This window comes from Ectopseudomonas khazarica, from assembly GCF_017915135.1.
Lineage (GTDB): Bacteria > Pseudomonadota > Gammaproteobacteria > Pseudomonadales > Pseudomonadaceae > Aquipseudomonas > Aquipseudomonas khazarica.
This window is the reverse complement of record NZ_CP068551.1, coordinates 3,273,433-3,328,430: the sequence shown is the minus strand read 5'-3', so window position 1 is coordinate 3,328,430 and position 54,998 is coordinate 3,273,433. Positions and strand designations below refer to the sequence as shown.

54 protein-coding genes (2 of these 54 only partly in view) are annotated in these 54,998 nt (G+C 65.6%); 21 read left to right on the top strand and 33 right to left on the bottom strand.

What is annotated here, in order from left to right:
- The 3 genes in view from JLK41_RS15850 to puuE are tightly spaced (at most 40 nt apart) and all read right to left on the bottom strand, a layout consistent with a single transcriptional unit that may run on beyond the window.
- Window positions 1–399 carry the 5' portion of an ureidoglycolate lyase gene (locus tag JLK41_RS15850; RefSeq protein WP_037050551.1) on the bottom strand. It extends 105 nt beyond the left edge of the window, so only the first 399 of its 504 coding nucleotides appear in the window; it begins with the start codon at window positions 397–399; the stop codon falls past the left edge of the window.
- Window positions 400–439: 40 nt separating this feature from the next.
- Complete coding sequence (gene uraD, locus JLK41_RS15845) at window positions 440–955, bottom strand: 2-oxo-4-hydroxy-4-carboxy-5-ureidoimidazoline decarboxylase (protein ID WP_047588638.1); 516 nt, start codon at window positions 953–955, stop codon at window positions 440–442.
- Between the two features lie 11 nt (window positions 956–966).
- A complete protein-coding gene (gene puuE, locus JLK41_RS15840; protein WP_037050556.1) occupies window positions 967–1,893 on the bottom strand; it encodes an allantoinase PuuE in 927 nt (308 codons plus the stop codon).
- A gap of 401 nt (window positions 1,894–2,294) precedes the next feature.
- Here puuE and uraH point away from each other — a divergent pair, with 401 nt between their 5' ends.
- Window positions 2,295–2,648, top strand: a complete 354-nt coding sequence (uraH, locus tag JLK41_RS15835; protein WP_003460854.1) for a hydroxyisourate hydrolase — start codon at window positions 2,295–2,297, stop codon at window positions 2,646–2,648.
- A 555-nt stretch (window positions 2,649–3,203) separates the two neighbouring features.
- On the opposite strand, the gene JLK41_RS15830 is transcribed toward uraH, so the two are convergent.
- A complete protein-coding gene (locus tag JLK41_RS15830) occupies window positions 3,204–4,544 on the bottom strand; it encodes an NCS2 family permease (protein ID WP_210389337.1) in 1,341 nt (446 codons plus the stop codon).
- A 588-nt stretch (window positions 4,545–5,132) separates the two neighbouring features.
- Here JLK41_RS15830 and JLK41_RS15825 point away from each other — a divergent pair.
- Window positions 5,133–5,900 carry a GntR family transcriptional regulator gene (locus JLK41_RS15825; RefSeq protein ID WP_037050562.1) on the top strand — a complete coding sequence of 256 codons (768 nt, stop codon included), beginning with the start codon at window positions 5,133–5,135 and terminating at the stop codon, window positions 5,898–5,900.
- A gap of 213 nt (window positions 5,901–6,113) precedes the next feature.
- On the opposite strand, the gene guaD is transcribed toward JLK41_RS15825, so the two are convergent.
- The 6 genes from guaD to JLK41_RS15800 form a co-directional block, all read right to left on the bottom strand.
- On the bottom strand, window positions 6,114–7,418 hold the full coding sequence (gene guaD, locus JLK41_RS15820; RefSeq protein ID WP_210389336.1) for a guanine deaminase: 1,305 nt from the start codon (window positions 7,416–7,418) through the stop codon (window positions 6,114–6,116).
- 159 nt (window positions 7,419–7,577) lie between these two features.
- A complete protein-coding gene (xdhC, locus tag JLK41_RS15815) occupies window positions 7,578–8,423 on the bottom strand; it encodes a xanthine dehydrogenase accessory protein XdhC (protein ID WP_134675552.1) in 846 nt (281 codons plus the stop codon).
- A complete protein-coding gene (locus JLK41_RS25485) occupies window positions 8,420–8,551 on the bottom strand; it encodes a hypothetical protein (protein WP_256662971.1) in 132 nt (43 codons plus the stop codon). The genes xdhC and JLK41_RS25485 overlap by 4 nt, the downstream gene beginning before the upstream one ends.
- 101 nt (window positions 8,552–8,652) lie before the next feature.
- A complete protein-coding gene (xdhB, locus tag JLK41_RS15810) occupies window positions 8,653–11,049 on the bottom strand; it encodes a xanthine dehydrogenase molybdopterin binding subunit (protein ID WP_150605673.1) in 2,397 nt (798 codons plus the stop codon).
- Between the two features lie 62 nt (window positions 11,050–11,111).
- Window positions 11,112–12,566 (bottom strand): xanthine dehydrogenase small subunit, encoded by a 1,455-nt coding sequence (gene xdhA, locus JLK41_RS15805; RefSeq protein ID WP_037050570.1) that lies wholly within the window; start codon window positions 12,564–12,566, stop codon window positions 11,112–11,114.
- 339 nt (window positions 12,567–12,905) lie between these two features.
- Window positions 12,906–14,039, bottom strand: coding sequence for an alkane 1-monooxygenase (locus JLK41_RS15800; RefSeq protein ID WP_150605672.1), 1,134 nt, complete (start codon window positions 14,037–14,039; stop codon window positions 12,906–12,908).
- Window positions 14,040–14,273: 234 nt separating this feature from the next.
- On the opposite strand from JLK41_RS15800, the gene JLK41_RS15795 reads away from it, so the two are divergent.
- The 4 genes from JLK41_RS15795 (at window position 14,274) to ligA (ending at window position 21,886) form a co-directional block, all read left to right on the top strand.
- A complete protein-coding gene (locus JLK41_RS15795; protein ID WP_210389335.1) occupies window positions 14,274–14,933 on the top strand; it encodes a GntR family transcriptional regulator in 660 nt (219 codons plus the stop codon).
- Between the two features lie 6 nt (window positions 14,934–14,939).
- Entirely contained in the window at window positions 14,940–18,428 is a 3,489-nt protein-coding gene (gene smc, locus JLK41_RS15790; RefSeq protein ID WP_210389334.1) for a chromosome segregation protein SMC, read from the top strand.
- A gap of 170 nt (window positions 18,429–18,598) precedes the next feature.
- Window positions 18,599–19,420 (top strand): cell division protein ZipA, encoded by an 822-nt coding sequence (gene zipA, locus JLK41_RS15785; protein ID WP_047588657.1) that lies wholly within the window; start codon window positions 18,599–18,601, stop codon window positions 19,418–19,420.
- 102 nt (window positions 19,421–19,522) lie between these two features.
- On the top strand, window positions 19,523–21,886 hold the full coding sequence (gene ligA / locus JLK41_RS15780; RefSeq protein ID WP_210389333.1) for an NAD-dependent DNA ligase LigA: 2,364 nt from the start codon (window positions 19,523–19,525) through the stop codon (window positions 21,884–21,886).
- Window positions 21,887–22,392: 506 nt separating this feature from the next.
- On the opposite strand, the gene JLK41_RS15775 is transcribed toward ligA, so the two are convergent.
- From JLK41_RS15775 to JLK41_RS15755, 5 genes are all read right to left on the bottom strand, one after another.
- On the bottom strand, window positions 22,393–22,761 hold the full coding sequence (locus JLK41_RS15775) for a glutathione S-transferase N-terminal domain-containing protein (RefSeq protein WP_047591510.1): 369 nt from the start codon (window positions 22,759–22,761) through the stop codon (window positions 22,393–22,395).
- Between the two features lie 63 nt (window positions 22,762–22,824).
- Window positions 22,825–23,370 (bottom strand): GTP cyclohydrolase I FolE, encoded by a 546-nt coding sequence (gene folE / locus JLK41_RS15770; RefSeq protein WP_037050603.1) that lies wholly within the window; start codon window positions 23,368–23,370, stop codon window positions 22,825–22,827.
- 200 nt (window positions 23,371–23,570) lie between these two features.
- Complete coding sequence (locus JLK41_RS15765; protein ID WP_150605669.1) at window positions 23,571–24,128, bottom strand: Smr/MutS family protein; 558 nt, start codon at window positions 24,126–24,128, stop codon at window positions 23,571–23,573.
- 110 nt (window positions 24,129–24,238) lie between these two features.
- Complete coding sequence (locus tag JLK41_RS15760) at window positions 24,239–24,559, bottom strand: hypothetical protein (RefSeq protein ID WP_210389332.1); 321 nt, start codon at window positions 24,557–24,559, stop codon at window positions 24,239–24,241.
- An 81-nt stretch (window positions 24,560–24,640) separates the two neighbouring features.
- Window positions 24,641–25,237, bottom strand: a complete 597-nt coding sequence (locus JLK41_RS15755; RefSeq protein ID WP_037050610.1) for a cysteine hydrolase family protein — start codon at window positions 25,235–25,237, stop codon at window positions 24,641–24,643.
- A 155-nt stretch (window positions 25,238–25,392) separates the two neighbouring features.
- Here JLK41_RS15755 and JLK41_RS25480 point away from each other — a divergent pair, with 155 nt between their 5' ends.
- Both JLK41_RS25480 and prmB read left to right on the top strand, forming a co-directional pair.
- Window positions 25,393–25,518 carry a hypothetical protein gene (locus JLK41_RS25480; protein WP_256662970.1) on the top strand — a complete coding sequence of 42 codons (126 nt, stop codon included), beginning with the start codon at window positions 25,393–25,395 and terminating at the stop codon, window positions 25,516–25,518.
- A gap of 86 nt (window positions 25,519–25,604) precedes the next feature.
- A complete protein-coding gene (gene prmB / locus JLK41_RS15750) occupies window positions 25,605–26,525 on the top strand; it encodes a 50S ribosomal protein L3 N(5)-glutamine methyltransferase (protein ID WP_210389331.1) in 921 nt (306 codons plus the stop codon).
- Between the two features lie 255 nt (window positions 26,526–26,780).
- On the opposite strand, the gene JLK41_RS15745 is transcribed toward prmB, so the two are convergent.
- Together JLK41_RS15745 and JLK41_RS15740 are read right to left on the bottom strand one after the other, a co-directional pair.
- Window positions 26,781–27,581 (bottom strand): hypothetical protein, encoded by an 801-nt coding sequence (locus tag JLK41_RS15745; RefSeq protein ID WP_037050614.1) that lies wholly within the window; start codon window positions 27,579–27,581, stop codon window positions 26,781–26,783.
- Between the two features lie 36 nt (window positions 27,582–27,617).
- Complete coding sequence (locus JLK41_RS15740; RefSeq protein WP_210389330.1) at window positions 27,618–28,610, bottom strand: alpha/beta hydrolase family protein; 993 nt, start codon at window positions 28,608–28,610, stop codon at window positions 27,618–27,620.
- 124 nt (window positions 28,611–28,734) lie between these two features.
- Between JLK41_RS15740 and aroC the strand changes: the two genes are divergently transcribed.
- From aroC to JLK41_RS15720, 4 genes are all read left to right on the top strand, one after another.
- Window positions 28,735–29,826: a chorismate synthase gene (gene aroC, locus JLK41_RS15735; RefSeq protein ID WP_134675560.1), complete on the top strand. Its 1,092-nt coding sequence runs from the start codon at window positions 28,735–28,737 to the stop codon at window positions 29,824–29,826.
- 73 nt (window positions 29,827–29,899) lie between these two features.
- The gene (locus JLK41_RS15730) at window positions 29,900–31,051 is read left to right on the top strand and encodes an MFS transporter (protein WP_037050622.1); all 1,152 of its coding nucleotides are present in this window, start codon (window positions 29,900–29,902) and stop codon (window positions 31,049–31,051) included.
- Between the two features lie 15 nt (window positions 31,052–31,066).
- Entirely contained in the window at window positions 31,067–31,606 is a 540-nt protein-coding gene (locus JLK41_RS15725; protein WP_210389329.1) for an acireductone dioxygenase, read from the top strand.
- Window positions 31,607–31,686: 80 nt separating this feature from the next.
- Window positions 31,687–31,878: a PLDc N-terminal domain-containing protein gene (locus JLK41_RS15720; RefSeq protein ID WP_037050625.1), complete on the top strand. Its 192-nt coding sequence runs from the start codon at window positions 31,687–31,689 to the stop codon at window positions 31,876–31,878.
- A gap of 48 nt (window positions 31,879–31,926) precedes the next feature.
- On the opposite strand, the gene JLK41_RS15715 is transcribed toward JLK41_RS15720, so the two are convergent.
- The 3 genes from JLK41_RS15715 to JLK41_RS15705 are packed head-to-tail and all read right to left on the bottom strand — an operon-like array spanning window position 31,927 to window position 34,397.
- Window positions 31,927–32,424: a methylated-DNA--[protein]-cysteine S-methyltransferase gene (locus JLK41_RS15715; protein ID WP_210389328.1), complete on the bottom strand. Its 498-nt coding sequence runs from the start codon at window positions 32,422–32,424 to the stop codon at window positions 31,927–31,929.
- 3 nt (window positions 32,425–32,427) lie between these two features.
- Window positions 32,428–33,306, bottom strand: coding sequence for a DNA-3-methyladenine glycosylase family protein (locus JLK41_RS15710; protein WP_210389327.1), 879 nt, complete (start codon window positions 33,304–33,306; stop codon window positions 32,428–32,430).
- Window positions 33,307–33,356: 50 nt separating this feature from the next.
- Entirely contained in the window at window positions 33,357–34,397 is a 1,041-nt protein-coding gene (locus JLK41_RS15705) for an AraC family transcriptional regulator (RefSeq protein WP_210389326.1), read from the bottom strand.
- Between the two features lie 243 nt (window positions 34,398–34,640).
- Between JLK41_RS15705 and JLK41_RS15700 the strand changes: the two genes are divergently transcribed.
- From JLK41_RS15700 to JLK41_RS15685, 4 genes are all read left to right on the top strand, one after another.
- Window positions 34,641–36,116, top strand: a complete 1,476-nt coding sequence (locus tag JLK41_RS15700; RefSeq protein ID WP_210389325.1) for a flavin-containing monooxygenase — start codon at window positions 34,641–34,643, stop codon at window positions 36,114–36,116.
- Complete coding sequence (locus JLK41_RS15695) at window positions 36,100–37,029, top strand: alpha/beta hydrolase (protein WP_210389324.1); 930 nt, start codon at window positions 36,100–36,102, stop codon at window positions 37,027–37,029. Before JLK41_RS15700 ends, JLK41_RS15695 begins: the two co-directional genes overlap by 17 nt.
- A gap of 276 nt (window positions 37,030–37,305) precedes the next feature.
- On the top strand, window positions 37,306–37,650 hold the full coding sequence (locus JLK41_RS15690; RefSeq protein ID WP_037050633.1) for a ribonuclease E inhibitor RraB: 345 nt from the start codon (window positions 37,306–37,308) through the stop codon (window positions 37,648–37,650).
- A gap of 156 nt (window positions 37,651–37,806) precedes the next feature.
- Window positions 37,807–38,514: a type 1 glutamine amidotransferase gene (locus JLK41_RS15685; protein ID WP_210389323.1), complete on the top strand. Its 708-nt coding sequence runs from the start codon at window positions 37,807–37,809 to the stop codon at window positions 38,512–38,514.
- Window positions 38,515–38,546: 32 nt separating this feature from the next.
- Here JLK41_RS15685 and JLK41_RS15680 read toward each other — a convergent pair whose 3' ends face one another.
- The 10 genes from JLK41_RS15680 to acnA all read right to left on the bottom strand — a co-directional run bounded on the left by JLK41_RS15680 (window position 38,547) and on the right by acnA (window position 46,753).
- A complete protein-coding gene (locus JLK41_RS15680) occupies window positions 38,547–38,897 on the bottom strand; it encodes a hypothetical protein (RefSeq protein WP_210389322.1) in 351 nt (116 codons plus the stop codon).
- Window positions 38,894–39,436 carry a DinB family protein gene (locus tag JLK41_RS15675; RefSeq protein WP_210389321.1) on the bottom strand — a complete coding sequence of 181 codons (543 nt, stop codon included), beginning with the start codon at window positions 39,434–39,436 and terminating at the stop codon, window positions 38,894–38,896. The genes JLK41_RS15680 and JLK41_RS15675 overlap by 4 nt, the downstream gene beginning before the upstream one ends.
- 4 nt (window positions 39,437–39,440) lie before the next feature.
- Window positions 39,441–40,013: a GNAT family N-acetyltransferase gene (locus JLK41_RS15670; RefSeq protein ID WP_175253803.1), complete on the bottom strand. Its 573-nt coding sequence runs from the start codon at window positions 40,011–40,013 to the stop codon at window positions 39,441–39,443.
- Window positions 39,989–40,234 (bottom strand): hypothetical protein, encoded by a 246-nt coding sequence (locus JLK41_RS15665; protein WP_244976431.1) that lies wholly within the window; start codon window positions 40,232–40,234, stop codon window positions 39,989–39,991. Before JLK41_RS15665 ends, JLK41_RS15670 begins: the two co-directional genes overlap by 25 nt.
- A 205-nt stretch (window positions 40,235–40,439) precedes the next feature.
- Window positions 40,440–40,802 carry a VOC family protein gene (locus tag JLK41_RS15660; RefSeq protein WP_150605656.1) on the bottom strand — a complete coding sequence of 121 codons (363 nt, stop codon included), beginning with the start codon at window positions 40,800–40,802 and terminating at the stop codon, window positions 40,440–40,442.
- Between the two features lie 33 nt (window positions 40,803–40,835).
- On the bottom strand, window positions 40,836–41,072 hold the full coding sequence (locus tag JLK41_RS15655) for a helix-hairpin-helix domain-containing protein (RefSeq protein ID WP_037050646.1): 237 nt from the start codon (window positions 41,070–41,072) through the stop codon (window positions 40,836–40,838).
- A gap of 50 nt (window positions 41,073–41,122) precedes the next feature.
- Window positions 41,123–41,644 carry a P-loop NTPase family protein gene (locus JLK41_RS15650; RefSeq protein WP_210389320.1) on the bottom strand — a complete coding sequence of 174 codons (522 nt, stop codon included), beginning with the start codon at window positions 41,642–41,644 and terminating at the stop codon, window positions 41,123–41,125.
- Window positions 41,645–41,758: 114 nt separating this feature from the next.
- A complete protein-coding gene (locus tag JLK41_RS15645) occupies window positions 41,759–42,163 on the bottom strand; it encodes an acyl-CoA thioesterase (protein ID WP_210389319.1) in 405 nt (134 codons plus the stop codon).
- Window positions 42,164–42,264: 101 nt separating this feature from the next.
- On the bottom strand, window positions 42,265–43,830 hold the full coding sequence (locus JLK41_RS15640) for a methyl-accepting chemotaxis protein (protein ID WP_037050651.1): 1,566 nt from the start codon (window positions 43,828–43,830) through the stop codon (window positions 42,265–42,267).
- Window positions 43,831–44,011: 181 nt separating this feature from the next.
- Window positions 44,012–46,753, bottom strand: a complete 2,742-nt coding sequence (acnA, locus tag JLK41_RS15635; protein WP_210389318.1) for an aconitate hydratase AcnA — start codon at window positions 46,751–46,753, stop codon at window positions 44,012–44,014.
- A 221-nt stretch (window positions 46,754–46,974) separates the two neighbouring features.
- Here acnA and rlmM point away from each other — a divergent pair, with 221 nt between their 5' ends.
- Entirely contained in the window at window positions 46,975–48,030 is a 1,056-nt protein-coding gene (gene rlmM, locus JLK41_RS15630; RefSeq protein ID WP_037050655.1) for a 23S rRNA (cytidine(2498)-2'-O)-methyltransferase RlmM, read from the top strand.
- Between the two features lie 216 nt (window positions 48,031–48,246).
- Complete coding sequence (tusA, locus tag JLK41_RS15625) at window positions 48,247–48,498, top strand: sulfurtransferase TusA (RefSeq protein ID WP_037050659.1); 252 nt, start codon at window positions 48,247–48,249, stop codon at window positions 48,496–48,498.
- 5 nt (window positions 48,499–48,503) lie between these two features.
- Here the strand turns inward: tusA and JLK41_RS15620 are convergent, their stop codons facing one another.
- Entirely contained in the window at window positions 48,504–49,577 is a 1,074-nt protein-coding gene (locus JLK41_RS15620; RefSeq protein WP_210389317.1) for a DUF3080 domain-containing protein, read from the bottom strand.
- A 45-nt stretch (window positions 49,578–49,622) separates the two neighbouring features.
- A complete protein-coding gene (locus tag JLK41_RS15615; protein WP_037050662.1) occupies window positions 49,623–50,996 on the bottom strand; it encodes an MATE family efflux transporter in 1,374 nt (457 codons plus the stop codon).
- 150 nt (window positions 50,997–51,146) lie between these two features.
- Here JLK41_RS15615 and pdxB point away from each other — a divergent pair, with 150 nt between their 5' ends.
- The 3 genes from pdxB to JLK41_RS15600 all read left to right on the top strand — a co-directional run bounded on the left by pdxB (window position 51,147) and on the right by JLK41_RS15600 (window position 53,336).
- Window positions 51,147–52,277 (top strand): 4-phosphoerythronate dehydrogenase PdxB, encoded by a 1,131-nt coding sequence (gene pdxB, locus JLK41_RS15610; RefSeq protein ID WP_210389316.1) that lies wholly within the window; start codon window positions 51,147–51,149, stop codon window positions 52,275–52,277.
- 118 nt (window positions 52,278–52,395) lie between these two features.
- Window positions 52,396–52,881 (top strand): glutathione peroxidase, encoded by a 486-nt coding sequence (locus JLK41_RS15605; RefSeq protein ID WP_037050667.1) that lies wholly within the window; start codon window positions 52,396–52,398, stop codon window positions 52,879–52,881.
- Window positions 52,878–53,336 carry a MarR family winged helix-turn-helix transcriptional regulator gene (locus JLK41_RS15600; RefSeq protein WP_152489046.1) on the top strand — a complete coding sequence of 153 codons (459 nt, stop codon included), beginning with the start codon at window positions 52,878–52,880 and terminating at the stop codon, window positions 53,334–53,336. Before JLK41_RS15605 ends, JLK41_RS15600 begins: the two co-directional genes overlap by 4 nt.
- Here JLK41_RS15600 and JLK41_RS15595 read toward each other — a convergent pair.
- Window positions 53,326–54,998 carry the 3' portion of a response regulator gene (locus JLK41_RS15595; RefSeq protein WP_210389315.1) on the bottom strand. The gene runs 649 nt beyond the window's last position, so only the last 1,673 of its 2,322 coding nucleotides appear in the window; its start codon lies off the right edge, out of view — the gene reads right to left on this strand; it ends in the stop codon at window positions 53,326–53,328. The genes JLK41_RS15600 and JLK41_RS15595 overlap by 11 nt on opposite strands.

Below are 54,998 nucleotides of genomic sequence, written 5' to 3'. Positions count from 1 at the left end.
TTCGATCGTCAGCACCGGGTGGTGCCAGACGCCGCGATGGTAATTGACGCCCTGCCTGCCATTGCTCAGGAAGGCACGGACGGACCCTGATACAGGTACATCGCCAACTGGCGCGACCACGATCAGAAAGGGGTTGCCGAGCAGCGGGACGAAGGCCTGGCTGCCCAGCGGATGGCGTTCCAGCATGCGGATGGTCAGCGGCATCTGCAGCGCCTCGGCGCTGAAGATGCTGATGATGGCCTGGTCCTCCGGCTGCGCCGTCTCCACGCTGGCCAGCTTGTGATAGCGGCGGGTGGAGCCGTTGTTGATCATGAAGAAATCGCTGCCTTCGGTTTCGATCACGTCACCGAAAGGGGCGAAGGCTTCTTTGCTCAGGGGCTCGATGGTCAGGCTACGCATGGCTGTTCTACTTGTTCTGTTCGGTTGAAGGGGCAGCGCCTTACAGCTGCTGCAGGCGGAATAGGGCGATCTTGTTGATCTCGGCCAGGGCGGTGCTGAACTCCTGCTCCGGGCTGTTGTGAATGCGCTCTTCGAAGGCTGCCAGGATCTGGTGGCGGTTGCTGCCCTTGACGGCCTTGATGAAGGGGAAGCCGAACTTGGCCTTGTAGGCGTCGTTGAGCTCGGTGAAGCGGGCGAACTCCTCGGCGGTGCATTCGTGGATGCCGGCACCGGACTGCTCGGCGGTGCTGGAGGCTGTCAGTTCGCCGCGCACGGCGGCCTTGCCGGCCAGGTCCGGGTGCGCGTTGATCAAGGCCAGCTGGGCATCCGCGCTGGCGGACAGGAGGATGTCGGCCATGCGCTGCTGCAGCCCGTCGATGTCGTCGACGCTGTCGTCCAGGCCAAGGTCATACGCCTTCTCGGCCACCCAGGGCGAGTGCTCGTAGATGTCGGCGAAGGCCGCGACGAACGCGTCACGGCTCAGCTGGGAAGGGGTCAGGGTCTGGAAACGGCTCATGGGCGGCTCTCTCATTCGGTCGCGCGGAAAGGATGGGTGGCGTGCCAGTGCCTGGCGATGTCGACACGGCGGGCACACCAGACCTTGTCATGGCGCTTCACGTATTCGATGAAGCGGGCCAGCGACGCCAGGCGGGCCGGCCGGCCGAGCAGGCGGCAATGCATGCCGATCGACAGCATCTTCGGCGCGCCGGCTTCGCCCTCGGCGTAGAGCACGTCGAAGGCGTCCTTGAGGTATTCGAAGAAGTCGTCGCCCTTGTTGAAGCCCTGCACCTGGGTGAAGCGCATGTCGTTGGTGTCCAGGGTGTAGGGAATCACCAGGTGCGGCTTCTCCACGGTACTGGCCGGGTCCCAGTAGGGCAGGTCGTCGTCGTAGGTGTCGGAGTCGTAGAGGAAGCCACCCTCTTCACGCACGATGCGCCGGGTGTTCGGGCCCAGGCGGCCGGTGTACCAGCCCAGCGGGCGTTCGCCGGTCAGCTCGGTGAGGATGCGGATGGCCTCGAGCATGTGCTCGCGCTCGCCGGCTTCGTCCATGTTCTGGTAGTCGATCCAGCGATAGCCATGGCTGCAGATCTCATGACCGGCGGCGACCATCTGCTTGATCACCTCAGGGTGACGCTGGGCGGCCATGGCCACGGCGAAGACGGTCAGCGGAATGTCGTGTTTGCGGAACAGCTCGAGCAGGCGCCAGACCCCGGCGCGGCTGCCGTACTCGTAGAGCGACTCCATGCACAGGTTGCGCTGGCCCTGCAGCGGCTGGGCGGCGACCATCTCGGAGAGGAAGGCCTCGGACTCCTTGTCCCCATGAAGAATGTTGCGCTCGCCACCCTCTTCGTAGTTGAGCACGAAGGACAGGGCGATACGGGCGTCGCCCGGCCAGTGCGGGTGGGGCGGGTTGGCGCCGTAGCCGATCAGATCGCGTGGGTAATCAGCGTTCACTGCAGTCTTCCTGTATGGAGCGTTGCGGTCACTGCGTGCCTGGCTTCAGGGTTACGCGACCGGGATGGCTAATTGTATACAAAGTAGATTGCCGTTTGTAAATCGACTTTTCATTATTTTATCGGCCGTGCGGCATAACCGGAAATTTGCCCGGATGGTCAGCTCCGAGCCGCTCACGCGGCGCCAAGCGTGCATCGCAACAGGCTTCGTCATGAACCTGTTTGGTGCATGGCAGAAAGCGGCGAGCTAATTATTGTGTACAATTTGTCTGTGAAAGTGTTGTATATTCTGCCTGCATGCTATCCTGCCGATGCGTCGGAGCATTGCGACGAACCGATTTCAACAGAGCAGAGGAGGTGTGGTGTCCGTCTGGCGCTGGGCGCAAAGGACATCCGAGACCCATGGGACGTTTGACTACGCATGTACTGGACGCCGCGCACGGTTGCCCAGGGAGTGACATCAAGGTCGAGCTGTACCGCGTCGAAGGCGCGCAGCTGGAGCTGATCAACAGCGTTACCACCAATCACGATGGCCGCTGCGATGCGCCGGTGCTGCAGGGCGATGACTACCGCACGGGCGTCTATCAACTGCACTTCCATGCCGGTGACTACTACCGCGCACGTGGCGTGAAGCTGCCGGACACGGCCTTCCTCGACGTGGTCGTGCTGCGCTTCGGCATCGATGCCGGTCAGGAGCACTACCACGTGCCGCTGCTGATTTCCCCCTACAGCTACTCCACCTATCGCGGTAGCTGACTGACCGGCAGGCCACTGCCTGCCGGACGAATGCTTGTCACCCTCAGACTCGTTTGAGTCCTTACGCCCGCTCACACTGCGGGCTTTTTTTTGCCTGCATTTCGGGGCCATCATCACGGCCCATCGATGGCGCGTCTATTTCGATTGGTGTCGGGGGGAGAGCACCCTGCCGAACTGATATTTGGTGCACGCTCCGGATGAAAGCCGGGTATGGGCTGGCGGCGTGCCTGCCGTTGCTGAGACAAACGAAAAAAACGGCACAAGGCCGTAGCGCTGTTCACATAAGAAGTGGCCGGACGCGATCAGTCCCCTAGCCCCCTTTGGGGAGAGGGAAACTAGCAGTTTTGTGGCATTTCGGCCCTCTCCCCCAGCCCCTCTCCCATGAATGGGAGAGGGGAGCCAAACCTGTGCAACCCTGAATGCACAGGCCCGTAGCCCGGATGAAATCCGGGGCCGGTAACCTGCTTGCGGATTGCACATCCGCCCGTCGCTGCCGGGCCAAACGAAAAACCCCGGCACGAGGCCGGGGCTGCGATCAGCGCGGAACGTCTGCGTTCAGAGGAAGGCGAACTTGGCGATGAAGATCACGCACAGCACGTACAGGCTCAGCGACACCTTCTCGCGCTGGCCGGTCAGCAGCTTCAGCGTGGCGTAGGTGAGGAAGCCCAGGGCGATGCCGTTGGCGATGGAGAAGGTCAGCGGCATCATCACCACGGTGACGATGGCGGGGATGGTGTCGGTATGGTCCTTCCAGTCGATGTGCGCCATGCCGCTCATCATCAGCATCGCCACGTAGATCAGCGCGCCGGCGGTGGCGTAGGCAGGGATCATGCCGGCCAGCGGGGCGAAGAACATCGCGGTGAGGAAGAGGATGCCGACGGTCATGGCGGTCAGGCCGGTGCGGCCACCGGCGGCGACCCCGGAAGCGCTCTCCACGTAGCTGGTCACCGGCGGGCAGCCGACCATGGCGCCGATCACGCTGGAGGTGGAGTCGGCTTTCAGGGCCTTGGACAGGTTCTGGATCTTGCCGTCCTCATCCACCAGGTTGGCGCGATGCGCCACGCCCATCAGCGTGCCTGCGGTATCGAACATGTTCACGAAGAGGAACGCGAGGATCACGCTGATCATCGCCACGTTGAACGCGCCGGCGATGTCCATGGCCAGGAAGGTCGGGGCCAGGCTCGGTGGCATCGACACCAGGCCGCCGTACTCGACCAGGCCCAGGGCCCAGCCCAGGGCGGTGACGCCGAGCATGCTGAAGAGGATGGCGCCGAACACGTTGCGGTGGCTGAGCACGGCGATCAGCAGGAAGCACACGGCGGCGAGCAGCGCCGACGGGTTGCCGAACGAGCCCATGGTCAGCAGCGTGGCCGAGCTGTCGACGACGATGCCGGCGGTCTTCAGGCCGATCAGGCCGAGGAACAGGCCGACCCCGGCACCCATGGCGAAGCGCAGGCTCATCGGGATGCTGTTGAGCAGCCATTCGCGGATCTTCGACAGGCTCATGATCATGAACAGCACGCCGGAGATGAATACCGCGCCCAGGGCGATCTGCCAGCTGTAACCCATCTCGCCGACGACGGTATAGGTGAAGAAGGCGTTCAGGCCCATGCCGGGTGCCAGGCCGACAGGCCAGTTGGCGTACAGCCCCATCAGGAAGCAGCCCAGCGCCGCGCCGATGCAGGTGGCGACGAAGGCGGCCCCGTGGTCGATGCCGGCGCTGGCCATGATGTTGGGGTTGACGAAGATGATGTAGGCCATGGTGACGAAGGTGGTTACACCAGCGATCAGTTCGGTCTTGATGGTGGTGCGGTGCTCGGTCAGTTTGAAGAAGCGGTCGAGCAGGCCACCTCTTGCCAGTTGAGTCGCGTGTTGTTCTTGTTTGACGCTTTCCACAGCGGGTACTCCTCATCTCTCTTGTTGTGTACCGCCCAGAGCGTTGCGCAAGGACAATGCTCTCTGAGGCAGGCGGTGTTCTCGGCGGTGCTTCCTGGCTAAGTTGTTGACCGAGCGGTCAAGAAGTCACTCAGGCGCGATTATGCTGTTGTATACAAAAAATGCAATTAATGTTTTTAATGTTGCATGAATCGCACCATTCGCCGATCTCCAGGATTCAGCGGGTGGATTTGGCGACAATCGTCTGTCTGTTGGTAAAAGCCCTTTTAAAACAGACAGATGGATGATCCATGCTGCAGCTCGTTCTGGTCTCGGGAGGGCATGCCAGGAGCGATCGACTCGGCCTTATCCGGTAACGACCTGAAGGGAGGCGTGCATATAAGGAAAGAGTTTGAAGGCGCGCTCGGTTTCTCGCCTGCCGGCTGACCTCTCAGGGAGGACGTCATACGACGACAGGTGTGGTGGCTGGTTGAGTTGTGTACAATTGGCCGAATATTTTTCTGATGTTTTTTCGCTCGGAGCTTGTCAGCTACCGGGTAGAACACAGTAGAGTCGCAGTGTCGCCGACTCTCATTGACGCGAGCCAGAATGAACGATCAATTGCAGCCACTGAAGAAGCAGCCGCGTGCGGGCAAGAGCAGCCGTAGCGGGACTCAGGACGATGTCGTATATGCCCATATCTTCGATGCCATTCTCGAGCAGCGCCTGGCGCCAGGCACCAAGCTGAGCGAAGAGGCCCTGGGCGAGATCTTCGGTGTCAGTCGCACCATCATTCGCCGTGCCCTGTCGCGTCTGGCCCATGAAGGGGTGGTGCTGCTGCGGCCGAATCGCGGTGCGGTAGTGGCCAGCCCCAGTGTCGAGGAAGCCCGGCAGATCTTCTACGCACGCCGACTGGTGGAGCGCGCGATCACCGAGCTGGCCGTCGAGCATGCCACGGCAGAGCAGCTCGCCGAGCTGCGGCAGATGGTCAAGGACGAGCAGGACAGCTTCTCCCGGGGGGACCGTGGCGCCGGCATCCGCCTGTCCGGCGAGTTCCACCTGAAGCTGGCCGAGGCCGCGCGTAACGCGCCGCTGGTGAGCTTCCAGCGCAGCCTGGTATCGCAGACCTCGCTGATCATCGCCCAGTACGAAAGCGGCAGCCGCTCGCATTGCTCGTACGATGAGCACAACCAGCTGATCGACGCCATCGAGGCACGCGATGCCGAGCGTGCGGTCCACCTGATGATGCACCACATGGACCATATCGACAGCAAGCTGAACCTGGACGAGGAAAGCGCTTCGGATGACCTGCACGCAGTGTTCTCGCACCTGCTGCAGACCAAGAAGAAGCCTGGGCGGAACGCGGCCAACCGCTGATTGGATGTGCTGGATACGAAAAAAGCCCCGATGTTCGCGCATCGGGGCTTTTTTGTCGGGCGGGCGTGGCAGGCCAGCGATGCGCAGCTGAGCTGATCGCCGGCAAGCAGGCTCTCCTGCGATCGTGTCGCGTGGTGAACATCTCGCGCCGCGCATTGCCGACAGCCTGATCGCGGATGGATCCGCTGCGACGAAAGCGCTCGGGCGTTGGCCTCAGCTGCGCTGGTGCACCGATACGCCGGCGGCGAAGGTCTCCTTCACGGCGCGATCGTCACCGAGCATGGTCAGGGCGAACAGGCGCTCTTCCAGGCTCCTGGCCTGTTGCATGCGGTAGCTGATCAGCGGTGTGGCGTTGTAGTCCAGCACCAGGAAGTCGGCGTCCTTGCCGGGCAGGAAGTTGCCCAGCTTGTCGTCCAGATACAGCGCATTGGCGCCGCCCAGGGTGGCCAGGTACAGCGACTTGAAGGGGTCGAGCTTCTTGCCCTGCAGCTGCATCACCTTGTACGCCTCGTTCAGCGACTGCAGCTGGCTGAAGCTGGTACCGGCGCCGACGTCCGTACCCAGGCCGACGCGGACGCCGTGTGCTTCCAGCTTGTTCAGGTCGAACAGGCCGCTGCCCAGGAACAGGTTGGAGGTCGGGCAGAAGGCCACTGCCGAGCCGGTTTCGGCCAGGCGCTGGCACTCCTCGTCGCACAGGTGCACGCCATGGGCGAATACGGCGCGCGGGCCGATCAGCCTGTGGTGGTCGTAGACGTCCAGGTAACCCTTGCGCTCGGGGAACAGCGCCTTGACCCACTCGATCTCCTTGCGGTTCTCGGACAGGTGGGTGTGCATGTACAGGTCCGGGTACTCGCCGAGCAGCTTGCCGGCCAGCTCCAGCTGCTGCGGCGTGCTGGTCGGGGCGAAGCGCGGGGTGACGGCGTAGTGCAGGCGGCCCTTGCCGTGCCAGCGTTCGATCAGCGCCTTGCTCTCGGCATAGCCGGTTTCCGCGGTATCGGTCAGGTAGTCCGGGGCGTTGCGATCCATCAGCACCTTGCCGGCGATCATGCGCAGGTTGAGCTTGTCGGCTTGCTCGAAGAAGGCGTCCACCGACTGCGGGTGCACGCTGCCGAACACCAGGGCGGTGGTGGTGCCGTTGCGCAGCAGCTCCTTGAGGAAGATCGCCGCCACGTCGCTGGCGTGGGCCTTGTCGGCGAACTGTTGCTCGGTGGGGAAGGTGTAGGTCTCGAGCCAGTCCAGCAGCTGCTCGCCGTAGGAGGCGATCATGCCGGTCTGCGGGTAGTGGATGTGGGTGTCGATGAAGCCGGGGGTGATGAGCGCATCGCGGTAGTGCTGTACCTCGACACCGGCCAGTTTCGGCAGCAGCTCGGCGGCAGCGCCAACCTGGGCGACCTTGCCATTCTCGATCAGCAGGATGCCCTCCTCGAAGTACTGATAGGACTGTTCCACGCCGACCACGGCCGGGTCGGCCAGGCTGTGCAGGATGGCGGCGCGGTAGGCTTTGACGGTATTGCTCATCGTTCGAATCTCATGGGTTGATCAATGCTGTGCGCTGGCCACGGGGCGAGCGCGAGCGGTCGTCGCGTCTCCCGGCGGGGAGGCGAGTAGAACTCATGCGTCCCCGGGTGAACAGCGTTGTGGCTGGGGTGCGCCTTGCGCACCGGAAAATCGGGGCAATCAGGAGCGGCGCGACGCCGGCAGCAGCCTGGCCACGCTGGATTCGCCTTTCTTGACCTTCTGGCCGGCCGTCTTTTCACCAAACAGGGCGTTGTAGGTGGCGATCACCTCGCCGGCGATGGACACGGCGATCTCCACCGGCAACTTGCCCTTCACCTCGGGCAGACCCATCGGGCAGCGCATGCGTGCCATGAGCGGCTCCTCGAAGCCGCGCTCGCGCAGGCGGTGCTCGAACTTGACGCGTTTGGTGCGGGAGCCGATCAGGCCGTAGTAGGCGAAGTCGCCGCGTTGCAGGATCGCTGCGGTCAGCTCCAGGTCGAGCTGATGGTTGTGGGTCATGACGATGTAGTAGCTGCCGGGCGGCATGTTCTCCACCTCGTCGACCACCTCGTCGTTGACGATCTTCTGCACGTTGGCCGGGATCTGCTCGGGGAACTCGTTCTCCCGCGAGTCGATCCAGCGCACCTTGCACGGCAGGCTGGCCAGCAGCGGCACCAGTGCACGGCCGACATGGCCGGCGCCGAACACGGCGATCTGCGCCTGGGGCTGGCCCATGGGCTCGAACAGCAGCACGGTGGCGCCGCCGCAGCACTGGCCGAGGCTGGCGCCGAGGGAAAAGCGCTCCAGGCGGGTGTCCTGGCTGCGGCTCTCGAGCATTTCACGGGCCATCTGCATGGCCTTGTACTCCAGGTGGCCGCCACCGATGGTTTCGAAGATGCGCTCGGCGGTGACCACCATCTTCGAGCCGGCGTTGCGCGGGGTCGAGCCGCGCTCCTCGATGATGGTCACCAGCACGCAGGCTTCGCCCTTGTCTTGCAGGTCGGCGAGGGCACTGATCCAGCTCATTTGCTCAGCCTCCAGGAAGGCGTGGTCTGTCCCGGGCGCGGCAGGCGCCAGTTGCTCGGCGACGGCTCGAGAATCGGCTCCGGTGCCGGGCGCGCGGGTGGATTGTTCGGCTCGGTGTGTCTTGTCATTGTTGTACACCTGTTGCGTTTTTCGATTGAAGCACTTGTCGTAGGAGCCGGCTTGCCGGCGATCCTGAGGCGCGGATCGCCAGCAAGCTGGCTCCTACAGGTCAGGCCGGTTCGGCCTCGGTGGCACTGGCCGCCTTGGCCTGAGCCTTCAGCTTGCGCATCTGCTCCACACCCCAGAGCACGCGCTCGGGCGTGGCCGGGGCGTCGATCTGCGGTTGCACCTGGTAGTCGGCCAGGCTGGCCACGGCGTCCTTCAGGGCGCACCAGGCCGCGATGCCGAGCATGAACGGCGGCTCGCCGACGGCCTTGGAGTGGAACACGGTGTCTTCCGGGTTCTTGCGGTTCTCCACCAGCTTCACGCGCAGGTCGATGGGCATGTCGGCGATGGCCGGGATCTTGTAGCTGGCCGGGCCGTTGGTCATCAGCTTGCCCTTGGCGTTCCACACCAGCTCCTCGCAGGTCAGCCAGCCCATGCCCTGGACGAAGGCACCCTCGACCTGGCCGATGTCGATGGCCGGGTTCAGCGAGTCGCCGACGTCATGCAGGATGTCGCCACGCAGCATGCGGTACTCGCCGGTCAGGGTATCCACCAGCACCTCCACGCAGGCCACGCCGTAGGCGTAGTAGTAGAAGGGGCGGCCGGCAGCCTTGTCGCGGTCGTAGTAGATCTTCGGCGTGCGGTAGAAGCCGGTCGAGGACAGCGATACCTGGCCGAAGTAGGCCTTCTGGATCATTTCCTCGAACGACAGGAAGTGATCGCGCACCCGTACCTGGCCATTGCGGAACTCGATGTCTTCCGGTGTGACCTTGTAGTCGCGCACCAGGAAGTCCACCAGGCGCTGCTTGATGGTTTCGGCGGCGTTCTTCGCCGCCATACCGTTGAGGTCGGCACCGCTGGAGGCAGCGGTGGGCGAGGTGTTGGGCACCTTGTCGGTGTTGGTGGCGGTGATCTGGATGCGCTCGATATCGACCTGGAAGACCTCGGCCACGACCTGCGCGACCTTGGTGTTCAGGCCCTGGCCCATCTCGGTGCCGCCGTGGTTCAGGTGGATCGAACCGTCGGTGTAGATGTGGATCAGCGCACCGGCCTGGTTGAGGAAGGTGGCCGTGAAGCTGATGCCGAACTTCACCGGGGTCATGGCCAGGCCTTTCTTCAGCACCGGGCTCCCGGCGTTGAAGGCGCGGATTTCCTCGCGGCGTTTGGCGTACTCGCAGCTTGCCTCCAGCTCGGCGGTCATCTCGTGGATGACGTTGTGCTCGACGGTCTGGTGGTAGTGGGTGACGTTGCGCTCGGTCTTGCCGTAGTAGTTGCGCTTGCGCACTTCCAGCGGGTCCTTGCCCAGGCTGCGGGCGACGGCGTCCATCACTTCCTCGATGGCGACCATGCCCTGCGGGCCGCCGAAGCCGCGATAGGCGGTGTTCGAGGCGGTGTTGGTCTTGCAGCGATGACCGTTGATGGTGGCGTTGCCCAGGAAGTAGGCGTTGTCCGAGTGGAACATGGCGCGGTCGACGATGGAACCGGACAGGTCCGGCGAGTAGCCGCAGTTGCCGGCCAGGTCCATCTCGATGCCGTGCAGCAGGCCGTCGTCATCGAAGCCGACGTCGTACTCGACATAGAAGGGGTGGCGCTTGCCGGTCATGCTCATGTCTTCCATGCGCGGCAGGCGCATCTTGGTCGGCCGGCCGGTGAGGTGCGCGATCACCGCGCACAGGCAGGCGGGACCCGCGGCCTGGGTTTCCTTGCCGCCGAAACCGCCCCCCATGCGACGCATGTCGATGACGATCTTGTTCATCGGCACGCCGAGCACCTCGGCGACCAGCTTCTGCACCTCGGTGGGGTTCTGCGTCGAGGTGTAGACCAGCATGCCGCCATCCTCGGTAGGCATGACCGAGGAAATCTGCGTTTCCAGGTAGAAGTGCTCCTGGCCGCCGATGTGCAGCGTGCCCTGCAGGCGACGCGGGGCGCTGGCCAGCTGGGCAGCCGAGTCGCCGATGCGGTGGGTGTGGCTGGCTAGGACGAAGTGCTGCTTGCGGTAGGCCTCGACCACGTCGAGCACAGGCTCCAGGTCCTCGTACTCGACGATCGCGGCCATGGCCGCCTTGCGTGCGGTTTCCAGGCTGTCGGCGGCCACTGCCAGGACCACCTGGCCGACGTACTCGACCTTGCCGTCGGCCAGCAGCGGGTCGCCGGCGACCACCGGGCCGATATCCAGCTGGCCCGGTACGTCATCCTTGGTGATGGCGATGGCCACGCCCGGAATCTCGTAGCAGGGGCGGGTGTCGATGCGCACGATGCGCGCGTGGGCACGGTCGGACTGGCGTGCGTAGACGTGCAGCTGGTTGGGGAATTCCAGGCGGTCGTCGACATAGACCGCTTCGCCGGATACGTGCTTGTCCGCACTCTCGTGCTTGACGCTGCGGCCCACGCCGCTGGTCATGCCGGCGCGAAACAGTGCGGCCAGCTCTTCCTGGGATTTGTGTTCGATATGACTGGACATCTTCGCCTCCAAAACTTCGCATGCCGCCGGACGGGCCGGCGGCGGATCAATTCACTGCACGCTTACGCGTAAGCGGTAACCCGGGTTTCGATCTCGGGTGACTGCTGTTCCAGGAAGAACTTGCGCAGCAGGTTCTGGGCAGTGAGCAGGCGGTATTCCTTGCTGGCGCGGAAATCCGACAGCGGGGTGAAGTCTTCACTCAGCGCCTCGCAGGCGCGTTCGATCACGCCTGGATACCAGGCCGAGCCGACCAGGGCCGCTTCGCAGGCGCTGGCACGTTTGGGGATGGCGGCCATGCCACCGAAGGCGATGCGCGCTTCGCTCACCACGCCGTCGACGAGGGTCAGGCTGAACGCCGCGCAGACGGCGGAGATGTCGTCGTCGAGGCGCTTGGACACCTTGTAGGCGCGGAACGCCTGGTTCGCCTGCTTGCGTGGCACGATGATCTTCTCGATGAACTCGGCTTCCTGGCGAGCGGTCACCTTGTAGTCGAGGAAGTACTCCTGCAGCGGCAGGATGCGCCGGTTGTTGCCCTGGCGCAGGGCAATCTGCGCACCCAGGGCGATCAGCAGCGGCGGGGCGTCGCCGATGGGCGAGGCGTTGCCGATGTTGCCGCCCAGGGTGCCCTGGTTGCGGATCTGCAGCGAGGCGAAGCGGTGCAGCAGCTCGCCGAAGTCCGGGTATTCGTGCGACAGCGCTGCGTAGCAGTCGGACAGCGCGGCGGCGGCGCCGATCTCGATGGCACTGTCGGTCACTTCGATGCGCTTCATGTCTTCGATATGGCCGACGTAGATCATCACCGGCAGTTCACGGTGGAACTGGGTGACTTCCAGGGCCAGGTCGGTGCCGCCAGCCAGCAGGCGCGCTTCGGGGTTGGCGGTGTAGAGGTCGGCCAGGTCGGCCACGGTCAGCGGTACCAGGCAGCGCTTGTCGCCACTGTTGAGTTCGGCGGTTTCACGCGGGGTGATGGCCTTGAGCTGGGCGACGGTATCGCTCTCGAAGGCATCGAACTGGTCCGGCTGCTTCTGGCAGCAGGCCTGCTCGGCGGCGTCGATGATCGGGCGGTAGCCGGTGCAGCGGCACAGGTTGCCGGCCAGGGCCTCCAGCGTAGCGCCCTTGTCGTAGCCGCTGGCACCTGACGCGGCCTGGTTCTTCTGCAGGGCGAACAGCGACATGATGAAACCGGGGGTGCAGAAACCGCACTGCGAACCGTGGCAGTCGACCATCGCCTGCTGCACGCTGTGCAGCTTGCCCTGGTGCTTGAGGTCTTCGACGGTGATCAGTTGCTTGCCGTGCAGGCTGGAGACGAAGGTCAGGCAGGAGTTGAGGGTGCGGTAGCGCACGCGCTCCCCGATCAGTTCGCCGACCACCACGGTGCAGGCGCCACAGTCGCCGGAGGCGCAGCCTTCCTTGGTTCCGGTCTTGCCGACGTGTTCACGCAGGTAGTTGAGCACGGTGACGTTGGGGTCCAGGGCATGCTCGGTACGCAGCTCCCGGTTGAGTAAAAACTGGATCAAGGACGACCTCCAGGCACTTTATTGTTATGAATCGGTTGGCCGCCAGTGAAATGCACGCGTCGCAAGGCGCTGGCGCGGTTGCCAATAGGGGCAATCTAGAGATTTCTGACTTTTGGGTCAACAAATATTTGACCTGGCGGTCAGCTGTTTGTCATGCGTTTCGGTTATGAGCGGCTGATGCAGAAAGCGTAGCGACTTTCATGCCAGTGAAGGGCGCTGGCACGGGGCCTGGAGAGGGGGAGGCGGTGTGAACCAGGAGAGGGTTGCGCGCATGGCGTGCGGTGCAGCAAAACAGCCCCGGGCGCTTGTGCGGCCGGGGCTGGCTGGGGCGAGCGATGCTCAGGTCAGCTGCGATTCGCTCAGCTGGTGTTCCTCGCCGGCGTAGTAGGCGCGCACCTTGGGGTCCATGATTGCGCGCCACAGTGGCGGAAAGAGGGCGAGCACGATCATTCCGGCATAGCCGTTGGGGAGTTGCGGGCTGTCGTCGAAATGGCGCAGTACCTGGTAGCGCCGCTTGGCGTAGGCGTGGTGGTCGGAGTGGCGCTGCAGGTGGAAGAGGAACAGGTTGGTCAGCAGGAAGTTGCTGTTCCACGAGTGATGCGGCGTGGTGCGCTCGTAGCGGCCGTTGTCCAGTTTGCGCCGGTGCAGGCCGTAGTGTTCGACGTAGTTGACGATCTCCAGCAGGGTGAAGGCCATCAGCGCCTGGCCCAGGAAGAACAGTGCGCCCAGCCAGCCGAAGGCCAGGCTGAAACCGAGCAACAGCAGCGCACTGATGGCGTACCACCAGATCAGCTCGTTGCGCCAGTGCAGGGCAGGCAGGCCACGGCGCTGGAGGCGCTCGGCCTCCAGCCTCCAGGCATTGAGGAAGTTGTGCTTGTAGGCATGTGGCAGGAAGGCGTACAGGCTCTGGCCAAACCGCGAGGACGAGGCGTCTTCCGGCGTCGAGACATGCACATGGTGGCCACGCACGTGCTCCACCTTGAAGCCTGCGTAGCACACCGCTGCCAGCAGCAGGCCGCCGGCGTTCTGTTCCAGCGCCGCATCCTTGTGAATCAGCTCGTGCGAGACAGTGATGCCGATGGCGCCCATCACCGTGCCCACCGAGAGTACCCAGCCGAGCTGGCCGACCCAGCTCCAGCCCGCGTAACTGACGAATATCCAGGCGCTCCAGACCAGCATCGCCAGCAGCAGCGGCACCGTCGCCAGGCTCAGCAGGCGATAGTAGCCCTGGGCTTCCAGGGCTGGCACCTGGTCGCGCTCGTCCGGGTTGGCCGGGTCGCGGCCCACGACGAAGTCGAGCAGCGGAATCACGCCGAACACCACCGTGATCACCAGCCAGGCCCAGGCGTCGGCATGGGCGCTGCCCAGCGACCAGTGGTAGCTGAGGGGGATGCCGAGCACCGGGATCAGCCAGATCCAGTAGCCGACCTTCTTCAGGGCGAGCATCCAGTGCGAGGGAAGTCTTTCGAACATGCCGGTCTCCGTCTGATTGTTGTTATGAACTGACATGTAGGATTGTAGGACGATCAGTTTTTGTGACCATGGCTTCATGGCCAACCTTTAGAACGGAAAGCACATGCCGCGGACGCTTGGCCCGGTAACACCCTGTGTTACACTCGCCGCCAGATTTTCTTGCTTCCGCCCAGCCGTGGCGGGGCCCCCAGACTCGACCGCCTGCCCGCTGTATCGACGCACATAAGGAATGTCATGACGTTCAAGGCCCCGGACAGCCTCGCCGAGCAAATTGCCCACTATCTGGCCGAACGCATCATTCGTGGTGAGCTCAGGGAACGTGAGCGCATCCAGGAGCAGAAGGTCACCCAGGCCCTGAATGTCAGCCGTGGTTCGGTGCGCGAGGCACTGCTGATTCTCGAACGTCGCCACCTGATCGTGATCCTGCCGCGCCGGGGTGCCCAGGTCAGCGAACTGACCGCCCATCACGTCACCAGCCTCTATGCGCTGACCATCGACCTTTACGCCATGCTGGCCCGCGCGGTGATCGAAGGGTGGAAGGTGGAAACCGACCTGGCGCCGTTCATCGACATCCAGCAGCGCCTGCTGGACAGCCTGCAGCGTGGCGACATCGGCGCCTTCGTCGAGAACAGCTTCGACGTCATGCGCGCGGCCTTTCCCTTCGCCGACAATCCCTACCTGCAGGAAACCCTGGAGAACCTGTTGCCGGCCATCAGCCGCACCTACCACCTGGCGCTGGAGCGCCGCAAAGGCGAGATGGGCCAGTTCATGGGCACCTTCGCCAGCCTGCTGCAGGCGATCATCGGGCGTGACCACGAGCGTGCCCGCGAAGTCCTGCAGGCCTACGGTCAGCACAACTGCCAGCTGGTGCTGGCGACCCTGGCGGAGCGCTAAGCCCCGATGCGCCTGAAGAGCATCAAGCTGGCCGGCTTCAAGTCCTTCGTCGATCCGACGACGGTCAGCTTTCCCAGCAACATGGCGGCGGTGGTTGGGCCCAACGGTTGCGGCAAGTCCAACATCATCGACGCCGTGCGCTGGGTGATGGGCGAAAGTTCGGCGAAGAACCTGCGTGGCGAGTCGATGACCGACGTCATCTTCAACGGCTCCAACACGCGCAAGCCGGTGACCCAGGCGTCCATCGAGCTGATCTTCGACAACAGCGACAACTCGCTGGTGGGCGAGTACGCCGCCTTCGCCGAGATTTCCATCCGCCGTCGGGTCACCCGCGACGCGCAGAACACTTACTTCCTCAACGGCACCAAGTGCCGTCGCCGCGACATCACCGACATCTTCCTCGGTACCGGCCTGGGGCCGCGCAGCTACTCGATCATCGAGCAGGGCATGATCAGCAAGCTGATCGAGGCCAAGCCCGAGGAACTGCGCAACTTCATCGAGGAAGCCGCCGGTATCTCCAAGTACAAGGAGCGCCGTCGCGAGACCGAGAATCGCATCCGCCGCACCCAGGAAAACCTGGCGCGCCTGACCGACCTGCGCGAGGAGCTGGAGCGCCAGCTCGAGCGCCTGCACCGGCAGGCCCAGGCCGCGGAGAAGTACCAGGAATACAAGGCCGAGGAGCGTCAGCTCAAGGCTCAGCTGCTGGCGCTGCGCTGGCAGACCCTGAACCAGCAGGTCGGCAGCCGCGAGCAGGTGATCGGTGACCAGGAGGTGGCCTTCGAGGCCCTGGTGGCCGAGCAGCGCAGTGCCGATGCCAGCATCGAGCGCCTGCGCGACGGTCATCACGAGCTGTCCGAGCGTTTCAACCTGGTGCAGGGCCGTTTCTATTCCGTGGGCGGCGATATCGCCCGCGTCGAGCAGAGCATCCAGCACGGCCAGCAGCGCCTGCGCCAGTTGCAGGACGACCTGCGCGAGGCGGAAAAGGCGCGCCTGGAAACCGAGTCGCACCTCGGCCACGACCGTACCCTGCTGGCCACCCTGGGCGAGGAGCTGGAGATGCTCCTGCCCGAGCAGGAGATGACTGCGGCCGCCGCCGAGGAGTCCGCCGCCAGCCTGGAGGAAGCCGAGACCACCATGCACGGCTGGCAGGAGCAGTGGGACAGCTTCAACCAGCGCAGTGCCGAGCCGCGTCGCCAGGCCGAGGTGCAGCAGTCGCGCATCGCCCAGCTGGAACAGAGCCTCGAGCGCCTGAGCGAGCGTCAGCGTCGCCTGGGCGAAGAATTGCAGCAACTGGCCGCCGACCCCGAAGACGCCGCCATTCTCGAACTGAGCGAACAGCTGGCCGCCGGCGAGCTGGAGCACGAAGCCCTGCAACTGGCCGAGGAGCAGCAGGCCGAGCGCCTGCAGCAGTTGCGCGAGGAACTGCAGCAGGCCGGTCAGGCGCAGCAGCAGGCACAGGGCGAGTTGCAGCGTCTCGATGGTCGCCTGGCCTCGCTGGAGGCGCTGCAACAGGCCGCGCTGGACCCGGTGCAGGGCGCTGGCGAGTGGCTGCGCGAGCAGGGTCTGCAACAGCGTCCGCGCCTGGCCGAAGGGCTGCGCGTGGAGGCCGGCTGGGAGCTGGCGGTGGAGACCGTGCTCGGTGCCGACCTGCAGGCCGTGCTGCTGGACGATTTTGCCGGGCTGGATTTCTCCGCGCTGGAACAGGGCGAGCTGCGCCTGCTCAGCCCCGCCAGGGGCGGCATGCGCAACGCCGGCAGCCTGCTGGACAAGGTGGAGGCGAGCCACGACCTGTCGCCCTGGCTGGCCGGCGTGCGTCCGGTCGAGTCGCTGGAGCAGGCGCTGGCGGCGCGTGCGCAACTGGCCGAGGGCGAAAGCCTGATCAGCCGTGACGGTTACTGGGTCGGTCGGCATTTCCTGCGCGTACGTCGCGCTGCCGAGGCGGACAGCGGCGTGCTGGCGCGCGCTCAGGAGCTGGAGCGCCTGCAACTGGAACGTGAGGAGCGCGAGGCGGCGCTGGCGCAACTGGATGAGCGTCTGCTGGGCCTGCGTGACGAGCAGCGCCGTCAGGAAGAGCTGCGTGAGCAACAGCGTCGCCAGGGCCAGGAGCTTGGCCGCCAGCTGGCCGAGCTGAAGGCGCGGCTGTCCGCCAGCCAGGCCAAGGCCGAGCAGCTGGGCCTGCGTCGCCGTCGTCTGCACGACGAGCTGCAGGAAGTGGCCGAGCAGCGTGCGCTGGAGCAGGAGCAGCTCGGTGAAGCGCGCCTGCACCTGCAGGATGCGCTGGATGCCATGGCCCAGGACAACGAGCAGCGCGAGAGCCTGCTGGCCAGCCGTGACAGCCTGCGCGAGCGCCTCGACCGGGTGCGTCAGGAGGCCCGCCAGCACAAGGATCATGCCCATCAGCTGGCGGTGCGCCTCGGCTCGCTCAAGGCGCAGCACGACTCCACTCGCCAGGCGCTGGAGCGTCTGGAAATGCAGGCCGAGCGCCTGCACGAGCGGCGTGAGCAGCTGTCACTGAACCTGGAGGAGGGCGAGGCGCCGCTGGAAGAGCTGCGCATCAAGCTCGAGGAGCTGCTCGAACGGCGCATGGCGGTGGACGAGGAGCTGCGTCAGGCACGCCTGACCCTGGAAGATGCCGATCGCGAACTGCGCGACGCCGAGAAGCGTCGCAGCCAGGCCGAGCAGCAGGCGCAACTGCTGCGCGGCCAGCTGGAGCAGCAGCGCATGGACTGGCAGTCGCTCAACGTGCGGCGCAAGGCCCTCGCCGATCAGCTCGCCGAGGACAATTACGACCTGCACGGGGTGATCGCCACGCTGCCGGCCGATGCCACGGAGAGTGCCTGGGAAGAGGAACTCGAGCGCATGGCCGCGCGTATCGCGCGTCTTGGGCCGATCAACCTGGCGGCGATCGACGAGTACCAGCAGCAATCCGAGCGCAAGCGTTATCTGGATGCGCAGGATGCCGATCTGGTCGAAGCGCTGGAAACCCTGGAAAACGTCATTCGCAAGATCGACAAGGAAACGCGCAATCGTTTCAAGGAAACTTTCGATCAGATCAATGGCGGTTTGCAGGCACTCTTTCCAAAAGTTTTCGGTGGCGGCAGTGCTTATTTGGAACTCACCGGCGAAGATTTACTCGATACCGGTGTAACCATCATGGCGCGGCCCCCGGGCAAGAAGAACAGCACCATCCATTTGCTCTCCGGTGGAGAGAAGGCGTTGACCGCCCTGGCACTGGTGTTTTCCATCTTCCAGCTCAATCCGGCGCCGTTCTGCATGCTGGACGAAGTGGATGCGCCGCTGGACGACGCCAACGTGGGTCGTTATGCGCGCCTGGTCAAGGAGATGTCGGCAACGGTGCAGTTCATCTACATCACCCACAACAAGATCGCCATGGAAATGGCCGATCAATTGATGGGGGTTACCATGCACGAGCCGGGCTGCTCGCGTCTGGTGGCAGTGGATGTCGAAGAGGCACTGGCGATGGTGGAGAGCTGATGCGTCTGCCTGTGTAAAGTTGCCTTTCGTCGTGCTAGCTTATTGCCCACTTTTGTTACACGCGGAAAACGTCAGACAGAACATGGAGTTGGCGCCGCGTTTTATAGTCGAATCAGGGTCCGATCGATTGGATCTTTTTTTCACCAGAATTTTTAAGGGTCAGGTATTTCATGGAATTCGGTCTGCGCGAGTGGCTGATCGTTATTGGCATCATCGTTATCGCTGGCATTCTGTTCGACGGCTGGCGTCGCATGCGCGGTGGCAAGGGCAAACTCAAGTTCAAACTGGACCGCAGTTTCGCCAACATGCCGGATGACGACAGTGACCCGGATCTGCTCAGCCCGCCGCGGGTGGTTCAGCGTGACCTCGAGCCACAGCTGGATGAAGACGACCTGCCCTCGATGAGTGCCAAGGACCTGCCGCGCCGTCCGCGTAACGAACCGCAGCAGGGCGACCTCAACCTGGCCGTCGACGAGCCGGTGCCGACCCTGCTCAACCCGGTCGATGACGAGCCCGTCGAACCGAAGAAGCCCGCCAAGCCGGCTGCCGATGCCGCGCCGGTCGAGGAAGTGCTGGTGATCAACGTGGTTGCCCGCGATGATTTCGGCTTCAAGGGCCCGGCGCTGCTGCAGAACATTCTCGAGAGCGGCCTGCGCTTCGGCGAGATGGACATCTTCCACCGTCACGAAAGCATGGCCGGCAACGGCGAGGTGCTGTTCTCCATGGCCAACGCGCTCAAGCCGGGCACCTTCGATCTCGATGACATCGAAGGCTTCAGCACCCGCGCCGTGAGTTTCTTCCTCAGTCTGCCCGGCCCGCGTCATCCCAAGCAGGCCTTCGACGTCATGGTTGCGGCAGCGCGCAAGCTGGCCCATGAGCTGGGCGGCGAGCTGAAGGACGACCAGCGCAGCGTGATGACTGCGCAGACCATCGAACATTATCGCCAGCGCATCGTCGAGTTCGAGCGCCGGCAGTTGACCCAGAAACGCTAAAGAGCAGCGGCAAGCTGCGAGCCTCAAGCTCAAGCCAAGCGCTTGGCTTGGGGCTTTTTTGTTCTTGCCGCTGCAAGTTTGTCGCTTGAGGCTTTATCTGCAATGACCGACGTCGCCCAACGTATATCCGCACTGCGCCAGGAACTGGACGCGCACAACTACCGCTATTACGTGCTGGACGAGCCCAGCGTGCCAGACGCCGAGTACGACCGCCTGTTTCGCGAGTTGCAGGCACTGGAGGCCGAGCACCCGGAACTGGTGACGCCCGATTCGCCGACCCAGCGCGTCGGCGGTGAAGCCCTCGGCGCCTTTGGCGAGGTGCGTCATGAGGTGCCGATGCTCAGCCTCGGTAATGCCTTCGAGGAAGACGACCTGCATGCGTTCGACCGCAGCGTGCAGAGCGGCCTGGGCCTGGCTGGCGGCGACCTGTTCGGCGGCGGTGCCGAGGTCGAGTACAGCTGCGAGCCCAAGCTCGATGGACTGGCGGTGAGCCTGCTCTACGAGAACGGCCAGCTGGTGCGTGGCGCTACCCGTGGCGACGGCAGCACCGGTGAGGACATCAGCAGCAACGTGCGCACCATCCGCAACGTGCCGCTCAAGCTGCAGGGCGAGGGCTGGCCGCAGGTGCTGGAGGTGCGCGGCGAGGTGTTCATGCCCAAGGCCGGCTTCGAGGAGCTCAATGCACGCCAGGCCGAGACTGGCGGCAAGACCTTCGCCAATCCGCGCAACGCGGCCGCTGGCAGCCTGCGTCAGCTCGACCCGAAGATCACCGCCAGCCGTCCGCTGGAGTTCTGCTGCTACGGCGTCGGGCAGGTCAGCGGTGAGCTGCCGGGTACCCAGGTGGCCATGCTGCAGCAACTCAAGGCCTGGGGCATTCCCATCAGCCGTGAGCTGAAGCTGGCCAGGGGCGTGCAGGATTGCCTCGCGTACTACCGCGATATCGGCGAACGGCGCATGAGCCTGGCCTATGACATCGATGGCGTGGTGTTCAAGGTCAACAACATCGAGGACCAGCAGCAGCTGGGCTTCCGTGCGCGCACGCCGCACTGGGCCATCGCTCACAAGTTCCCCGCGCAGGAGGAGCTGACCGAGCTGCTCGACGTCGAGTTCCAGGTCGGCCGCACCGGCGCGGTGACGCCGGTGGCGCGGCTCAAGCCGGTCAAGGTGGCGGGTGTGATGGTAGCCAATGCCACCCTGCACAACATGGACGAGGTGGCGCGCCTGGGGGTGATGATCGGCGATACGGTGATCATCCGCCGTGCCGGTGACGTGATCCCGCAGGTGATGGCGGTGGTGCCCGAGCGCCGCCCCGATGATGCGCGACCGGTGCATATCCCCGAGCAGTGTCCGGTGTGCGGCTCGGCGGTGGAGCGTACCCAGCTGATCAAGCGCAGCAAGGGCAAGGAAAGCGTCAGCGAAGGCTCGGTGTACCGCTGCGTCGGTCGCCTGAGCTGCCAGGCGCAGCTCAAGCAGGCGATCATCCACTTCGTCTCGCGCCGCGCCATGGATATCGACGGCCTCGGCGACAAGACCATCGAGCAACTGGTCGACGAAAAGCTGATCGCCTCGCCGGCCGATCTGTACCAGCTGACCTTCGAGCAGATCATCGGCCTGGAAGGCTTTGCCGAGGTGTCCAGCAACAAGCTGCTGGCGGCCATCGAGGCCAGCAAGCGACCGACGCTGGCACGTTTCATCTATGCCCTCGGCATTCCCGATGTCGGCGAGGAAACCGCCAAGGTGCTGGCGCGCTCGCTGGCATCGCTGGCACGAGTGCGCCAGGCGCTGCCGGAAGTGCTCACCTACCTGCCGGACATCGGTCTGGAAGTGGCGCATGAGATCCACAGCTTCTTCGAGGACGCGCACAACCAGCAGGTCATCGACGCGCTGCTCGGCGCCTGTGGCCTGCAGTTGCAGGAGGAGGGCGAGCTGAGTGCCGAGTTCAGCGCCGTCGCCACCCTCGGCGGCATGCTCGACAAGCTCAATATTCCCAGTGTCGGTCCGGGTGCGACGCAGAAGCTGGCCGAGCGTTTCGGCAGCCTGGAAGCGGTGCTCGGCGGTGACTGGCTGGACATGCGCCAGACGCTGCCGGAGCGGCAGGCCAAGGCCGTGCGTGAATTCTTCGACGGCGAAGGCAACGCTCAGCGTGCCCGCGCCATCGAACAGCAGTTACGTGACTTCGGCATGCACTGGGAAAGCGAGAAGAAGGTCGTCGAGGGGCTGCCCCTGGCCGGGCAGACCTGGGTGCTCACCGGCGCATTGACGGTCAATCGCGATGTGGCCAAGGACAAGCTCGAAGGGCTTGGCGCCAAAGTGGCGGGCTCCGTGTCGGCCAAGACCCATTGCGTGGTGGCCGGGCCTGGCGCCGGATCGAAGCTGGCCAAGGCCAGCGAGCTGGGGATTCAGGTGCTGGACGAAGCGCAGTTCCGCAATTTCCTGCGTGACAAGCACCAGATCGAGCTGGATTGACACCGTAGGGTGGATGACGCTTTTTCCATCCACCACGGCGATGGATCGGTTGTGGATGGCCTTGCGTGGCGGTGGATCGGTGAAGCGTGATCCACCCTACGGTAGGGTGGATGACGCTTTTTTCATCCACCAGGGCGATGGAGCGGTTGCGGATGGCCCTGCGTGGCGGTGGATCGGTGAAGCGCGATCCACCCTACGGGTGGGTGGGTGGCGCTCTTTTCATCCACCAGGGCGATGGATCGGCTGCGGATGGCCTTGCGTGGCGGTGGATCGGTGAGGCGCGCTCCACCCTACGGGTAGGGTGGATGACGCTCTTTTCATCCACCAGGGCGATGGAGCGGTTGCGGATGGCCTTGCGTGGAGGTGGATCGGTGAAGCGTGATCCACCCTACGGTCTGGACTGGACGAAGTGCAGGTGTCGAACGCTGAACCTGTAGGAGCCGGCTTGCCGGCGAGCTGATCGGAGAAGCATCGCCGGCAAGCCGGCTCCTACGAAAAGCTTGGCGTCAGCCGGCGAAGCGCTGGTCGAGGTAGGCGATGATCGCCTTGGACTCGTACAGCCAGGTGCTCTGGCCGTTTTCCTCGATGCGCAGGCACGGCACCTTGATGCGTCCGCCCTGTTGTTCGAGGGTCTGGCGATGCTGGGCATCGTTCTTGGCGTCGCGCAGTTCCACCGGCAGGTTCAGGCGATGCAGGTTGCGGCGTACCTTGACGCAGAACGGGCAGGCATGGAACTGGTACAGCGCCAGGTCGGCAGTGGCCTGTTCGACCTGGGCCTGAGCCTCGGGGCTGCGCGCCAGCTTGCGCGGACGGCTGATCCAGTCACCGAACACGACCAGCTGGCCCAGGCCGATGCGAAGGGCTTTTAGCAACATTGTCTCTACTCCTGAAATGCGCACGGCCGTTCACGCGGGTGAACGGCCGTGGTTGTCCGCCGCTTAGCGAACCAGATTGAGGAACTCGCCACGGGTGGCCGGGTTCTCGCGGAACTCGCCGAGCATCACCGAGGTGACCATGGAGGAGTTCTGCTTCTCCACGCCGCGCATCATCATGCACATGTGCTGCGCTTCGATCACCACGGCGACACCCAGGGCGCCGGTGACCTGCTCGATGGCCTCGGCGATCTGCCGGCTGAGGTTTTCCTGGATCTGCAGGCGGCGGGCGAACATGTCGACGATGCGGGCGACCTTGGACAGGCCCAGCACCTTGCCATTGGGGATGTAGGCGACATGGGCCTTGCCGATGAACGGCAGCAGGTGATGCTCGCACAGCGAATACAGCTCGATGTTCTTCACCAGCACCATCTCGCTGTTATCGGAGCTGAACAGCGCACCGTTGGTGACCTCTTCGAGGGTCTGCTCATAGCCGCGGCAGAGGTACTGCATGGCCTTGGCGGCGCGCTTGGGGGTATCCAGCAGGCCTTCGCGAGAGACGTCTTCGCCCAGTTGGCCGAGGATGGCGGTGTAGTGTTGTTCCAGGGACATGGAGATTCCTGTTGGGTATCGAATGGCGCAGGGTAGGGCGCGAAACGGGGCCTGACAAGTGCGTCAGGCGCCTGGAGGGCACCTCCGCCGACTCCCTGCGTCGTTTAAGACAGGCTGGCAGGCCAGCCCGGTCGAATGCTCATTTGCTGCTCGTGCACTGCGAGGGCCTCGTCTGCGCCTCGCGGGCGGTCAATGCCCGTTCACTCGTCGCGGCCATCCATCATCGTGCGCTTGAGCATCACGTACACCGCGCCGGTACCGCCGTGCTTGGCCAGGCAGGACGTGAAGCCGAGCACCTTGGGGTGCTGGCGCAGCCAGGTGTTGACGTGGCTCTTGATCATCGGCTTGCGCCCGTCCATGCGCACCGCCTTGCCGTGGGTGACGCGCACGCAGCGGACTTCCAGCCTGGTGGCCTCGGCAAGAAACTCCCACAGGGTATCGCGGGCCTTCTCGACGCTCATGCCGTGCAGGTCGAGGCTGCCCTCGAAGGCGATCTGGCCCAGCTTGAGCTTGCGCATCTGGCCGTCCTGCACGCCATTGCCGGCCCAGTACAGCGGGTCTTCGGCGCCGACGTCGATGACGAACTGATCGGAAAGGCCGTCCACCTTGGTCTCGCCCTGGCTGATGGTCGCCGCCTGGCGCAGGGCCGTGAGCTGCTTGCGATCGGGTTTGGGTTTGCCGGTATCGGCGCGGTCGTGCTTGAGCGGCTTGACGCCACGCAGCTCGGCCTGGAACAGGGAAAAGTCGTCGTCTTGCATCGGTGGCTCCGCGAAACAGGCGGCTATCTTACCCAAATGCCAGGCGGTTACGCGCAGAAAGACGGACTCGACTGACGATCATCCCGCCCGTTGGTGATGCGGTATCGCGCTCAGTCGCGCTTCTTCATCAGGTTCGGTGACAGGCTCAGGTCGCTGGGGCGGTGCAGGCGTCTGCGGCAGCGCCGCCAGAAGGCGATGCCGGCCCAGAGCAGGAACAGACCGAGCAGGAGCAGGACAATGGCTTCGCCGGTCGAGTCGTTGAGCGTGCCCAGTACCGGTGCCCGCCCAGCCAGCGAGGCGACGCCCGCCATCCCCAGAAGAATGCCGAACGCCGCCAGCAACGCGCCCAGGCCAGCCCCGATACGCAGGCTCCAGCTTCTCGGCTGGCGCGGGCGCAGGCGGCGTGCATCGAAATCGTCGGACAGCTTCATTCCGATTTCCTCCGGGTTATCGGCGGTGTGACCGGTCGCTTTCTCTGGAGTTCCGCCTCTCTGGCAAGGTTGCGACGTGCGTCAAATCAGCGATTTGCTGTGCGGCACGAGGGTGGCGAAGTTGTCGCCCAGGGCGATCATCTCGATGCGATGGACCTCGGCTGCGGAGATCACGCTGCCGTCCGCGGCGGGCAGGTCGCGAGTCGCGCAGGCGGCGTCGACCAGTGTGCAGCGATACCCGTAGTCCTTGGCGGCACGCACGGTGGTACTGACGCTGGAGTGGGTCATGAAACCGCAGACGATCAGGTCGAGATGGCCGAGCGCCTGCAGACGGTCGTGCAGTTCGGTGCCGGCGAAGGCGTTGGGCAGGCGCTTCTCGACCACGATCTCGCCGGCCAGCGGAGCGGCTTCCGGCAGGTGGCGACCGCGTGGGCCGCTGGGGTCGAGCAGGCCGCCGGGGATGCCGAGGTGCTTGACGTGCACGATGTCGGCACCAGCGCTGCGCGCGGCAGCCAGCAGGTTGGCGATTTCCGCCAGCGCAGGGTTCAGGCCGGGCAGGGCGAGGACGCCGCTGCGGTACTCCTCCTGGGCATCGATGATCAGCAAGGTCGCATTGTTCAGGCTGGCCGGTGCGTGGCCACGACCGGTGAGCTGGAACATGGTTTGCGGATGGGACATCTCGGGCTCCTGGCTGATGGTGATAATGTGCCATTGTCCGCTTGCCAGCGCGGTCTGTGAACCTCTATCTGCGCCAAAGCTTGCTCAGTACAGATTGCCGGAGCAGAATCGGAACTGCCTTGAAGGACTCAGGGTCGTACGCAAAAGGAGTTGCCATGTCACTTTTGTCGCAGTTTTCCCCGCATTTCTGGCTGTTGTTCTCCATCGCCGTGGCCATTGCCGTGCTGCGCGAGTTGCGTCGTCCCAGTGACGATGGCGATTCCTGGCGCGACAAGCACTAGCCGCGCCGGGATTCGTTCGCCACAGGCCCATGCGCCTGCTGCCTGCTCTGGGCTAAACTTCCGCACTTTTCATCCGGAGGCCGCCCGTGACTGCTCTCACCACCCGTTTACGTACCCTGCGCGACTACATCCGCTGGGCCGTCAGTCGTTTTCAGGCCGAGCAGCTGTTCTTCGGCCATGGCACCGACAACGCCTGGGATGAAGCGCGCCAGCTGGTGCTCGGGGCGCTGCACCTGCCCTGGGAAATCTCCGATGCCTACCTGGACTGTCGCCTCGAGGGCGAGGAACACGCGCACCTGCAGGCGCTGCTCAAGCGACGCATCGAGGAGCGCGTGCCGACTGCCTATCTGCTGGGGGAGGCGTGGTTCTGCGGTCTGCCGTTCGTGGTCGACGAGCGTGTGCTGGTGCCGCGTTCGCCTATCGCCGAGCTGATCGATCGCCATTTCGCCCCCTGGCTGCCGAGCGAACCGGCGCGCGTGCTGGATCTGTGCACCGGCTCGGGCTGCATCGGCATCGCCTGCGCCTACGAATTCCCCGAGGCCGAAGTGGTGCTGGCCGACCTGTCCTTCGACGCACTGGAGGTCGCCAACCAGAACATCGAGCGTCACGGGCTGGAGGAGCGCGTGTACTGCGTGCAGGGCGACGGCTTCGCCGGTCTGCCGGGCCAGCGCTTCGACCTGATCGTCTCCAACCCGCCTTACGTCGACGCGGAAGACTTCGCCGACATGCCTGCCGAGTACCAGCACGAGCCGGCCATGGGCCTGGCCTGCGGCGACGATGGCCTGGACCTGGTACGGCGCATGCTGGCCGAGGCTGCCGACCACCTCAGCGAGCGTGGCCTGCTGATCGTCGAGGTGGGCAACAGCCAGGTGCATGTCGAAGCGCTGTATCCCGAGGTGGATTTCACCTGGCTGGACTTCCAGAACGGTGGGCACGGCGTGTTCCTGCTCGCCGCCAAGCAGTGCCGCGACCATCAGGCGCTGTTCCGTTCGCGTATCGGGGCGTGATGGGCGTGGTTGTTCGCCATGCATATCGGCATGGCGTGCACCGTTGATCGCGGCTGAAGCCGCTCCTACAAGAGCGGCGGGGTGATCAGCGCGTAGGGTGGATGTCGCTTTTTACATCCACCGCAACGTTGGCTCGAAACAGCGCGATCCACCCTGCGAGCGACAAGCCGATGCAAGTGTGGGAGCGGCTTCAGCCGCGATCCGGGAAGCTCGCCGCTCAAGCGCATCCAACCACGCTATGCGCCGAAGGCGTGCTCAGCGCGTGGCGATCCAGATCAGCAAGCCGGCCTGAAACAGGCTGAAGGCGATGAGGCAGGTGATGGTGAAGCGCAGGCCGGTATCCTCGCGCTTGAGGCGATCGACCCGGTCTTCCAGCTTGCGCAGCTTGACGCTCTGCTCCTGCAGGTTCTGGTCGGCCTGCTGCAGCATGGCGGCGGCGTCCAGCAATTCGATGATCTGCACCTTCTCGGCCTGCCAGTCGCCGTGCAGCGAGCTGACCCGCGGCGCACTGTAGAAGGGCTTGAGCTGCAACGGATCGCTGTATTCGATGGTGAAGCCCTGCGCCTTCAGAGCGTGGTCGCGCCGTTCACGGGCAGCTTCGTTGAAGTTGTCCTTGGTCGGCAGGGCGCCGCCCTCGACCTGATAGTGAGCGAAGTGCTTGCGCGCCCAGGCGATGCCCTGGGCCATGAGGAAGCGCCCGAGGCCCCGATTGGCCGGCTCCACGCTCAGGCCCTTGTCCGGGCCGAAGCGAATTTCCTTGCGCTGGTGGTCGGCCCAGACTTCCAGCAGGTTCTGCTGGCGATGCAGGCGCTGCCCGGGCACCTGCACGGTCAGGCGCAGCAGGCTGAGGTCCTTGGCGTTGCGCTCGACCCGGCCCAGCTGGACGAACCGCAGCGGCCTGGGGCCGGTCTCGCGGTCGACGGGCAGCGGCGCCAGGCGCAGCAGGCTGAACTGTTCCGCCGGCAGCTCAGACCAGGGATGTGGCGCAGCGGGCGTTTCGCTGCCTGCGGCTGCGTCTTCGGGGGCTTGCGCCGCCGGGGCTGGGTTCTCGCTCATGGACGTCCTGTGCGCTTGATCGGGTCATTTTGCAGGTTATCGACCGTTTTTCTCTGCGCTGGAGCGAATGAAGGCGACGATCCGCTCGCCCAGTGCACGGGCCAAGGGTAGCTGCGGATCGTCATAGGACGCTAGCTGTTCCTGCCAGGCTGCCGGGGTGATGCGCATGATGTGGTTCATGCCGGCGATCATGGCCAGCTCGGCGTCGGGCTTGGCCTGCTTGAGCAGCTCGGCGTTGTCCGGGCTGACCTGGGCGTCGTGGCTGCCCTGGACGATCAGCGCCGGGATGCGCAGTGCGGCGAAGTTCTCCGCCGGATCCTGGCGCAGCAGGCTGATCAGGTAGGGCTGCACGCTGGGGCGGTACACCACCTGCAGGGCTTCGGGCACCTCGGGTTGCAGCGTGCCGCGGATCAGGTTGGCGAGGATGTGCCGGCTCTCGGCGAGGAGAGCGGGCGGCAGGCGCATGGCCAGCTGCATGTCCAGCACCTGGCCGATGGGGTAGGCCGGCCCGGCGATGGATACCAGGGCATCGACCGGGCTGTCGGCGGCGGCGAGGCTGGCGATCAGTGCCCCCTCGCTATGGCCGATGAGGATCACGCGGTCGAAGCGCGGGTCGTCCTTGAGCTGCCTGGCCCAGCCGCTGGCATCGGCGACGTAGCGCTCGACACTGAGGTCGCGCTCATCCGGGGTGGCGCTGCGGCTGGCGGCGACGCCGCGCTTGTCGTAGCGCAGGCTGGCGATGCCGTTGCGGGCCAGTACCTGGGCCAGTTTCTTCAGCGCGTCGTTGTGGCCGCCTTCCGGGTTGTTGCCGTTGCGGTCGGTGGGGCCGGAGCCGGCGATCAGCAACGCGACCGGCAGCGGCTTGTCGCTCTGCGGCAGCAGCAGGCTGCCATGCAGGGTGCCCTGGTCGGTAGCGAGGCTGACGGGTTGTTGGCGAGTGGTGGCGGCCTGGGCCAGGCCGGCGATCAGGGTGAGGGACAAGAGCAGGGCTCGCAGCATGGTGAGGTTGGGGTAGTGGCAGACTGGCATTGGACGCCTGTGACCGCGCAAGGTTCGGGGTGAACTGCAAGGGGCTGGCAGGTATACTCGCCCACCTTGTGAATCGGGCCTGCGCAGCGGCAGGTCGGAGCTGAATCTCGCGGAGCGTCTTCCCATGTCCGGCAATACCTACGGCAAGCTGTTCACCGTCACCACCGCTGGCGAAAGCCATGGCCCGGCGCTGGTCGCCATCGTCGACGGTTGCCCGCCCGGTGTCGAGATCAGCCTGGAAGACCTGCAGCGTGATCTCGACCGCCGCAAGCCAGGCACCAGCCGCCACACGACGCAACGGCAGGAAGCCGACGAGGTGGAAATCCTCTCCGGGGTGTTCGAAGGCAAGACCACCGGTTGCTCCATCGGCCTGCTGATCCGCAATACCGACCAGAAGTCCAAGGACTACTCGGCGATCAAGGACCTGTTCCGCCCGGCTCACGCGGATTACACCTACCACCACAAGTACGGTATCCGCGACTACCGCGGCGGTGGCCGCAGCTCGGCGCGCGAGACCGCCATGCGCGTGGCCGCCGGCGCCATCGCCAAGAAGTTCCTGGCCAGCCAGGGCATCGTCATCCGTGGCTACATGAGCCAGCTCGGTCCCATCGAGATTCCGTTCAAGAGCTGGGACAGCGTCGAACAGAACGCCTTCTTCAGCCCGGACCCGGACAAGGTGGCGGAGCTCGAGGCGTACATGGATCAGCTGCGCCGTGACCAGGATTCGGTCGGGGCGAAGATCACCGTGGTCGCCGAAGGCGTGATGCCGGGGCTCGGCGAACCGATCTTCGACCGCCTCGACGCCGAACTGGCCCACGCGCTGATGAGCATCAACGCGGTCAAGGGCGTGGAAATCGGCGCCGGTTTCGCCTGCGTGGCCCAGCGCGGCACCGAGCATCGCGATGAGCTGACCCCGCAGGGTTTCCTCTCCAACCATGCCGGCGGCATCCTGGGTGGCATCTCCAGCGGCCAGCCGATCGTTGCCCACCTGGCCCTCAAGCCGACCTCCAGCATCACCACGCCGGGGCGTTCCATCGATGTCGACGGCAATCCGGTGGACGTGATCACCAAGGGTCGCCACGACCCCTGCGTGGGCATCCGCGCCACGCCGATCGCCGAAGCGATGATGGCCATCGTGCTGATGGACCACCTGCTGCGTCACCGTGCGCAGAATGCCGAGGTGCGTGTCACCACGCCGGTGCTGGGTCAGCGTTGAGCGACACGCCACGGGCGGCAAGTCGCGGGCGGCTGTGCCGCTGCCTCTGCGTGCCGCTTGAACCCTGCCGCTCATGACGGCGTCTCTGCCGTACTGGCGGCTGTCGGGTTTCTACTTCTTCTACTTCGCCTTGCTCGGGGGGACGGCGCCATTTCTGGCGTTGTACTTCGACCACCTGGGCTTTTCTGCGGCGCGAATCGGCGAGCTGATCGCGATTCCCATGCTGATGCGCTGCGTGGCCCCCAATCTGTGGGGCTGGCTGGGTGATCACACCGGTCAGCGCCTGCTCATCGTGCGCTTTGGGGCGTTGTGCACCCTGGCCTGCTTCGCCGGCATCTTCCTCGACAAGAGCTACGCCTGGCTGGCGCTGATCATGGCCACGCATGCGTTCTTCTGGCACGCGGTGCTGCCGCAGTTCGAGGTCATCACCCTGGCGCACCTGCGTGAGCAGGCCGCGCGCTACAGCCAGATCCGCCTGTGGGGCAGCATCGGTTTCATCGTCGCCGTGGTCGGCCTTGGCCTGTTGTTCGAGTGGCTGAGCCTGGATGCCTACCCGGCGGCGCTGGTGGTGATCATGGCCGGCATCGTCGCCGGCAGTTTCTGGGTGCCCAACGCCCAGCCGCTGCAGCGCCCGAGCACCCCGGAGCAGGGTGGTTTCCTGCGCCAGTTGCGGCGCCCCGGCATGCTCGCGTTCTACCTCTGCGTCGCGCTGATGCAGTTGAGCAACGGCCCGTACTACACCTTCCTCACCCTGCACCTGGAAGGCGTCGGTTACAGCCGTGGCGCCATCGGCCTGTTCTGGGCGCTGGGGGTGGTGGCGGAGATTCTCCTGTTCCTGGTCATGGCGCGCCTGCTGCAGCGCTATTCGCTGCGTGCGGTGCTGCTGGCCAGCTTTCTGATCACCGCCCTGCGCTGGCTGCTGCTGGGCAACCTGCCAGAGTATCTGCCCGTGCTGCTGCTGGCGCAGTGCATGCACGCCGCCACCTTCGGCGCTTTTCATGCCGCCTGCATTCACTTCGTGCAGCGCAGTTTCGCCGATCGCCAGCAGGGCCAGGGCCAGGCGCTCTACGCCAGCCTGGCCGGTATCGGCGGCGCCCTCGGCGCGCTGTATGCCGGGTACAGCTGGAACAGCCTGGGACCGGCCTGGACCTTCGCCATCGCCAGTCTGGTAGCCTTGCTCGCAGCCTTCATCATTGCCACCCGCCTGCCGCCCGAGCGGCCCTGAATCGAGTGCCCCGTCATGAGCAGCCTCAGCGTCCACCTGAACACCTCTCCGGAACTGCCGAACAAGGTTCTCAACCATGCCGACGATATTGCCAGCACCCTGGCGGCCGTCGGTATCGACTACCGTCGGCTGGAGCTGCCGCAGGCGTTGCGTCCCGGCTGCGAGGACAGCGAGTTCGACGCGGCCTACGGGCTGTGGCTGCAGGCGCTGATGGGGGAGCAGGGCTATGTGCGCCAGGAGCTGTTCAACCTGCAGCGCAATCATCCGCAGAAGCTCGAACTGCGTGCGCGTCACCTCGACGAGCAGGTGCAGGCGAAGGCCAGCGCCTGGCTGTTCATCGGCGGTTTCGCCCAGCTCAACGTGCATCTGGATGGCTATGTCTACGTGCTGCAGGGCGAGCGTGGCGATCTGCTGACCCTGCCGGGCGGCACCCGCCACTGGTTCGACCTGGGCGAGGAACCACACGTGCTGGCGCTGTGCCTGAGCCAGCAGGAAGAGGCGCCGGAACGCAGCGGTGAGGATATCGCCAGCCGCTTCCCGCGCCTGGGCGAGTGAAGCGCACGGTCAACCCGCAGGGAACCCGCGCCGGCCGCTGACTATCCTATGCAGGCAACCCCTCACACAGGAGTGTCGTCATGGGTTCCACCTTCAATGGGCTGATCGGCCTGGTCATCCTGGCCCTGGATATCTGGGCCATCATCAATGTGGTCAAGAGCGGTGCCGAGACCGGCATCAAGATCCTGTGGATTCTGCTGATCGTGCTGTTGCCGGTGGTCGGCCTGATCATCTGGGCGCTGATGGGGCCGCGCGGCAACGTCAGGATCTGACCCGGCCGTGCGGCTCGCGGTGCGCGCGGCCACAGGCGTGCACCGCGTTCACAGCGCCAGCTGCGCCTGGGTCGGCTGCAGCACGCCTTCCAGTTCCAGCAGCCACTGTTTGCGTGACAGGCCGCCGGCATATCCGGTGAGGCTGCCGTCGCGCCCGATCACCCGATGGCAGGGCACGATGATCGAGATCGGGTTGGCGCCGTTGGCGGTGCCGACCGCCCGCACCGCCTGGGGGCGCTCGATGACTCTGGCCAGCTCCGAGTAGCTGCAGGTACGGCCGTAGGGGATGGCCTGCAGCGCCTGCCAGACCTGCTGCTGAAACGCCGTGCCGCGTGGTGCCAGGCGCAGCTCGAAATGGCGGCGCTGGCCGGCGAAGTACTGGTCGAGCTGGCTGCACACGGCGTCCAGCTCACGGCCGGCAGGCCGCCAATCGTCCTCGATGCGCCAGGGCCTGCTGTCCAGCTCCATCAGCAGCAATTGCAGACCGCTGTCGTCGGCGGCGATGAACAGCGGGCCGAGCGGGCTGTCGTGGTAGCGATAGTGCATGCTTCAGCCTCCTGAATAGTTGTGCCAGAGATGCGCCGCGGCGTAGGCGCGCCATGGCCGCCAGGCCTCGGCACGCAGTTGCAGGCGTCGTGCGTCGATGCCTTCGGCGCCCCATACCGGGGCCTTGAGCAGGCCCAGGTCGCTGGCGGGAAACGCATCGGCCTCGCCGAACGCACGCAGGGCGATGTAGTGCGCCGTCCACGGGCCGATACCGGGCAGGGCGCACAGCTGTTCGATCAGCGCTGCGCTGCCGTCCTGCAGGCTCAGTTGCAGGCGGCCGTCGGCGATACAGGCCGCGAAGTGCTGCAGGCACTGCACGCGTTTGCCCGGCATGCCGATACCCGTCAGGTCCGCCTCCGCGATTGCCTGCGGGGTAGGGAACAGATGGCTGATGCCCACTGCCTGCGGCGTCTCGATCGGCGCACCGGCACGTTGCACCAGACGGCCGACGATGGTGACCGCTGCCTTGACCGCCACCTGCTGGCCGACGATGGCGCGCACGGCCTGCTCGAACGGGTCGAAGGCCACGGGCAGGCGCAAGCCGGGGTTGCGCTGCAGCAGCGGTGCGAGCAGCGCGTCGCGGCTGAGGTGACGGACTATCGTCTCGGGCTCGCTGTCGAGATCGAACATGCGGCGAACGCGCTGCTCGACGTGATCGAGATGGGTCGGCGAGGTGACCCGGCAGCGCAGTTCCAGCGCGTTCTGGCCGGCCAGCGGCATGACCTGCAGCCAACCGGGTACGCCGTCGATCATGAAGCCACGGCTGTAGCTGGCGGCGCTCAGCGACTCCAGGCCGGGAATCGCGCGCAGGGCGAAGTGGCTGTGGAACTGTTGCCAGTCCCAGGGCGGTTGGTAGGGCAGGAGCAGGGTGATGATGTTCATGGCTCGCACCCTAGCTCGGCATCGAGGGCTTGTCAGCGCGAAGATGACTTTCAAACTGCCAGCGGCTGGCCGAACGCGGTGGTCGCGCGTTGGTAGCGTCCGGGTGTCGTGCCTTTCCAGCGCTTGAAGGCGTGGATGAAGTTGGACAGCTCGCCGTAACCCAGGCGCTCGGCTATTTCCTCCAGGCTCAGTCCGCCAGCGGCCAGCAGCTCCTCGGCCAGCGCCTGGCGCACCTCGTCCTGCAGGCCACGGAAGTGGGTGCCTTCGTCGAGCAGACGGCGGCGCAGGGTGCGGCTGCTCAGGTGCAACTGGCTGGCCACCTTTTCCATGTCGGCCAGCTGTCCTGGCGATTGCAGCAACAGCTGGCGTACGCGCCCGGCCAGCCCCTGATGCAGCTGATGGCGGGCCAGCAGTGCCTGGCACTGCAGTTCGCAGGCCTGGACCAGCTGCGGGTTGGCGCGTGGCAGCGGGTTGTCCAGCAGGTCGGCGGAGAACCCCAGGCGGTTGTGCGCGGCGCCGAAGCGTGGCGCCTGGCCGAAGGCGGCGATGAACGGCGAGACGTCGGCTGGCGCCGCCTGGCGCAGTTCCAGGGCGAGCAAGGGCAACCTGCTGCAGAGCAGTTCGCGTACCACCACCAGCGCCGCAAGCATGTCACGCTGCACGATGAAGTCCTGCAGCACCGGTTGCAGTGCCTGGTCATCGAAGCACAGGCTGGCGACGGCGCCCTCGACGTTCAGGCTGATGCGGGTGAAGGCGTAGGTCAGGCCGTGATAGCGCAGCCCCAGCTCCGCCGCCTGGCGCACGTTGGCACTGCTGAGAATGGCGTAGCCCCAGGCGCCATAGGTGGTCAGGTGGTAGCGCCGGCCGGCCTGCAGGCCCAGATCGCCGACCCGGGGCAGCGCCTCGACCAGGTTGGCGATCAGTTGCAGCTCGCATGCGGCTTCGACCTCGCCGTTCAGGCCGGTGAGGTGCACGGGAGTGAGCCCGGTCCCGTGCAGGCACCTGTCCAGGCTCAGGCCGAGGTCGAGCCCCAGCTGGGTGAGCAACTGGACGCTGATGATGCTGCGCCGGGCAGGCCAGGGTGGTGGCATGAGTTGTCCGAAAATCACAATATCCTGGCCGACTATGCCATAACCCGGACGTGGCGAGGCAAGTAGCATCCCCTGATCGCCATAAATGGTGCCTCTAGAAACGTGGGCGAGGCAGTCAGCGCAAGGCGAAAACAGGCGAAAGCGCAGTTCACGACTGTAAATCAGCACCTTGAGCCTGTTTTTAACGCAGCGATGACAGGCGGGTAGTTCTTAGAGGTGCCCATACGGGTCGGGGAGACCACAATGCACAACAACCCCCGTACTGACGCGCCCTGGCGCGTGTTGATCATCGGCAGCGGCTTTGCCGGGCTGGGCCTGGCCATGCAGCTGCGCCAGGCCGGTCAGGAGGACTTCCTGCTGCTGGAAAAAGCCGGCGACGTCGGCGGCACCTGGCGCGACAACAGCTACCCGGGGGCAGCCTGCGACGTGCCCTCGCACCTGTACTCGTTCTCCTTCGAGGCCAAGCACGACTGGTCGCGCAGGTTCGCCCCGCAGGCGGAGATCCATGCCTATATCCGCCAGTGCGTGGAGAAGCACGGGCTGCATGCGCATATCCGCCTGAACAGCGAGGTGCTTGGCGCCGCCTTCGATGCGGCGCGCGGCATCTGGCGCGTCGAACTGGCTGGCGGCGAGGTGATCGAGACGCAGGCGCTGGTCAGTGCCTGCGGCCAGCTCAACCGGCCCGCCTATCCGCAGCTGCCGGGTCTGCAGAATTTCCGTGGCGAGGCCTTCCACTCGGCGCGCTGGCGTCATGACCTCGACCTGAGCGGCAAGCATGTGGCCGTGATCGGCACCGGCGCCTCGGCCATCCAGTTCGTCCCGCAGATCCAGCCCAGGGTAGCCAGCCTGAGTCTGTTCCAGCGCTCGGCTGCCTACGTGCTGGCCAAGGCGGATCGTGCCTATCGCCCCTGGGAGATCGCCCTCAAGCGCCGTCTGCCACTGTGGCAGCGTGCCGATCGCCTGCTGCAGTACCTGCACCACGAGGGGCGTGCGCTGGCCTTCATCCGTTTTCCCTGGCTGATGCGTGTGTTCCGCCACAGCTTCACCCGCCACCTGCAACGGCAGATGCCCGACGCCGGCAAGCGGGCGCAACTGCAGCCGGACTACCCCATGGGCTGCAAGCGCATCCTGATCAGCAACGATTACTTCCCGGCGCTGGCGCAGGCCAACGTCGAGATCGTCGATTCGCCGATTCACGAAGTGCGTGAACGTTCTCTGCTGACCGCCGACGGTCGCGAGCATCCCTGCGACGTGCTGATCTACGGCACGGGCTTCACCGCGACCGACTTCCTGGCGCCGATGCGCATCCGTGGTCTCGATGGCCAGGACCTGAACCAGGCCTGGAAGGACGGCGCGGAGGCGTACAAGGGCATCAGCGTCAGCGGGTTTCCCAACCTGTTCCTGCTGTACGGGCCGAATACCAACCTCGGCCACAACTCGATTCTCTTCATGCTGGAGAGCCAGTACGCCTATGTGCTCGGTTGCCTGCGTGCGCTGCGCGAGCAGGGCCTGCGCTATCTCGATCTGCGGCCGCCGGTGCAGCGCCGGTACAACGCCAGACTGCAACAGGCGACTCATCGAACGATATGGGAACAGGGCTGCGACAGCTGGTACAAGACCGCTACCGGCAAGAACACCAACAACTGGCCGGGTTTCACCTTCACCTATCGCCTCATGACCCGCACTCCGGAGCTTGCCGACTATGACTGCGTCCGCTGAATTCAACGCCCCCGCCGCCGAGCAGATGCTGCTGCGCGGCCTGTTGCGCGGTTTCCTGCGTCTGTTCTTTCGCGGGCTGGTGCGGCCACCGATGCCGGTTTCCGGGCAGCGCCGCGTGCTGCGCGCCCTCACCAGCGTCACCCTGACGCCGCGCGGTGTGCGTCGCAGCGCCTCGACCCTGGGCGCTCGCCCCTGCGAATGGCACCGCGCGCCTGGCGCCCGCGGCGGCGTGCTGCTCTACCTGCACGGCGGCGCCTTCATGATCGGTGGGCCGGATACGCATCGGGGCATCTGCGCCAGCCTGGCCAAGCGCGCTGGCCTGGACGTCTGTGCGCTGGATTATCGGCTGGCGCCGGAGCATCCCTATCCGGCGGCGCGCGACGATGTGGTGGCGGCTTACCGAGGCCTGCTGGAATCGGGGTATCGCGCGGAGCAGATCGCCATCGGCGGTGATTCGGCCGGCGGCAACCTCAGCCTGGTCGGCTGCCTGCGCATCATCGAGCTGGGCCTGCCGGCTCCTGCGGCGCTGGTGTGCTTCTCGCCAGCCACCGATTTCACCGGCGAGCGGATGCACCAGCCGCCAGCCGGCGATCCGCTGATCCACCCCAGCTGGGTCGAGCAGGCCGCTGAACTCTACTGTCCGGCCGGTGTGCCGCGTGACGACCCGGGCATGTCGCCGCTGTTCGCCGACCTGCGCTGCCTGCCGCCGACGCTGGTCCAGGTCGGCGAGGACGAGCTGCTGCTGAACGACAGCCTGCGCCTGGCCGAGCGCGCTACGGCGGCGGGCGTCGACATGCGTCTGGAGCGCTACCCGGGGCTGTGGCACGTGTTTCAGGCGCATGTCGGCGTGCTGCGTGCGGCGGATTACGCCATCGGGCGGGTGGCGGCCTTTCTGCGCGAACGGGGGCTGTGAGAGGGGCGTGGGCGCCCGGCTGGCCAATTGCCGCTGGTCGCCGGCTTCGTTACAAAGACTTTCCCTGCAGCGCGCACCTGGCGTTCAGCGACTACCCTTGCAGGGACGGCTTTCAGTCCGGCGCTCTGCCGGGCAGTCGTCTATGCGCTTGAAGTAGACACGTCGAGCATCCGCTCGATTCTCGGGGCGGCGCCAGCAGGGGCCGCGACACCGTCCAGCCGGGCGGTAGCAATGGGAAAGCGGTCAATCCATCCATAGCCTGAGAGGAGGTCGTTTATGAGCACAGCCTTCCACGAAGACTCCAGCACCTCGGTGCTGCGTCGGATGAAAGAAGGGGGGTTCGACTTCGCCCAGTTCCACCCGATCGAGTTCTACGCCATTTTTCCCGATGAGGAGCGGGCCAGAATGGCGGCCAGAAATTTTCGCGGCGAGTCGCTCAACGCCCAGGTATCCGCCCGTGAGGACGGCGCCTGGCACCTGCAAATCAGCAAAGTGATGTACGCCACCCATGCCGGTATTGGCGCGTTCGAGCATGACCTGGAGTCCATTGTCGTCCCGCTGGGCGGCACCCTGGACGGCTGGGGCGTAACCCAGGAGGTGAAAGCGTCGGCGGTCCGTTAGCACGCCTTTCCTGTGGTCTGGCGTGTTCTGCTCCTCTTTCCTGCCGGGGAAGAGGGGCGGAGGGCGCGGCTTACCTGCCGCTGAAGGCGAGCCGGGACAGACCGGCAGCCTCGACTTGGCCAGCGCCATCACGCAGACTGCGTGGCGGAGGTACTCATGGCCGATGTTCTGATCCTGACCCATATCGATTATTGCCCGCCCGCGCATCTGGCGCAGGTGCTGCTGGCGCGTGGTTGCAGCTTCGACGTGTTACGCGTCGACCTGGGCGAGCTGCGTGGCTATGACCTCGAGCGACCCAGGGCGGTGGCCGTGATGGGCGGCCCGATGAGCGTCAATGACCCCTTGCCGTGGATCGCCGACGAGGTGGCCGCCCTGCAGCGCCTCATCGCCCGCGAAGTGCCGATCATCGGTCATTGCCTTGGCGGCCAGTTGCTGGCCAAGGCACTCGGCGCCAGCATTCGGCGGATGCCCTACACCGAAGCGGGCTGGCAGGACATGCAGCGCCATGCGCAGGTGACGGACAGCCCCTGGCTGGTGCACCTGCCCGAGCCGTTCAGCATCTTCCAGTGGCACGGTGACACCTTCGCCCTGCCCGAGGGCGCGCAGGCGCTGTTCAGCAGCCGCTGGTGCGACAACCAGGCCTTCGCCTGGGGCGACAAGGTGCTGGCGCTGCAGGGCCACCCGGAGATGACCGAGCCACTGATCGAGTGCTGGCTCGATGACTGGGCGCACTTGCTCGATGAGCGCCAGCCCAGCCAGCAGTCCCTCGCCGAGATGCGCGACCAGCTGCCGGAGAAGGTCAGGGCGCTTAACCAGGTGGCCGAGGGCTTCTACGCGCACTGGCTGCAACTGGCGGGTCTGTGAGCCGGCACCGATAGCGCCGGCTCAACCTGTCGCTAGGGGCCCCAATAGTTGAAGTAGTAGAGGGTGCCGGGCTTGATCTCGATCTCTATCTCGCCGCCGCATCTGATCGAATGCACCCCTGGTGTCGTCTCTCCTGCCTCGTCGAGTGGCGCCGACCAGCTTTTTCCGTCCACCGAGAGCGTGTCGCAGCTGCCACCGTGGTCGTGCTCGATGACCAGGTAGGTCTTGCCATCGGCGCTCGGCTTGTAGCGGCCGCGAAGCTCGTAGGTGGCGTCCGCATCCATGCCGGCGACGTTCACCAGCAGGACGATGGCGATGGCCAGCAGGATGCAGGCCAGCAGGGCTCCCAGGGCGATCAGCGCATACTTGAGCACGCGCATCATGGCGCGGGCTCGTCGGCGATGATGGCCAGCAGATCGGTCACCCCGACATCCACCCCGGCCTGCGAGAGCAGGGTCGTTGCCTGGCCACGATGGTGGGTCTGGTGGTTGAACAGGTGCATCAGCAGGGCGAAGAAGTTCTTTCTCGCCTCGATCCCCCTGGTGTTGCGATAGGCCAGCGGCTGGTCCAGCTGCTCTTCATTGATCTCCGCAGCTAGCGCCTCGATGCAGGCGTCCAGCTGCACGCGCAGGGCGGTCAGCTCGCGGATGTTCGCGGCCATCGGCTGATCCAGGCGCGTGGGGCGTTGCAGCCCGGCGAGCGCCTGCAGCGCCCGATGGTTCGCCGGGTGTGCGGCATAGCGCCCGAGCCAGATCAGGTCGGCCACCACCAGGTGATTCAGGGTACCCAGGATCGAGCCGAAGAACGCGCCGCGCTCGGCGCTCAATGCCTCGTCGGGCAGAGCGGCAGCCGCAGCGTACAGGCGTTCGTTCATCCAGCTGTTGTAGCGCGCCATCTGGCGGATGTGCTCGATTCTCTGCATGGCCTCACCGCTGCTGTTGCCTGTCCTGAAGGCTATACCAATCTTCGCTGAGCAGCCCGTAGAGTGCCGAATCCGATACCTGCCCGTCGATGATCCAGCGTTGGCGGAGCAGACCTTCCTTGCTGAAGCCCAGGCGTTCCAGGGCCCGCCCGGAGGCGGCGTTGCTCGGGTCGATCTCCGCTTCGACGCGGTTGAGCCCCAGGGTTTCGAAGCCGTGGCGCAGCAGCTCGCGGGCCGCCTCCTGGATGTAACCCCGGCCCCAGGCGCTCGAGGCAATGCCGAAGCCGATCTCCGCGCGCCGCGACTCGGGTTCGTAGCTGAACAGCAGGCATTTGCCGATCAGCTCGCCGCTGTCCCTGTTGACGATGGCCAGGGTCAGGCGCTGGCCGTCGTGCATGGCCTGGCATTCCGCGCGGATGAAGTCCTGTGCCACGGCCTCGCAGGCCCAGGCCGGGGTGTTCCAGTACTGCATGACCTGGGGATCGGAAAAGATTGCGAACAGTGCCGGGGCATCCGCAGCTTCCAGTGGGCGCAGCAGCAGACGTGGCGTAGTCAGATGGACGGAAAGATCGGGCATCGGGATATCTCGTTCAGGTAGTCGGGGGGCTCATCGGCAATGGCTGCGCGCAACCGCTCACGCGCCTGGCTGGCAGCGGACAGGCCCAGCAGCGTTCGCACCAGGGCGACGACATCGTGCAGTGCAATCAACTGGCCCTCGCCGTTCCGCGCCGCCTGTTCGAGCGGGGTGTTCAGCTGGCCCGCTTGCAGGCAGGTGAAGGCCAAGGCCTCGGCGGGCATCGATCAGCATGATCCGCATCCACGACCCGGGCGCAGCGACGCTCGCCCGAGAGGTGAAGGGCAGGGACGTTAATGTGCACCCAGGGCAGTGGTCAAACGAATGCCGGCGGTCAACTATTACAGCGTTTCTCCGCCGGTATTCCCGCACCCCTGGCACCGCGTACGGGACCTGGGCGAGGGCGGGCACTGCTGCAGAGGGTGTCGGCTACTGGCTGTCCGGCTCCGACCACACGGCGAACTCGTTGCCGCCGGGCTCGACGAAGTGGAAGCGCCTGCCTCCCGGGAAGGCGAAGATCGGTTTGACGATCTTCCCGCCAGCGGCCTCGATCTTGTGCAGCGTTTCCTCCAGTCGCGCGCTGTAGAACACGATCAGCGCGCTGCCGTTTTCACTACGCGCCGACATCTCGGCGCTGAAGAATCCGCCGTCCAGGCCTTCGCCCGCGAATGCCGTGTAATCCGGGCCGTAATCCGTGAAATGCCAGCCGAATGCGGCCTGGAAGAAGGCTTTGCTGGCTGGCAGATTGCGGGTGGGGTATTCGACATAGTCGATCTTCTCGTGGGCAGGCATGCCGGGCTCCTTGGCTCTGTGTGCAGGGTGGATTCACTGACGGGATCTGGCCAGGTCGATGGCCGCCTGGATGGCTGCGCGTGCCTGCGGGCTGTTCTTCCAGCAGGTCGAGCCAAGCTGGGCCGATACGGCGCTGACGATATCGCCGACGCAGGCTTCGGCCAGATCGCCGAGTGAGTTGAAACCTATCTGCTCGAGTCGCCGAACGACGGTCGGGCCTACGCCCTTGAGGCTGATCAGTGCGTCGTATTCATGGGCTGGAAAGGGCATGGTGATGGCTACCGAGGGATTGAATTTGCCGTTGATCGACTGGCGCGTGTTCAGCGGCGCACCGTATGCGCGTTGACGAAGGCGTCGATATCTGCGGTCGACTGCAAGTGGTAGAGCGCCTTGCCGGCGGCGCTTGCCTCGATCTTGGCGAGCAAGGCGCTGGTCCAGAAACGTGGTGACAGGCGCAGGTATCTCCAGCTCGCCAGGGTGCCTTTCAGCACGGAGCTGCCCTGCGGCCAGCCTTCCGGTCTCACCCATGCGCTCTGCAGCAGTCGCTTGCAGGTGAACCAGTAGTGCTGCCAGTACGGCAGGTCGACGTAGATGAGCGTGTCTGCGGATTCCAGCCGTTGCCAGAAGGACTCCAGCGTGCCCAGACCTTCGATGATCCAGCCGTCCCGGTCCAGAATGGCGCGGTGCGCCGCGGCGTATTCCTCGTTCGCCACCTTGGTTCCGTCGGCTCGGTAGACCATCAGGTCCAGGGGGAACAGCTCGAGGCCCTTGGCCTGTGCCAGTTTCCTGCCCAGTGTGGACTTGCCGCCACCTGGCTTGCCGAAAACGGCTATCCGTTTCATGCCTCATCATTCCCTTCGCGTGCACTGCGTTGTGCCGGATGATTGCACGGCTGCCCGGCGCCTGGGTACTGCAGAAACGCCGCATGCAGGCGCGTGTCGGGTCGCCGTGGGGCGTCAGGTCGCGCTCAGGGCGTCACGCAGCGCCTGGGGCAGCGGGATGGGGCGCTTGCTCTCGGGGGACACGGCTACCTGCGTGAGGGTGGCGCGGAAGGTGACGTCGTGCGCGGCATTGCGGGCCTCGACGAAGAAGGAGAATGAGCTGGTGGTGAGATCGCCGCTGCGCACCTCGATGTCGATGACCTCGTCCCAGGCCATGGGCGCCAGGAACTCGATCGACAGCGCGCGGGCGGGAGGCAGAATGCCCATCGCGAAGAGTTCGCGTATGGCCGGCCCGCCAAGGGCGTGAGCCAGGAAGTCGTGCACCGCTTCGATGACGAAGTAGCTGATGCGTGGCGTGTAGACGATGCCGGCCGGGTCGCAGTCGCCGAAGAGAATTCGTCGCTTCGTTACAAAGCTCATGGGGAAGGTCTCGGGTTGGGCGTTGCTGGACGTACTGTGCGCCTGGAACCGCGCAGGTGCGCAACCCGGCGCAGCGGCTGAGCCACTGCGCCGGGTCGGGGTCAGCGGTTGAAGCGTTCGACCAGCGCGTACTGGCCCTGGGCGGTGCCGGTCAGGGCCTGGCTGAGCTTGGCCGTGTTCTGCGCCTCGCCAGCCGTCTGGTCGGCCAGCTGGGCGATGGTGGTGATGTTGCGATTGATCTCGTCGGCCACGGCGCTCTGTTCTTCCGCGGCGGCAGCAATCTGGTTGGCCATGTCGGCGATGTTGGCGACCGAATCGCTGATGCCGGACAGCGCCTGGTCGGCCTTCAGCACGCGTTCGACGCCTTCGTCGGCCTGCTTGCGGCCGATTTCCATGGTCATCACCGCTTCTTCGGCGGTGCGCTGCAGTTTGGCGATCAGCGTGTGGATCTGCTCGGTGGATTCGGCGGTGCGTTGCGCCAGCGACCGGACTTCATCCGCCACCACGGCGAAACCACGCCCCATCTCGCCGGCGCGGGCCGCTTCGATGGCCGCGTTGAGGGCCAGCAGGTTGGTCTGGTCGGCGATGCCCTTGATCACATCGACCACGCCGCCGATTTCATTGCTGTCCTGGGCCAGGCGGGTGACGGTCTCGCCGGTATCGCCCACCGACTGCGACAGGCGCTGGATCGCTTCGCGGGTTTCCTCGGCGATGCCGCGGCCCTCGCTGGTCAGGCGATTGGCCTCCTGGGTGGCGATGGCGGTGCGGGCGACATTACTGGCCACTTCCAGGGTGGTGGCGGCCATCTCGTTGACGGCGGTGGCGACCAGTTCGGTTTCGCTGCGCTGACGCTCCAGGCCGGCCGAGCTGTTGTGGGCCAGCTTGTCGGCTTCACGCGCCTGCTGGGTCAGGTGCTCGGCGGTGTCCTGCAGCCGGGTGAGGCAGGTCTTCAGGCGCGCACCCTGGCTGAGCATGGCCATCTCCAGGCGTGCTTCGGCGCCACGGCTGTCGGTGTACATCTGCGCGATCAGCGGGTCGGAGGTGGTCTGCTCGGCGATGCGCAGCAGACGCTTGATGCCACGGGTCTGCCAGGCGATGCCGGCCAGGCCCAGCGGCACGGAGAGCAGGGCGGCGAGGATGAAGCCCCAGTTGCTGCCCATCCAGTGGCCGATGAGAAAACCGATCTGGCTGACCAGGATAAACGGCATCCACGCCTGGACGATGGGCACCCACTGATTGCTCGCCGGAATGGCCGACTTTCCGGCGTTGACCCGTGCGTAGAGTGCCTCTGCGCGGCGTACCTGCTCGGCGCTGGGCTTGACGCGGACGGACTCGTAGCCGACCACCTGGTTGTTCTCGGTGATCGGGGTGACGTAGGCGTTGACCCAGTAGAAGTCACCGCTCTTGCAGCGGTTCTTGACGATACCCATCCACGGGCGGCCACTCTTGAGGGTCGTCCACATGTGATCGAACACGGCCGGCGGAACGTCCGGGTGGCGCACGATGTTGTGCGGCGCACGTTGCAGTTCTTCGCGGGTGAAGCCACTGATCTCGACGAAGGCGTCGTTGCAGTAGGTGATCTGACCCTTGAGATCGGTAGTGGAGATCAGACGCTGCTGCGCAGGGAAGGTGCGTTCGCGCTGGGTGACCGGTTGGTTGTTACGCATGGCAGGTATCCGTCGTTGTAATGCCCTGTCATCGGCCGGCAAGTGGCGAAGTTGAGGGCTGAATCCGTTTTTTGCGAGTGTAACGCTTTTTGAATGGCGTCACATTTCTGTCGCGATGGCGGCCGTCCCTGGCCCAACGAAGAATAGGCGCCCTGCCGCAGGAAGCAGCAGGGCATTTGCGTCAGTTGGCGATCATCTGGCGCAGCACGTAGTGCAGGATGCCACCGGCCTTGAAGTACTCGACCTCATTGAGCGTATCGATGCGGCACAGCACTTCGACCCGTTCCTGCTGGCCGTCCTTGCGGCTGACGATCAGGGTCAGGGGCATCTGCGGGCGCAGCTCCACGCCTTCGAGCCCTTCGATGGCCAGCGTCTCCTGGCCCGTCAGTGCGAGGGTGTTGCGATCGGTGCCGGGCTTGAACTGCAACGGCAGCACGCCCATGCCCACCAGGTTGGAGCGGTGGATGCGCTCGAAACTCTCGGCGATCACGGCCTTGACGCCCAGCAGGTTGGTGCCCTTGGCTGCCCAGTCGCGGCTGGAACCGGTGCCGTACTCCTTGCCGGCGACGATCAGCAGCGGCGTGCCTTCGCTCTGGTAGCGCATGGCGGCGTCGTAGATCGCCAGCTTGTCACCGCTGGGGATGTGCAGGGTGTTGCCGCCTTCCTCGCCGCCGAGCATTTCGTTGCGGATGCGGATGTTGGCGAAGGTGCCGCGCATCATCACCTCATGGTTGCCACGGCGCGAGCCATAGGAGTTGAAGTCGGCCTGGGCCACGCCATTGTCGCGCAGGTAGCGTCCGGCCGGGCTGTCGGCCTTGATGTTGCCGGCCGGCGAGATGTGGTCGGTGGTCACCGAGTCGCCCAGCAGGGCGAGGATGCGCGCATCGCGGATGTCAGTGATGCGCGGGGGATCGCCGGCGATGTTCTCGAAGAACGGCGGGTGCTGGATGTAGGTGGAGTCCGTCTGCCAGGCGTAGGTATCGGCCTCGGGCACGCTGATCGCCTGCCATTTCGCGTCGCCGGCGAAGACCTCGGCATACTCCTTGCGGAACATCGCGGTATCGACCTTGGCGATGGCGTCGGCGATTTCCGCCTGGCTCGGCCAGATGTCCTTGAGGTAGACCGGCTGGCCGTCCTTGCCGGTGCCAAGCGCGTCCCGGGTGAGGTCGATGCGCACGCTGCCGGCCAGGGCATAGGCGACCACCAGGGGTGGCGAGGCCAGCCAGTTGGTCTTCACCAGCGGATGCACGCGGCCCTCGAAGTTGCGGTTGCCGGAGAGCACCGAGGCCACGGTCAGGTCGGCCTTGGCGATGGCTTTCTCGATGGGCTCGCGCAGCGGGCCGGAGTTGCCGATGCAGGTGGTGCAGCCGTAGCCCACCAGGTCGAAGCCGAGTTTTTCCAGGTAGGGGGTCAGTCCGGCGGCCGCGAAGTACTCGGTGACCACCTTGGAGCCTGGGGCGAGGGAGCTCTTGACCCAGGGCTGGCGTTGCAGGCCCCGTTCCACGGCTTTCTTGGCCAGCAGGCCGGCCGCCATCATTACGCTGGGGTTGGAGGTGTTGGTGCAGGAGGTGATGGCGGCGATCACCACGGCGCCATCCTGCAGGCGGTGGGTATGGCCGTCGTCCTGGTAGTCGATCCCGCCGCTCTGCTGGTCGCCGCCGACGGCCGTACCGCCGCCGCCTTCATTGAGCATGCGGCCTTCTTCCCTGGCCGCCGGTTTCAGCTGCAGGCCGACGAAGTCGTCGAAGGCCTGGCTGACCTGGCCCAGCGCGACGCGGTCCTGCGGACGCTTGGGCCCGGCCAGGCTGGCTTCGACGCTGCCCATGTCCAGGCTCAGGCTGTCGCTGAACAGCGGTTCTGCCCCGGCTTCACGCCACAGGCCCTGGGCCTTGCTGTAGGCCTCGACCAGTTGCACGCTCGCTTCCGGGCGGCCGGACAGGCGCAGGTAGCCGAGGGTGATGTCATCCACCGGGAAGAAGCCGCAGGTGGCGCCGTATTCCGGTGCCATGTTGGCGATGGTGGCGCGATCGGCCAGTGGCAGCTCGGCCAGGCCGTCGCCGTAGAACTCGACGAATTTGCCCACCACGCCTTTCTTGCGCAGCATCTGCGTCACGGTGAGCACCAGGTCGGTGGCGGTGATGCCTTCCTTGAGCTTGCCGCTGAGCTTGAAGCCGATGACCTCGGGGATCAGCATCGACACCGGCTGGCCGAGCATCGCTGCTTCCGCCTCGATGCCGCCAACCCCCCAGCCGAGCACGCCGAGGCCATTGATCATGGTGGTGTGCGAGTCGGTGCCGACCAGGGTGTCGGGGTAGGCGAGGGTGGCGCCGTCCTCGCTCTTCGTCCACACGGTGCGCGCCAGGTATTCGAGGTTGACCTGGTGGCAGATGCCGGTGCCTGGCGGTACCACGCTGAAGTTGGCGAAGGCGTGCTGGCCCCAGCGCAGAAAGGCATAGCGTTCGCCGTTGCGCTGCATTTCCAGCTCGACGTTGTCGTGGAAGGCGCTGGAGGAGGCGTAGCGGTCGACCATCACCGAGTGGTCGATGACCAGGTCCACCGGCGACAGCGGGTTGATGCGCTGCGGATCGCCGCCGGCCCTGGCCATGGCGTCGCGCATGGCGGCCAGGTCGACCACCGCCGGGACGCCGGTGAAATCCTGCATCAGGACCCGTGCCGGGCGGTACTGTATCTCGCGGTCCGAGGCGCGCTGGTCGAGCCAGTCGACCATGGCCTGCAGGTCTTCGGCGCTCACGGTCTGGCCGTCTTCGTTGCGCAGCAGGTTTTCCAGCAGCACCTTGAGCGACTTGGGCAGGCGCTGGATATCGCCAAGGCGGCGGGCCGCCTCGGGCAGGCTGAAATAGTGGTAGGTGGTGTCGCCGATCTTCAGTTCGCGGCGGCAGTTCAGGCTATCGAGGGAGGGCATTGCACGTCTCCTTGGGCCCGCACGGTTCGGGCTATGTCTGATGGCGGCAGACTCTCAAGCTAGTCCCGCCTGACGAGTCTTGCGAGCCGTATCCTTGAATGTGCGTGGTTTGCGAGCAGTCGTAGCCGCTTCAAACGATGATGGCTACACAGTAGCTGGACAGGTTTGCAGGCCTCAGGTTCCCGCCTCAGGTATCATGCGCGGCTCAAGGAGACGCTTTGATGAATACCCTGTTTCTGCATTGCCGCCCCGGTTTCGAGGGCGAGGTCTGCGCCGAGATCAGCGACCTCGCGGCTCGTCTGGACGTGCCCGGCTACTCCAAGGCCAAGCCTGGCAGCGCGTGCGCCGAGTTCGTCTGCAACGATGCGGCCGATTGCGAGCGCCTGATGCGCAGCGTGCGTTTCAACCAGTTGATCTTCCCGCGGCAGTGGGCGCGTGGGCGCTTCGTCGAGCTGCCGGAGAGCGAGCGCATCAGTGTGCTGCTGGAGGCACTGGCCGACTACCCGGTGTGCGGCAGCCTGTGGCTGGAGGTGCTCGACACCAACGAGGGCAAGGAAGTCTCCACCTTCTGCAAGAAGTTCGAGGCCCCGCTGCGCAAGGCGCTGCTCAAGGCCGGCAGGCTGGTGGAGGACGCGAAGAAACCGCGCCTGCTGCTGACCTTCAAGAGCGGCCGCGAGGTGTTCGCCGGCATCGCCGAGGCGGATAACCTGGCGATGTGGCCGATGGGCATTCCGCGCCTCAAGTTCCCGCGCGAGGCGCCGAGCCGTTCCACGCTCAAGCTGGAGGAGGCCTGGCATCACTTCATCCCGCGTGAACAGTGGGACCAGCGCCTGGCGCCGGGCATGACCGCCGTGGACCTGGGCGCTGCGCCCGGTGGCTGGACCTGGCAGCTGGTCAACCGGGAAATCCGCGTCACCGCCGTGGACAACGGGCCGATGGCCGAAAGCCTGATGTATTCGGGGTTCGTGGTGCACCAGCGGGCTGACGGCTTTACCTTCCGCCCGCGCCATCCGGTGCACTGGATGGTCTGCGATATCGTCGAGAAGCCGGCGCGCACTGCCTCGATGATCGAGACCTGGCTGGGCGAGGGGCTGTGCCGCGAGGCGGTGGTCAACCTCAAGCTGCCGATGAAGCAGCGCTATGCCGAGGTGCGGCGCTTGCTAGAGCGCATCGCGTCGGGGCTGGCGGAGCGAGGCATGAAGGTCAGTATCGGCTGCAAGCAGCTCTACCACGACCGTGAGGAAGTGACCTGTCATCTGCGCCGCCACGGCAAGTGAGGGGATGAACCGGGCTCGGGCCGCAGGGGCCCGGCCCGGACTCCCGCGTCGTTCCGGAGTCCTCCCGGAGCGCGCGTGCGGGCCATCCCTGACACGCCGGAGCGCAGGCACTCTGCCGCAGTTGGCGAGCATGCGCCGCCCATCCAAGGTTGTGCGCGCAGGGTGACCTGGAGGTCAGCTTTGCGCGACAATGCGCGCCTGCCTGTGGAGCCCCCTATGTCCGAAGCCCTGACCCTCAATCACGATGACCTGCTCGACGCCAGTGGCCTGAACTGCCCCGAGCCGGTGATGATGCTGCACAACAAGGTGCGCGACCTGTCGCCGGGCGGCCTGCTCAAGGTGATCGCCACCGATCCCTCGACCCGTCGTGACATTCCCAAGTTCTGTGTGTTCCTGGGCCATGAGCTGCTCGGCCAGGCCGAGGAAGACGGCACCTACCTGTACTGGATCCGCAAGAAGACGGACTAGCCAGCCTAGGATTCGGCGTCGCGCCCGGCGCCTTTCCATCCCGTTTGCCCCGGCGCCAGGCCGCAGCTGTTCAGCACCTTCTGCCAGGCCTTGACGTGGCGCGCCGTGGCGGCGCGAAACGCCTGCCACAAGCCATCCTGTTCGCCAGCCAGTCGCTGCAGGTGCTCGCGGGTGGCCGCTGGAATGCCCTCGACGCGCTGCAGCTGGTGCAGCGCCGCCTGCCACTGCTGGCCGCGCTGGTCGACCTGCGCCAGGTACGGCTGCAGGCCGCCTGCGTAGAATTTGACGAAGATGTTCTGCAGGATGCGCCCGCGTGGCGTCGCCTGGCCCAGCGGGCACAGGGGGCGCGTGCGCTGGCGCTGCTCCAGCAGTTCACTGCCGGCGTCGAGGGTGTGGCGCAGGCTGGCCAGGCTGGTGATCAGCTGGCCGCCTTGCTCGCTGGCGTAGAGCGCGAAGAACAGCGGATCCAGGGTGTCGCTGCCCGGCGGCAGCTGGCGGGGCAGGGCCGCGCCGACGCTGGCCAGGCGCTGCAGGGCGTCGAGGGCGGCGTTGTCTTCCTGGCTGCCGAGCGGCAATGCCTGGTCGGCGAAACGCAGGTAGTGCTCGAACTCCGGGCTGCCATTGAGTGCGTTCCAGAACACGGCGGGCAGTTGCCGGCGTTTCTCTGCGGCCAGGCGCTGCAGGGTGCCTTTCAGGCTGGCGCTGTCCGGCAGGTGCGGCAGGCAGTCGTCGATGGCGCGCAGCAGGTCGCCCTCGTAACCCAGGCGCTGGCTGGGCAGGAGCTGCTTGCCCAGGCTGCTGTTGCGCTGGCTGATGAGTTGCTGCAGGTGCGGGCAGCGCCGCGCATCGATCACCAGATCGAGCAGGCCGATGCGCAGTTCCGGCAGCTCCAGCAGGCGCTGGCGTCGCGCGGGCAGGCGATACTGGCTGAGCGTGCGCGTGTCGAAGGGCGCGAAGTCCGCACCGTCGAGCGAGCGCTGCAGGCGTTCGAGGTAGTCGCGCTGCAGCGCCAGCCCGTCGTTGCCCGGTTGGCAGCCGGCCAGCAGCAGGAGGCCGAGGAACAGGACGAGTCGTGTCATGGGCTCAGTCTAGAGCCGATCCCCCGGCTATCCAATCGCCCTCGTTCAGGCCGCGTGACGAATGCGCCTGCGTGCGCTGCGCGCCAGGCGAATGGCGAGCATCACCGCCGCGCAGGTCAGGCCGACCACCAGGCCCTGCCACAGGCCGCTGGGGCCGCTGGGTTCGCCGAGCCAGTCGGACAGCCCCAGGGCGTAGCCCACCGGCAGGCCGATGCCCCAGTAGGCGAAGAGCGTCAGCAGCATGGTGATGCGGGTGTCCTGATAACCACGCAGGGCGCCGGCAGCAGTGACCTGGATGGCATCGGAGAACTGGAACAGCGCGGAGTACACGATCAGCGTCGCCGCCACCGCGATCACTGCCTTGTCCGGGGTATAGATCTGCGCGATCTGCTCGCGCAGCAACAGCATCAGGCTGGCCGACAGGCAGGCGTAGCCCAGCGCGGCGCCCATGCTCACACCGGCCGCGAAGCGCGCCTCGCGCGGCTGCCCGCGTCCCAGTGCCTGACCGACGCGCACTGTGGAGGCCATGGCCAGCGAGTAGGGAATCATGAACACCATGGAGCTGAAGTTCAGGGCAATCTGGTGCCCGGCGACCACGGTCGCGCCGAGGCCGCCGATCAGCAGGGCGATCACCGCGAAGATGCTGGATTCGGCGAAGACGGCCACGCCAATCGGTACGCCGATGGCCAGCAGGCGGCGGATCACGGCCCATTGCGGCCACTCGAAATGAGCGAACAGCCCGCTGGCGCGGTAGTAGGGCGCCCATTTCACCCAGACCAGCATGCCGATCAGCATGAAGCCCATCACCAGCGCCGTGGCCCAGCCGCAGCCGACACCGCCCATGGCCGGCAAACCGAACTTGCCGTAGATGAAGATGTAGTTGGCCGGAATGTTCAGCATCAGGCCGATGATGCCCAGCACCATGGTCGGTCGCGTGTGGCCCAGGCCGTCGCTGAAGCAGCGCAGCACATGGAACAGCGCGACCGCAGGAAAGCCACAGGCCACGGCCCGCAGATAGCCCATGGCCGGGGTGACCAGGGCCGGCTCGACATTCATGTGGCGTAGGATGAACTCGGCATTCCACAGCAGCGTCGCCGCGCTGCCGCCCACGGCCAGGGCCAGCCACAGGGCCTGGCGTACCAGCGGGCCGATGCTCGGTTCTTCGCCGGCGCCGAAACGCTGTGCGACCTTGGGTGTGGTCGCCAGGAGCACGCCGGTCATCAGCAGGAACACCGGTACCCAGATCGAGTTGCCCAGCGCCACGGCGGCCAGGTCCTGCGGGCTGACGCGCCCGGCCATCAGCGTATCGACGAAGCCCATGGCGGTGTGTGCCAGCTGGGCGATGATGATGGGGGTGGCCAGCAGGAGCAGGCTGCGCAGTTCCGTGCGCACGCGGCCAAGGCGGGTGTCGGTGGACATTTCGGTTCTTCGGGAAGGCAGGAAACCGCGTAGTCTACGCCTTGACGTGTCGGTCAGGAAAGCTCGGTGTGACGCACCGTCAAGCGGCCTGCGGGGCGACGCTGACGGCGATGCTGGCTTAGAATGGACGCCTGCCTCGTGGAGCCCGCCATGCTGATAGTCGCTGACGAAAACATTCCCCTGCTCGATGAATTCTTTGCCGGTTTCGGCCGTATCCGCCGCCTGCCTGGACGTGCGATCGGCGCGGCGGACGTGCGTGATGCCGACCTGCTGCTGGTGCGCTCGGTGACCCAGGTCGACCGCGCCCTGCTCGAAGGCAGCAAGGTCCGTTTCGTCGGCACCTGCACCATCGGCACCGATCATCTGGACCTCGACTACTTCGCCGAGGCGGGCATCGCCTGGAGCAGTGCGCCGGGCTGCAATGCCCGTGGCGTGGTCGATTACGTGCTGGGCAGCATCCTCGCCCTGGCCGAGCGCGAGGGGGCCGACCCGGCCACGCGGGTCTACGGCGTGGTGGGCGCGGGGCAGGTTGGCGGGCGCCTGGTCGATGTGCTGCAGGCGCTGGGCTGGCAGGTGCTGGTCTGTGACCCGCCGCGACAGGCTGCCGAGGGCGGCGCGTTCGTCGATCTGCAGCGGATCATCGAGGCGTGCGACGTGATCAGCCTGCATACGCCGCTGGACGCGTCGACACGTCACCTGTTCGATGCCCGGCGCCTGGCCGCATTGCAGCCTGGCACCTGGTTGATCAACGCCAGTCGTGGCGCGGTCGTGGACAACGCCGCCCTGCGCGAGCTGTTGCCGATGCGGCGCGATCTTCAGGCCGTGCTGGATGTGTGGGAGGGGGAGCCGCAGGTCGATGTCGAACTGGCCGCGCTGTGCCAGCTGGCGACGCCGCATATCGCCGGCTACAGTCTGGACGGCAAGCTGCGCGGTACGGCGCAGATCTATCAGGCCTGCTGCCGCGTTCTCGGCGTGGCCGAGCAGGTGAGCCTGGGCGATCTGCTGCCGCCGCCCTGGCTGGGTGAGCTGTGCATCGACGCCAGCGCCGAGCCCGGCTGGCTGCTGACCAGCCTGTGCCGGGCGGTGTACGACCCAAGGCGCGACGACGCCGATTTTCGCCGCAGCCTCGTGGGCGAGGCCGCCACGCGCCGCGCGGCATTCGACCACCTGCGCAAGCACTACCCGATGCGCCGCGAGATCGACGGGCTGCGCGTACGCCTCCAGGGCGAAGCGCCGCAACTCGCCAGGCCGGTGCAGGCGCTGGGCGCAACCTTGGTGTAACGCTGCGGCCAGGCAATGAGGCGCTATCCATGCGCCTTATTTTTATGGGTATTAAATTGCATGCAATTTAATTGCTCGCTATTTTGTTCGCCACTCTCATCCATTCAGGACGATTCCCATGAGCAATGCGCTTTTCGATATTCCGGTCACCACCATCAAGGGCGAGCAGAAAACCCTGGCGGACTTCGGCGGCAAGGCCGTGCTGGTGGTCAACACCGCCAGCAAGTGCGGCTTCACTCCCCAGTACAAGGGCCTGGAAAGCATCTGGCAGCAGTACAAGGACAAGGGCCTGGTGGTGCTTGGCTTCCCCTGCAACCAGTTCGGCAAGCAGGAGCCGGGTGACGAAGGGGCGATCTCCGAGTTCTGCGAGCTGAACTTCGGTGTCAGCTTCCCGTTGTTCAAGAAGGTCGACGTCAATGGCAGCGATGCGCATCCGCTGTTCGTGCAGTTGAAGAAGCGTGCGCCGGGCCTGCTCGGCAGCCAGGGCATCAAATGGAACTTCACCAAGTTCCTGATTGGTGAGGATGGCCAGGTGGTCAAGCGTTTCGCCCCGACCACCAAGCCGGAAGAGCTGGGCAGCGAGATCGAAGCGCTGTTGCAATGAGTGCATCCGATAGCGCGCAACTGCAGCTGGACAACCAGCTGTGTTTCAAGCTGTACGCGGCGTCACGCGCGGTCATTCGTGCCTACAAGCCGATGCTCGACGCGCTGGGCCTGACCTACCCGCAGTACCTGGTGATGCTGGTGCTGTGGCAATGGCAGGACCAGGCGCCGGTGCAGCCCACGCTCAAGGCGCTCGGCCAGCGCCTGCAGCTGGATTCGGGGACCCTCACGCCGCTGCTCAAGCGCCTGGAGCAGATGGGCCTGGTGCTGCGGCGGCGTTCGGCCAGCGACGAACGTGAGGTGCATCTGGCACTGAGCGAGGCGGGGCAGGGCTTGCGTGCGCAGGTCCCGCCATTGAAGGCGCAGCTGCTGTGCCAGTTCGCCGATCAGGAGTTGCTGGAGATGGAGGGGCTGCGGCGCAACCTGGACCAGCTGCTGGCCAGGCTCAACGGCTGACGCTCTCCGGCAGCCAGGTGTTGAGCATGTTTGCCAGCTCCTCGCGTTGGAAGGGCTTGGCCAGGTAATCGTTCATGCCGGCGGCGCGACAGCGTTCGCGCTCGTCGGACAGCGCATTGGCGGTCAGGGCCACGATCGGCAGTTCCGGCCAGCGACCATTGCTGCGAATGCGTCGGCTGGCTTCGTAGCCATCCATCACCGGCATGTTGCAGTCCATCAGGACCAGGTCGACGGACTCCTGCTCCAGCACGTCCAGGGCCTCGGCGCCGTGGCCGGCGATCAGTACCTGGTAGCCGAGCTTGCTCAGCATGCCCTTGGCCACCATCTGGTTCACCGGGTTGTCCTCGACCAGCAGCACGCGGGCCGAACTCGAGCGGGTCGGCTTGGTCTGGGCGTCGGCATGCACGTCGCCGTCGTCGCTCTGCAGAATGTGCCGCAGCACCTGGATCAGGCCGCTGCGGGACAGCGGGCGGGCGATCTGCAGCAGGGGCATGAGACGCTGCGCCTGATCGTGCGGCAGGAAGTTGCCATAGGCCGTCACCAGCAGCACCGGTGTGCTGATGGCCGGGCGAATGCCGAGCAGGCACTCCGGGCAGTCGCTGATCAGCAGGTCGGCGTCGACACCGAGCAGGCTGGCATCGGTATCCAGGCGGCGGAAGCCCAGGCCCCAGGCGGGCAGCCATTGGCTGAGCATCTGCTGCAGGCCGCTGCTGGCGGCGGTCAGCGCGACGATGTTGCCTTGCAGCAGCGGCTGCGGGTTGGCCTGCGCATGCGTGGGCAGCGGCAGTTCGGCGCGGAACTCGCTGCCGAAGCCTTCCTTGGAGTCGAGGCTGAGCTGGCCATGCATGGCCTCGCAGAGACGTCGGGTCAGCGCCAGGCCGAGGCCGGTACCGCCATACTCGCGGGTGATGCCCACCTCGGCCTGGGCGAAAGGCTGGAAGATGCGCGCCTGGGCTTCCTCGGAGATGCCGATGCCGGTATCGCGCACGCGGATGCAGATCCCCTCGGGGCAGCGCGTCAGCGCCAGGTCGACGCGGCCGAAGCGGGTGAACTTCAAGGCATTGGACAGCAGGTTGCTGACGATCTGGCGCACCCGGGTCGGGTCACCCAGCACCTGCGCCGGCAGCGCGGGGTCGATCAGGCAGGTCAGCTCGACGGCACCTGCCGCGTTCTGCGACAGCAGGCTGGCGGTTTCTTCGGCCAGTGCGCCGATATCGAACGGGATGGACTCCAGTTCGAGTTGCCCGGCCTCGAACTTGGACAGGTCGAGGATATCGTTGAGCAGGTCGACCAGCACCTTGCCGGAGTCATGGGCGATGCCCAGCTGCTGGCGTTGTTCGGCACTGAGCGGGCCGTCCAGCGCCAGGGCGAGCATGCCCAGCAGGCCGTTGAGCGGCGTGCGAATCTCGTGGCTCATGTTGGCCAGGAAGGCCGAACGCGCCTGCGCCATGTTCAGCGCCGTGGTACGGGCGACCTCGAGTTCGCGGTTGGACTGGCTGAGGCGGGCATTGGTGGCCTTGAGTTCGGCGGTGCGCGCCGAAACGATGTTCTCCAGCTCGTTCAGGTACTGGGTCAGGCGGTCCTCGGCGTTGCGCCGCTGCTCGATTTCCTGGGCGATGCTCGACAGCTGGCGGTTGGTGACCTCCACCAGAATGCCGATCT

Excerpts from the sequence above, each read along its gene's own strand:
- JLK41_RS15645 (WP_210389319.1), bottom strand. The coding sequence starts at position 42,163 with ATGAGCTTTGTAACGAAGCGACGAATTCTCTTCGGCGACTGCGACCCG.
- JLK41_RS15675 (WP_210389321.1), bottom strand. The coding sequence starts at position 39,436 with ATGCAGAGAATCGAGCACATCCGCCAGATGGCGCGCTACAACAGCTGG.
- JLK41_RS15755 (WP_037050610.1), bottom strand. The coding sequence starts at position 25,237 with ATGTCCCATCCGCAAACCATGTTCCAGCTCACCGGTCGTGGCCACGCA.
- JLK41_RS15720 (WP_037050625.1), top strand. The coding sequence starts at position 31,687 with ATGGGTTCCACCTTCAATGGGCTGATCGGCCTGGTCATCCTGGCCCTG.
- JLK41_RS15690 (WP_037050633.1), top strand. The coding sequence starts at position 37,306 with ATGAGCACAGCCTTCCACGAAGACTCCAGCACCTCGGTGCTGCGTCGG.
- JLK41_RS15710 (WP_210389327.1), bottom strand. The coding sequence starts at position 33,306 with ATGAACATCATCACCCTGCTCCTGCCCTACCAACCGCCCTGGGACTGG.
- JLK41_RS15615 (WP_037050662.1), bottom strand. The coding sequence starts at position 50,996 with ATGTCCACCGACACCCGCCTTGGCCGCGTGCGCACGGAACTGCGCAGC.
- JLK41_RS15745 (WP_037050614.1), bottom strand. The coding sequence starts at position 27,581 with ATGAGCGAGAACCCAGCCCCGGCGGCGCAAGCCCCCGAAGACGCAGCC.
- zipA (WP_047588657.1), top strand. The coding sequence starts at position 18,599 with ATGGAATTCGGTCTGCGCGAGTGGCTGATCGTTATTGGCATCATCGTT.
- JLK41_RS15825 (WP_037050562.1), top strand. The coding sequence starts at position 5,133 with ATGAACGATCAATTGCAGCCACTGAAGAAGCAGCCGCGTGCGGGCAAG.
- JLK41_RS15660 (WP_150605656.1), bottom strand. The coding sequence starts at position 40,802 with ATGCCTGCCCACGAGAAGATCGACTATGTCGAATACCCCACCCGCAAT.
- JLK41_RS25485 (WP_256662971.1), bottom strand. The coding sequence starts at position 8,551 with ATGACAAGACACACCGAGCCGAACAATCCACCCGCGCGCCCGGCACCG.
- JLK41_RS15740 (WP_210389330.1), bottom strand. The coding sequence starts at position 28,610 with ATGCCAGTCTGCCACTACCCCAACCTCACCATGCTGCGAGCCCTGCTC.
- JLK41_RS15665 (WP_244976431.1), bottom strand. The coding sequence starts at position 40,234 with ATGCCCGCCGAGGCCTTGGCCTTCACCTGCCTGCAAGCGGGCCAGCTG.
- JLK41_RS15800 (WP_150605672.1), bottom strand. The coding sequence starts at position 14,039 with ATGTTCGAAAGACTTCCCTCGCACTGGATGCTCGCCCTGAAGAAGGTC.
- JLK41_RS15765 (WP_150605669.1), bottom strand. The coding sequence starts at position 24,128 with ATGCAAGACGACGACTTTTCCCTGTTCCAGGCCGAGCTGCGTGGCGTC.
- JLK41_RS25480 (WP_256662970.1), top strand. The coding sequence starts at position 25,393 with ATGTCACTTTTGTCGCAGTTTTCCCCGCATTTCTGGCTGTTGTTCTCC.
- tusA (WP_037050659.1), top strand. The coding sequence starts at position 48,247 with ATGTCCGAAGCCCTGACCCTCAATCACGATGACCTGCTCGACGCCAGT.
- JLK41_RS15650 (WP_210389320.1), bottom strand. The coding sequence starts at position 41,644 with ATGAAACGGATAGCCGTTTTCGGCAAGCCAGGTGGCGGCAAGTCCACA.
- pdxB (WP_210389316.1), top strand. The coding sequence starts at position 51,147 with ATGCTGATAGTCGCTGACGAAAACATTCCCCTGCTCGATGAATTCTTT.
- rlmM (WP_037050655.1), top strand. The coding sequence starts at position 46,975 with ATGAATACCCTGTTTCTGCATTGCCGCCCCGGTTTCGAGGGCGAGGTC.
- JLK41_RS15620 (WP_210389317.1), bottom strand. The coding sequence starts at position 49,577 with ATGACACGACTCGTCCTGTTCCTCGGCCTCCTGCTGCTGGCCGGCTGC.
- JLK41_RS15700 (WP_210389325.1), top strand. The coding sequence starts at position 34,641 with ATGCACAACAACCCCCGTACTGACGCGCCCTGGCGCGTGTTGATCATC.
- uraH (WP_003460854.1), top strand. The coding sequence starts at position 2,295 with ATGGGACGTTTGACTACGCATGTACTGGACGCCGCGCACGGTTGCCCA.
- JLK41_RS15605 (WP_037050667.1), top strand. The coding sequence starts at position 52,396 with ATGAGCAATGCGCTTTTCGATATTCCGGTCACCACCATCAAGGGCGAG.
- acnA (WP_210389318.1), bottom strand. The coding sequence starts at position 46,753 with ATGCCCTCCCTCGATAGCCTGAACTGCCGCCGCGAACTGAAGATCGGC.
- JLK41_RS15600 (WP_152489046.1), top strand. The coding sequence starts at position 52,878 with ATGAGTGCATCCGATAGCGCGCAACTGCAGCTGGACAACCAGCTGTGT.
- JLK41_RS15655 (WP_037050646.1), bottom strand. The coding sequence starts at position 41,072 with ATGCCCTTTCCAGCCCATGAATACGACGCACTGATCAGCCTCAAGGGC.
- folE (WP_037050603.1), bottom strand. The coding sequence starts at position 23,370 with ATGTCCCTGGAACAACACTACACCGCCATCCTCGGCCAACTGGGCGAA.
- uraD (WP_047588638.1), bottom strand. The coding sequence starts at position 955 with ATGAGCCGTTTCCAGACCCTGACCCCTTCCCAGCTGAGCCGTGACGCG.
- JLK41_RS15695 (WP_210389324.1), top strand. The coding sequence starts at position 36,100 with ATGACTGCGTCCGCTGAATTCAACGCCCCCGCCGCCGAGCAGATGCTG.
- JLK41_RS15760 (WP_210389332.1), bottom strand. The coding sequence starts at position 24,559 with ATGAAGCTGTCCGACGATTTCGATGCACGCCGCCTGCGCCCGCGCCAG.
- ligA (WP_210389333.1), top strand. The coding sequence starts at position 19,523 with ATGACCGACGTCGCCCAACGTATATCCGCACTGCGCCAGGAACTGGAC.
- JLK41_RS15795 (WP_210389335.1), top strand. The coding sequence starts at position 14,274 with ATGACGTTCAAGGCCCCGGACAGCCTCGCCGAGCAAATTGCCCACTAT.
- JLK41_RS15640 (WP_037050651.1), bottom strand. The coding sequence starts at position 43,830 with ATGCGTAACAACCAACCGGTCACCCAGCGCGAACGCACCTTCCCTGCG.
- JLK41_RS15685 (WP_210389323.1), top strand. The coding sequence starts at position 37,807 with ATGGCCGATGTTCTGATCCTGACCCATATCGATTATTGCCCGCCCGCG.
- guaD (WP_210389336.1), bottom strand. The coding sequence starts at position 7,418 with ATGAGCAATACCGTCAAAGCCTACCGCGCCGCCATCCTGCACAGCCTG.
- JLK41_RS15670 (WP_175253803.1), bottom strand. The coding sequence starts at position 40,013 with ATGCCCGATCTTTCCGTCCATCTGACTACGCCACGTCTGCTGCTGCGC.
- xdhC (WP_134675552.1), bottom strand. The coding sequence starts at position 8,423 with ATGAGCTGGATCAGTGCCCTCGCCGACCTGCAAGACAAGGGCGAAGCC.
- JLK41_RS15730 (WP_037050622.1), top strand. The coding sequence starts at position 29,900 with ATGACGGCGTCTCTGCCGTACTGGCGGCTGTCGGGTTTCTACTTCTTC.
- JLK41_RS15680 (WP_210389322.1), bottom strand. The coding sequence starts at position 38,897 with ATGATGCGCGTGCTCAAGTATGCGCTGATCGCCCTGGGAGCCCTGCTG.
- JLK41_RS15705 (WP_210389326.1), bottom strand. The coding sequence starts at position 34,397 with ATGCCACCACCCTGGCCTGCCCGGCGCAGCATCATCAGCGTCCAGTTG.
- aroC (WP_134675560.1), top strand. The coding sequence starts at position 28,735 with ATGTCCGGCAATACCTACGGCAAGCTGTTCACCGTCACCACCGCTGGC.
- JLK41_RS15725 (WP_210389329.1), top strand. The coding sequence starts at position 31,067 with ATGAGCAGCCTCAGCGTCCACCTGAACACCTCTCCGGAACTGCCGAAC.
- smc (WP_210389334.1), top strand. The coding sequence starts at position 14,940 with ATGCGCCTGAAGAGCATCAAGCTGGCCGGCTTCAAGTCCTTCGTCGAT.
- JLK41_RS15775 (WP_047591510.1), bottom strand. The coding sequence starts at position 22,761 with ATGTTGCTAAAAGCCCTTCGCATCGGCCTGGGCCAGCTGGTCGTGTTC.
- xdhB (WP_150605673.1), bottom strand. The coding sequence starts at position 11,049 with ATGTCCAGTCATATCGAACACAAATCCCAGGAAGAGCTGGCCGCACTG.
- JLK41_RS15715 (WP_210389328.1), bottom strand. The coding sequence starts at position 32,424 with ATGCACTATCGCTACCACGACAGCCCGCTCGGCCCGCTGTTCATCGCC.